This is a genomic window from Sporolactobacillus shoreae (assembly GCF_004684935.1).
Lineage (GTDB): Bacteria > Bacillota > Bacilli > Bacillales > Sporolactobacillaceae > Sporolactobacillus > Sporolactobacillus shoreae.
Genome location: NZ_SRJD01000011.1, coordinates 57,672 through 115,342, shown reverse-complemented (window position 1 = coordinate 115,342; position 57,671 = coordinate 57,672). Strand labels below are relative to the sequence as shown.

At 48.6% G+C, this 57,671-nt stretch carries 54 protein-coding genes, 1 riboswitch and 1 other annotated feature (2 of these 56 cut by a window edge); of the genes, 17 read left to right on the top strand and 37 right to left on the bottom strand.

The genetic code is table 11. The features are described 5' to 3' along the window. The 3 genes in view from E4665_RS10750 to acpS are tightly spaced (at most 55 nt apart) and all read right to left on the bottom strand, a layout consistent with a single transcriptional unit that may run on beyond the window. Positions 1 to 665, bottom strand: the 5' portion of a protein-coding gene (locus tag E4665_RS10750) for a LolA family protein (RefSeq protein WP_135348802.1). 343 nt of this gene lie to the left of the window's left edge; 665 of the gene's 1,008 nt are visible here — the first part of the coding sequence; the start codon lies at positions 663 to 665; the stop codon falls past the left edge of the window. 50 nt (positions 666 to 715) lie between these two features. Further along, a complete protein-coding gene (locus E4665_RS10745; RefSeq protein WP_135348801.1) occupies positions 716 to 2,224 on the bottom strand; it encodes an NAD(P)H-hydrate dehydratase in 1,509 nt (502 codons plus the stop codon). 55 nt (positions 2,225 to 2,279) lie between these two features. Further along, positions 2,280 to 2,642, bottom strand: a complete 363-nt coding sequence (acpS, locus tag E4665_RS10740) for a holo-ACP synthase (protein WP_135348800.1) — start codon at positions 2,640 to 2,642, stop codon at positions 2,280 to 2,282. A 171-nt stretch (positions 2,643 to 2,813) separates the two neighbouring features. Here acpS and E4665_RS10735 point away from each other — a divergent pair, with 171 nt between their 5' ends. Both E4665_RS10735 and E4665_RS10730 read left to right on the top strand, forming a co-directional pair. Continuing rightward, the gene (locus E4665_RS10735; protein WP_135348799.1) at positions 2,814 to 3,428 is read left to right on the top strand and encodes a rhomboid family intramembrane serine protease; all 615 of its coding nucleotides are present in this window, start codon (positions 2,814 to 2,816) and stop codon (positions 3,426 to 3,428) included. 134 nt (positions 3,429 to 3,562) lie between these two features. Continuing rightward, complete coding sequence (locus E4665_RS10730) at positions 3,563 to 3,802, top strand: indolepyruvate ferredoxin oxidoreductase subunit alpha (RefSeq protein WP_135348798.1); 240 nt, start codon at positions 3,563 to 3,565, stop codon at positions 3,800 to 3,802. A gap of 72 nt (positions 3,803 to 3,874) precedes the next feature. Here E4665_RS10730 and E4665_RS10725 read toward each other — a convergent pair whose 3' ends face one another. The 4 genes from E4665_RS10725 to E4665_RS10710 form a co-directional block, all read right to left on the bottom strand. Further along, positions 3,875 to 4,159: a late competence development ComFB family protein gene (locus E4665_RS10725; protein WP_241654815.1), complete on the bottom strand. Its 285-nt coding sequence runs from the start codon at positions 4,157 to 4,159 to the stop codon at positions 3,875 to 3,877. 201 nt (positions 4,160 to 4,360) lie between these two features. Further along, complete coding sequence (locus E4665_RS18685) at positions 4,361 to 5,296, bottom strand: peptidoglycan-binding protein (protein WP_135348797.1); 936 nt, start codon at positions 5,294 to 5,296, stop codon at positions 4,361 to 4,363. A gap of 95 nt (positions 5,297 to 5,391) precedes the next feature. Further along, a complete protein-coding gene (locus E4665_RS10715; RefSeq protein WP_135348796.1) occupies positions 5,392 to 6,138 on the bottom strand; it encodes a DsbA family protein in 747 nt (248 codons plus the stop codon). 16 nt (positions 6,139 to 6,154) lie between these two features. Beyond that, a complete protein-coding gene (locus tag E4665_RS10710) occupies positions 6,155 to 6,910 on the bottom strand; it encodes a polysaccharide deacetylase family protein (protein WP_241654807.1) in 756 nt (251 codons plus the stop codon). A 713-nt stretch (positions 6,911 to 7,623) separates the two neighbouring features. On the opposite strand from E4665_RS10710, the gene E4665_RS10705 reads away from it, so the two are divergent. Further along, positions 7,624 to 8,781 carry an MGDG synthase family glycosyltransferase gene (locus E4665_RS10705; RefSeq protein WP_135348795.1) on the top strand — a complete coding sequence of 386 codons (1,158 nt, stop codon included), beginning with the start codon at positions 7,624 to 7,626 and terminating at the stop codon, positions 8,779 to 8,781. A gap of 172 nt (positions 8,782 to 8,953) precedes the next feature. Here E4665_RS10705 and E4665_RS10700 read toward each other — a convergent pair whose 3' ends face one another. From E4665_RS10700 to E4665_RS10615, 18 genes are all read right to left on the bottom strand, one after another. After that, positions 8,954 to 9,850, bottom strand: a complete 897-nt coding sequence (locus tag E4665_RS10700; protein WP_135348811.1) for a DUF1002 domain-containing protein — start codon at positions 9,848 to 9,850, stop codon at positions 8,954 to 8,956. Between the two features lie 231 nt (positions 9,851 to 10,081). Further along, positions 10,082 to 10,387, bottom strand: coding sequence for a Dabb family protein (locus E4665_RS10695; RefSeq protein ID WP_135348794.1), 306 nt, complete (start codon positions 10,385 to 10,387; stop codon positions 10,082 to 10,084). Between the two features lie 95 nt (positions 10,388 to 10,482). After that, positions 10,483 to 12,342: a bifunctional homocysteine S-methyltransferase/methylenetetrahydrofolate reductase gene (locus E4665_RS10690; protein ID WP_135348793.1), complete on the bottom strand. Its 1,860-nt coding sequence runs from the start codon at positions 12,340 to 12,342 to the stop codon at positions 10,483 to 10,485. Then, positions 12,342 to 13,529 (bottom strand): cystathionine beta-lyase, encoded by a 1,188-nt coding sequence (gene metC / locus E4665_RS10685; RefSeq protein ID WP_135348792.1) that lies wholly within the window; start codon positions 13,527 to 13,529, stop codon positions 12,342 to 12,344. Before metC ends, E4665_RS10690 begins: the two co-directional genes overlap by 1 nt. Next, complete coding sequence (locus tag E4665_RS10680; protein ID WP_135348791.1) at positions 13,522 to 14,643, bottom strand: aminotransferase class I/II-fold pyridoxal phosphate-dependent enzyme; 1,122 nt, start codon at positions 14,641 to 14,643, stop codon at positions 13,522 to 13,524. Before E4665_RS10680 ends, metC begins: the two co-directional genes overlap by 8 nt. 107 nt (positions 14,644 to 14,750) lie before the next feature. Beyond that, a riboswitch (SAM riboswitch) is annotated at positions 14,751 to 14,862 on the bottom strand. Positions 14,863 to 15,069: 207 nt separating this feature from the next. Next, the gene (locus E4665_RS10675; protein ID WP_135348790.1) at positions 15,070 to 15,258 is read right to left on the bottom strand and encodes a helix-turn-helix transcriptional regulator; all 189 of its coding nucleotides are present in this window, start codon (positions 15,256 to 15,258) and stop codon (positions 15,070 to 15,072) included. Positions 15,259 to 15,280: 22 nt separating this feature from the next. Further along, positions 15,281 to 15,610: a hypothetical protein gene (locus E4665_RS10670; protein ID WP_135348789.1), complete on the bottom strand. Its 330-nt coding sequence runs from the start codon at positions 15,608 to 15,610 to the stop codon at positions 15,281 to 15,283. A gap of 334 nt (positions 15,611 to 15,944) precedes the next feature. Then, entirely contained in the window at positions 15,945 to 16,487 is a 543-nt protein-coding gene (gene msrA, locus E4665_RS10665; RefSeq protein WP_135348788.1) for a peptide-methionine (S)-S-oxide reductase MsrA, read from the bottom strand. Further along, a complete protein-coding gene (locus E4665_RS10660; RefSeq protein WP_135348787.1) occupies positions 16,468 to 17,802 on the bottom strand; it encodes a sensor histidine kinase in 1,335 nt (444 codons plus the stop codon). The genes msrA and E4665_RS10660 overlap by 20 nt, the downstream gene beginning before the upstream one ends. 9 nt (positions 17,803 to 17,811) lie before the next feature. Then, positions 17,812 to 18,483 carry a response regulator transcription factor gene (locus E4665_RS10655; protein WP_135348786.1) on the bottom strand — a complete coding sequence of 224 codons (672 nt, stop codon included), beginning with the start codon at positions 18,481 to 18,483 and terminating at the stop codon, positions 17,812 to 17,814. 93 nt (positions 18,484 to 18,576) lie between these two features. Continuing rightward, positions 18,577 to 19,740: an ABC transporter permease gene (locus E4665_RS10650; protein WP_135348785.1), complete on the bottom strand. Its 1,164-nt coding sequence runs from the start codon at positions 19,738 to 19,740 to the stop codon at positions 18,577 to 18,579. Next, positions 19,740 to 20,426, bottom strand: coding sequence for an ABC transporter ATP-binding protein (locus E4665_RS10645; RefSeq protein WP_135348784.1), 687 nt, complete (start codon positions 20,424 to 20,426; stop codon positions 19,740 to 19,742). The genes E4665_RS10650 and E4665_RS10645 overlap by 1 nt, the downstream gene beginning before the upstream one ends. After that, positions 20,423 to 21,442 (bottom strand): efflux RND transporter periplasmic adaptor subunit, encoded by a 1,020-nt coding sequence (locus E4665_RS10640; RefSeq protein WP_135348783.1) that lies wholly within the window; start codon positions 21,440 to 21,442, stop codon positions 20,423 to 20,425. Before E4665_RS10640 ends, E4665_RS10645 begins: the two co-directional genes overlap by 4 nt. A gap of 74 nt (positions 21,443 to 21,516) precedes the next feature. Beyond that, positions 21,517 to 21,780 carry a hypothetical protein gene (locus E4665_RS10635; RefSeq protein ID WP_135348782.1) on the bottom strand — a complete coding sequence of 88 codons (264 nt, stop codon included), beginning with the start codon at positions 21,778 to 21,780 and terminating at the stop codon, positions 21,517 to 21,519. Positions 21,781 to 21,819: 39 nt separating this feature from the next. Further along, a complete protein-coding gene (locus E4665_RS10630; protein ID WP_135348781.1) occupies positions 21,820 to 22,953 on the bottom strand; it encodes an AbrB family transcriptional regulator in 1,134 nt (377 codons plus the stop codon). 651 nt (positions 22,954 to 23,604) lie between these two features. Beyond that, complete coding sequence (locus E4665_RS10625) at positions 23,605 to 24,471, bottom strand: LysR family transcriptional regulator (protein WP_135348780.1); 867 nt, start codon at positions 24,469 to 24,471, stop codon at positions 23,605 to 23,607. A gap of 82 nt (positions 24,472 to 24,553) precedes the next feature. After that, positions 24,554 to 26,386, bottom strand: coding sequence for an APC family permease (locus E4665_RS10620; RefSeq protein ID WP_135348779.1), 1,833 nt, complete (start codon positions 26,384 to 26,386; stop codon positions 24,554 to 24,556). Positions 26,387 to 26,685: 299 nt separating this feature from the next. Further along, on the bottom strand, positions 26,686 to 27,621 hold the full coding sequence (locus tag E4665_RS10615) for a DMT family transporter (RefSeq protein WP_338326005.1): 936 nt from the start codon (positions 27,619 to 27,621) through the stop codon (positions 26,686 to 26,688). Between the two features lie 382 nt (positions 27,622 to 28,003). Between E4665_RS10615 and E4665_RS10610 the strand changes: the two genes are divergently transcribed. From E4665_RS10610 to E4665_RS10555, 12 genes are all read left to right on the top strand, one after another. After that, a complete protein-coding gene (locus E4665_RS10610; protein WP_135348777.1) occupies positions 28,004 to 28,756 on the top strand; it encodes a glycerophosphodiester phosphodiesterase in 753 nt (250 codons plus the stop codon). A gap of 236 nt (positions 28,757 to 28,992) precedes the next feature. Next, the gene (locus tag E4665_RS10605; RefSeq protein WP_167815182.1) at positions 28,993 to 31,749 is read left to right on the top strand and encodes a sigma 54-interacting transcriptional regulator; all 2,757 of its coding nucleotides are present in this window, start codon (positions 28,993 to 28,995) and stop codon (positions 31,747 to 31,749) included. Positions 31,750 to 31,984: 235 nt separating this feature from the next. Next, complete coding sequence (locus tag E4665_RS10600; protein ID WP_135348775.1) at positions 31,985 to 32,221, top strand: hypothetical protein; 237 nt, start codon at positions 31,985 to 31,987, stop codon at positions 32,219 to 32,221. A gap of 88 nt (positions 32,222 to 32,309) precedes the next feature. Next, a complete protein-coding gene (locus tag E4665_RS10595) occupies positions 32,310 to 32,627 on the top strand; it encodes a PTS sugar transporter subunit IIB (protein ID WP_241654805.1) in 318 nt (105 codons plus the stop codon). A gap of 25 nt (positions 32,628 to 32,652) precedes the next feature. Next, positions 32,653 to 33,963, top strand: a complete 1,311-nt coding sequence (locus E4665_RS10590; RefSeq protein WP_135348773.1) for a PTS sugar transporter subunit IIC — start codon at positions 32,653 to 32,655, stop codon at positions 33,961 to 33,963. 35 nt (positions 33,964 to 33,998) lie between these two features. Beyond that, the gene (locus E4665_RS10585) at positions 33,999 to 34,340 is read left to right on the top strand and encodes a PTS lactose/cellobiose transporter subunit IIA (RefSeq protein WP_135348772.1); all 342 of its coding nucleotides are present in this window, start codon (positions 33,999 to 34,001) and stop codon (positions 34,338 to 34,340) included. Positions 34,341 to 34,458: 118 nt separating this feature from the next. Continuing rightward, positions 34,459 to 35,133 (top strand): ribose-5-phosphate isomerase RpiA, encoded by a 675-nt coding sequence (gene rpiA, locus E4665_RS10580; protein ID WP_135348771.1) that lies wholly within the window; start codon positions 34,459 to 34,461, stop codon positions 35,131 to 35,133. A gap of 82 nt (positions 35,134 to 35,215) precedes the next feature. After that, positions 35,216 to 35,632: an Rrf2 family transcriptional regulator gene (locus E4665_RS10575; protein WP_135348770.1), complete on the top strand. Its 417-nt coding sequence runs from the start codon at positions 35,216 to 35,218 to the stop codon at positions 35,630 to 35,632. A gap of 57 nt (positions 35,633 to 35,689) precedes the next feature. Continuing rightward, entirely contained in the window at positions 35,690 to 36,328 is a 639-nt protein-coding gene (locus E4665_RS10570; RefSeq protein ID WP_135348769.1) for an NAD(P)-dependent oxidoreductase, read from the top strand. 58 nt (positions 36,329 to 36,386) lie between these two features. Next, positions 36,387 to 36,917 carry a YceI family protein gene (locus E4665_RS10565; protein ID WP_135348768.1) on the top strand — a complete coding sequence of 177 codons (531 nt, stop codon included), beginning with the start codon at positions 36,387 to 36,389 and terminating at the stop codon, positions 36,915 to 36,917. 504 nt (positions 36,918 to 37,421) lie between these two features. Beyond that, complete coding sequence (locus E4665_RS10560) at positions 37,422 to 39,611, top strand: anthranilate synthase component I (protein ID WP_135348767.1); 2,190 nt, start codon at positions 37,422 to 37,424, stop codon at positions 39,609 to 39,611. Between the two features lie 384 nt (positions 39,612 to 39,995). Then, a complete protein-coding gene (locus tag E4665_RS10555) occupies positions 39,996 to 40,181 on the top strand; it encodes a hypothetical protein (RefSeq protein WP_135348766.1) in 186 nt (61 codons plus the stop codon). A 21-nt stretch (positions 40,182 to 40,202) separates the two neighbouring features. Here E4665_RS10555 and E4665_RS10550 read toward each other — a convergent pair whose 3' ends face one another. From E4665_RS10550 to argC, 11 genes are all read right to left on the bottom strand, one after another. Then, a complete protein-coding gene (locus E4665_RS10550; RefSeq protein WP_135348765.1) occupies positions 40,203 to 40,598 on the bottom strand; it encodes a hypothetical protein in 396 nt (131 codons plus the stop codon). A 29-nt stretch (positions 40,599 to 40,627) separates the two neighbouring features. Further along, a complete protein-coding gene (locus E4665_RS10545) occupies positions 40,628 to 41,857 on the bottom strand; it encodes a multidrug effflux MFS transporter (RefSeq protein WP_135348764.1) in 1,230 nt (409 codons plus the stop codon). A gap of 184 nt (positions 41,858 to 42,041) precedes the next feature. Beyond that, a complete protein-coding gene (argH, locus tag E4665_RS10540) occupies positions 42,042 to 43,421 on the bottom strand; it encodes an argininosuccinate lyase (protein ID WP_135348763.1) in 1,380 nt (459 codons plus the stop codon). Beyond that, a complete protein-coding gene (locus E4665_RS10535) occupies positions 43,378 to 44,637 on the bottom strand; it encodes an argininosuccinate synthase (protein ID WP_135348762.1) in 1,260 nt (419 codons plus the stop codon). The genes argH and E4665_RS10535 overlap by 44 nt, the downstream gene beginning before the upstream one ends. A 35-nt stretch (positions 44,638 to 44,672) precedes the next feature. Continuing rightward, complete coding sequence (gene argF, locus E4665_RS10530) at positions 44,673 to 45,557, bottom strand: ornithine carbamoyltransferase (RefSeq protein WP_241654811.1); 885 nt, start codon at positions 45,555 to 45,557, stop codon at positions 44,673 to 44,675. Between the two features lie 83 nt (positions 45,558 to 45,640). Continuing rightward, complete coding sequence (carB, locus tag E4665_RS10525; RefSeq protein ID WP_135348760.1) at positions 45,641 to 48,877, bottom strand: carbamoyl-phosphate synthase (glutamine-hydrolyzing) large subunit; 3,237 nt, start codon at positions 48,875 to 48,877, stop codon at positions 45,641 to 45,643. Further along, a complete protein-coding gene (locus tag E4665_RS10520) occupies positions 48,861 to 49,949 on the bottom strand; it encodes a carbamoyl phosphate synthase small subunit (protein ID WP_135348759.1) in 1,089 nt (362 codons plus the stop codon). The genes carB and E4665_RS10520 overlap by 17 nt, the downstream gene beginning before the upstream one ends. 16 nt (positions 49,950 to 49,965) lie before the next feature. Further along, positions 49,966 to 51,162: an aspartate aminotransferase family protein gene (locus E4665_RS10515; protein WP_135348758.1), complete on the bottom strand. Its 1,197-nt coding sequence runs from the start codon at positions 51,160 to 51,162 to the stop codon at positions 49,966 to 49,968. After that, positions 51,155 to 51,958, bottom strand: coding sequence for an acetylglutamate kinase (gene argB, locus E4665_RS10510; protein ID WP_135348757.1), 804 nt, complete (start codon positions 51,956 to 51,958; stop codon positions 51,155 to 51,157). Before argB ends, E4665_RS10515 begins: the two co-directional genes overlap by 8 nt. A gap of 28 nt (positions 51,959 to 51,986) precedes the next feature. Next, the gene (gene argJ / locus E4665_RS10505; RefSeq protein ID WP_135348756.1) at positions 51,987 to 53,213 is read right to left on the bottom strand and encodes a bifunctional ornithine acetyltransferase/N-acetylglutamate synthase; all 1,227 of its coding nucleotides are present in this window, start codon (positions 53,211 to 53,213) and stop codon (positions 51,987 to 51,989) included. Positions 53,214 to 53,227: 14 nt separating this feature from the next. Beyond that, positions 53,228 to 54,265, bottom strand: coding sequence for an N-acetyl-gamma-glutamyl-phosphate reductase (gene argC, locus E4665_RS10500; protein ID WP_135348755.1), 1,038 nt, complete (start codon positions 54,263 to 54,265; stop codon positions 53,228 to 53,230). A gap of 150 nt (positions 54,266 to 54,415) precedes the next feature. Next, positions 54,416 to 54,644 (bottom strand) — a binding site (T-box leader). Positions 54,645 to 54,929: 285 nt separating this feature from the next. Here argC and E4665_RS10495 point away from each other — a divergent pair. After that, entirely contained in the window at positions 54,930 to 55,745 is an 816-nt protein-coding gene (locus tag E4665_RS10495) for an undecaprenyl-diphosphate phosphatase (RefSeq protein ID WP_135348754.1), read from the top strand. 161 nt (positions 55,746 to 55,906) lie between these two features. Continuing rightward, positions 55,907 to 56,506: an LOG family protein gene (locus E4665_RS10490; protein ID WP_135348753.1), complete on the top strand. Its 600-nt coding sequence runs from the start codon at positions 55,907 to 55,909 to the stop codon at positions 56,504 to 56,506. 101 nt (positions 56,507 to 56,607) lie between these two features. On the opposite strand, the gene E4665_RS10485 is transcribed toward E4665_RS10490, so the two are convergent. Beyond that, positions 56,608 to 57,671: the 3' end of an SH3 domain-containing protein gene (locus E4665_RS10485; RefSeq protein ID WP_135348752.1), read on the bottom strand. 1,087 nt of this gene lie beyond the right edge of the window; only the last 1,064 of its 2,151 coding nucleotides appear in the window; its start codon lies off the right edge, out of view — the gene reads right to left on this strand; its stop codon occupies positions 56,608 to 56,610.

Sequence of the window (57,671 nt, the reverse complement as noted above, 5' to 3'; positions counted from 1 at the left end):
TTTGCCGTGGTTGTCTGGGTACCGCTGATTCGCGCGGCGGTCATATTCTGCTTGACATCAAAAGTTTTATTGTCGAGCGTCGGATTGATCCTGAAGTGGCTGAACTTCACCGTCACAATAACATTCTGATCCTTGTCTTTCACCTGGACGCTGTCAGGTGTCAGATTTTTATTCAACGTGATGCTCTGATTGGCAAGCTGAGTCGTATTGTAATTTGTCTTCGTATCAAAGATATATTGATTATCCTTCACCTTGAATCCGGGATTCGGGTCATTCTGTATATCCTGATTCAGCGAATGATACAGATAGGCCTGGCTCCGGTTGTTGGGCCAAGTACTCTCGAACTGGTAGCTCTTATTCAATTCTGGCGTGAGCACAAAAACGCCGTCGGCATTGCGCAGGATCATCTGCTTGTTTTCCTTCTTGCTGTCAGACAAAGCCACTCTGTAGTAGTACGGTTTCTTAAAAGTGATGTTCGCCTGATAGGTCTGTTTCTTACCGTTATGCTGAAACGTCATCGTTGCGTCCGTCTGATAACTGTTCAGATTCTCAATTTTATTGCCCAGGTCCTTGACGACATCTTTCTCCGACTTTGTGCCGCATCCCGATAACAGACCGATGATCATCAGAACCGCCGAAAGCCATACGAATGACCATTTCTTCATTGATAGCCAACCCCTTTGCCTCTATTCGGTGACAAAGGAGGGATTCTATACTAGCACGTCGCTTTTTGATAAAGATGATGCAAAACAGGAGGGATATGCTCGATCAGATCCGTTGCCAGCACGTCCAGCTGCGAGTGGCCGGTTTTCACCAGATCATCCGCAAGGGCTCCATGCAGATAGACCGCATTGCATACGGCATCCAATGTCCTTCCGTGCTGCAGGAGAAAAGCGAACAGGATGCCTGTCAGGACATCTCCTGAGCCGCCCTTTGCCAGAGCGGCGTTTCCTGTGGTGTTCACCACCTGCCCGCCGTCCGGCGCGGTGATGATCGTGTTTCTGCCTTTCAGCACAAGATAGACGCCAAACTTTTCCGCAAATTGTTTTGAAACGTCAAACCGGCTCTTTTCTACTTCGCTGACAGAAGTGCCCAGAAGATGTGCCATCTCGCCGGGATGGGGCGTCAGAACAATGGGGCTCTTTCTTTTTCTCAGCAATTCGGTCATGCCGCTCAGATAATAGATTCCATCCGCGTCAATCACGCAGGGAACGCTATCATACTCAAGGACCCTTCTGACAAGATCAGCCTGTTCCGGTTCACGGCCCAGGCCCGGACCGATCGCGATTCCTGACAGGCCCTGAAAATCGAGTGCCGACCGAGGCATAAACATCGTTTCCGGAAGATGGGAAGCGATGGTGGGCCGTACCTCGTCCGGAACGCTCAGACTGAGCAATCCGATGCCCGAACGGAGTGCCGCTCTTGCGGAAAAAAAAGCGGCTCCGGACATCTGCTCCGATCCGGCAATCAAGAGCCCCTTCCCATGTGATCCTTTGTGAGAAAAAGGATCCCGGTGCGGAAGTGTGCACCGCACGTCTTCCTCCCGCCATACTTTTCTCCGGACTCCTGCCTGCTGCACGGAAACTTCCGGGATACCAATGGAAAGCGTCCGGACCTCTCCGAAACAGCGGGCGGCTGGTTGTACAAACTGTGCGAGTTTCGGGCATTCAAGCGTCAGCGTCAGATCGGCAGCAACCGCGTGATGCGAGAAAAATTCGCCATTGGCCGGAACACCGCTGGGCAGATCCACTGACACAACTGTTGCTTTCGACTGGTTCATTTGATCAATCACTTCAAGACACTCCGGATAGGGTGTCCCTTGAAACCCTGTGCCGAGCAGCGCGTCAATGACGAGATCCGCCTCTCCGATGCTCTGGCTGAATGCTTCCCGTTCTTCCTGAATGGTGCGGATCCTTCCGCCGGCCTTCAGAAAGGCGTTCATGTGGTACGCGGCGTCCCCCTTGATTTCCAGAGGATCCGGCAAAAGCCAGACTTCTTCATCGACCCCACTGTCCAGCAGCATCCGCGCGGCAACAAATCCATCCCCTCCGTTGTTGCCTTTGCCAAGCACAACACAGATTTTTTCACCTTTTTTTAAATTGGGGGCCAGTTCGTCATAAACTGCCCGTCCCGCATTTTCCATCAGCAGCGGCCCTCCCAGTCCGATCTGTCCGATGGTGTAACGATCAATCGCCTGCATCTCTTCACGTGATACGACGTGCACAATAGTCCCTCCCAGCGTAGTAAACTATATGAGGCAAAGCTTATGAATATGCAGACTAGCATGACAAGCTTTCAATCACACAGAACGCAGCAGCCGACCGATCCGTATGCGTGATCGAAAGATGAACTCTCTCATTCTGAATATCCGTTTTTTTGAGAAAAGGTCTGCCTTCCGGATCATTGAGCACTGTCACATCTTGAAATGAGACATCCGCTCCAATGCCTGTTCCTCTTGCCTTGGCATAGGCTTCCTTCGCCGAAAAACGGCCCGCAAGGAATTCCACCTTTCTTTTCCGACTAAGTGAGCTGAAACATTCGCGTTCCTCCGGAGTCAGAACCCGCCGGATAAACACGTCGTCATCGACATGTTTTTCGACCCGGTCCAATTCTGTAATGTCAATACCAATACCTGTAATCATTCCGCTCCGCTTCCCTTATAAAAAATATGTGATCTGACGAATATGTAGAAAACGCGGTCCGTTCAAATCCGGGACTTTAACCCGCGATGATTTCGATAGTCATTTCAACTACCATTACCTTTTATTTTACCCTATACTAAGATCAAGATCATGCTTCAAGGGGGACAAGATTTGTTTATCCGGAACGAATCATTTAAACAGTTTCTGAAGGATTATCCTGTGACGTCAGGGATTCTAACAGTCAATATTATCATTTTCCTAATGCTGTATATTACAGGGGCATGGGGGCTTTTGCCTGTATTTGCCTACGATGTTGTTCGATTCATGATGGCTTCGAACAGCGCGATTATGCAGGGTGCTTGGTGGCAATTAATTACCGCAGTTTTCCTGCATACGACGTTCGCACATATTTTATTCAATGCGTTCGCCATTCTTATTTTTGCGCCCGCTCTTGAAGTGATGCTTGGAAAATGGCGTTTCATTCTTGCGTACCTCGGAGCCGGCGTTATCGCTAATGCGGCTGCCCTGCTGCCTTTTATTGAATCACCGGATCGTTACGGGGCAAGCGGAGCCATATTCGGCCTCTTTGGTATTTACATTTTTCTTGTTATTTTCCGCCGGGAATGGATCCCTCGTCAGGATCAGACGATTATTCTTGTTATGGTGGCCATCAGCCTGATCTATTCTTTTATTGGCGGAGGTATTGATATTATGGGGCACCTGACGGGATTTCTTTCCGGGCTGATTCTTGGTCCGATCCTGTTTGCGGGTAAAGCAAACCGATGATTCCGCAAGCAGAGTCTTTTTCGTAACATTACTATCGGCAAGTTTTCTTTAACGGGGATTGAATTATCACTTGAAATTGGTCATAATTAAGTGGAAAAATTGTGCTTGCTATCTATTTGAAGGGAGATATTTCTATGGCTTTCGTTATTACTTCTGCCTGCGAAAATGAAAAAGCAGGCGAATGTATTGAAACATGTCCGGTCGACTGCATTGTTGAAGGTGAAAAGCAGATGTATATTGACCCGGACGTTTGTATTGACTGCGGTGCCTGCGAGGCTGTCTGCCCGGTTGAAGCAATCTATCCGGAAGATGAAGTGCCAGATGATGAGCAGAAATATATTCAGCTCAACAGGGATTTTTTCAAAAATAGATAATAAAAAACTCCGAAACACCCGCCCCGCCGTATCTGTCATAATACGGCGGGGCTTTATTATGGGCTCATTTCATTATTTTATATCTTTGCGATGATGATGCGGATAAGCTGAAACGACCTTCGCACACTCCACAATCGCCGTCAGAAGGGTTGCTTTCGCCTGTTCCGTCATCAGATCTGCCTTCACATAGGCACTGCCCGACTGCTGACGGACGTAATGAGGATTCAGCCGGTTCAGACTCAGAGCAAACACATCAGTCTTGCATTCATCGCAGTGGCACGAAACCGACAAGTTGTCCCACTGTTTGTCAATAAGATCCCTAACAGCATCTTCCATCATATTATGAACAGGCATCATCAATGATTTCCCTCTTAACCTAATAGAAAATTTTAATCTTAGAGAATTTACGTTTTCAAGTGAATCGTAGCACAGAAGTGAAGGAGGCTCAATAGTTGAGCGATACAAAACGGATCGGATGCTCCGCCTTTTGGCAGAACGCCCGACCCGACATCCTGATCTGTAAATTCTAAAAATACCTGAATGCTCTCATGTCCGATGTTACTCCAGAACCCTAACCTTGACAGTCCTTCTGCCCCATTGCAGAGCAGTCACGTTGTCGCTGAAGAAAACATCAATCTTTCTCCCTTTAATTGCTCCGCCCGTATCACCGGCTACAGCATATCCATAACCTTCAACATACAGCTTTGTTCCAAGAGGGATCACTGAAGGATCAACAGCGACCACCTTGGCACTCGGATTATTCAGCAAGTTGATCCCTGTCGCTGTAGTCCCGGAACAGCCCGCGCATCGAGCGGTGTAAGCCGTGCTGTTCGCAAAAAATTCCTTTACTGAGGCAACCTGCTTGTGGGCCGGACGTCTCGGCACATGATTTTGTTGAACTTCTGAAGAGGCCTGAATGCTCTTCTTCTGCCTGGGCTTCGGCTTCGGCTGCTTCTGCCCCTCGCTCAGTTTTTCAACACTCTTCCACGTCTCCGGGCCAACAATTCCATCGACAGCTATATTTGAATCCTGCTGAAGACTGATCACCGCATTCTCCGTTTCATTGCCGAATAGTCCGTCAATGGCACCTTTGTAGAAACCGAATTTTTGCAGATAAAACTGAATATATTCGACATTTTCGCCTCTGGAGCCATTCGACATTAGACCCATCTGCTGATGAGTAGCTGAAATAAGCGCTTGTTTCGTCTGAATCCCGACGACGCCATCCGCCTGAATACCGTTCAGATTCTGAAATTGTTTCACAGCTGTTTCAGTCGCACTTCCAAAATAACCGGTTTCCTTTGTGAGCGGATACTGCCCAGTTGCTTTAAGTATAGATTGAATCGTTTTGATATCTTCGTGTCTCATACCTTTATAGAGTAAACTGTCGTCGCTCGTCAGATGTGCTGCAGCGTACGGGGGCAGTAGAAAAAAAGACGAAGTAAATGTCGCGGCGACTGCCGCGCTTTTCGCAATGGCGTTTCCATAATACATCGGTGTCTCCTCCTGTCTGTTTAGTCTTTCTAACTATTATGACAGTAGGAGCCGTTCCATTCTTTACAATCACATGACAGGACAGGCCAACCCTGTTATTGCTTTTTCAAAGCCTGATCAATCGCCTGTTTTAAAACAGAATAGTCTTGAGATCCTTCGATATATTTTCCATTGACAAATACAGCAGGTGTGCCCGGCACGTCCAAGGACTCCGCCATTTCATTATCGCTTTCAATGGCCTGTTTGTGAGACTCAGTGTCCAACGAATTCTGAAATGCTTTCACATCCAGTGACGGCACAGTCTTTCTGGCAATGTCCGTCAGCAGTGTCTTAGTGACCCATTCCTTCTGCTCACTGCCCTGGGCTTTGTAAAGCGCCTGATGGAACGCCCAAAACCCCTTGGGATTCTGGTGAAAAACTTCTTCAGACGCATTAGCCGCGAGGACCGATCCCGGTCCCAGTATTGTGTAATTAATAAAATAGAAATTCGCCTTATTTGTTTTGATATAATCTCTTTCAAGTTGAGGCATGATGTTTTCTTCAAAGGCTTTGCAATACGGACAACGGTAATCGGCAAATTCTGCAATTTTCACCGGTGCGTTTGTGCTTCCGATAAATGGCTGTCCGTCATAATTGATTTGCGTGACCTGTTCTGTCCGGTGCGTTGCCGGTTTTTTAACCGGAACAGCCTCATTTTTCTGCTGATCTCTGAAAATCATTACGGCAATCGCAGCAATCAGCAGGATAATGATTGCCGAACTGAAAATAACAATTCTTCCACGGCTTTTGCTCGTTTCGCGGTCGTTATTTGTTTGGCTGGTTTTTCTTTTATTGCCGGACATGTCGCACCTCTTCTTCTCAATGTATTAAGTGTTTATAACTGACTCGGGCAGATCTGTTCTGGTACATCTCATCAATAGTCACAAACTGATATTGCCCGGTGGTCTTTTTCAGAATCTGTTCAAGCGCTTCAATTGTATTTTCCGGAGCGTCATTATCCGCTCCCAGGTTCTCTCCATCATCGTGCAGGCAGATCACTGCTCCGTCCTTTAAATGATGAAAAAGCCTCTGTTCCAGACGTTCCTTTCCAAGTTTGATCCGCCAATCCCCCAGGATGGCGGACCAGAGGACGACCCGAAAGGAATGCGCTTCGAGCGGGAGGAACAGATTAATATGGCCCCAAGGGGGGCGGTAGTAGACCGGGCGGGCGCCAGTTATAGCTTCTACTGTGTCCGCCGCCTTTTCACATTGCTTTCGTGTTCCATAGGGGGTCAGAAACCAGTTGCTCAGATGCCGGTAATGATGAATGCCAATCAGGTGACCGTCGGCAGCCATCCTTTTAAGCAGCCCGGCGTTCTCTTCCGCACGTTCACCGACGACGAAAAAGGTGGCCCGCACGTGATACTTTTTCAGAAGCTCCAGCAACCTGATCGTATAAATCGCATTCGGACCGTCGTCAAAAGTCAGGCAAACTTGTTCCTTTCTCCCATCCACGGACCTGCATCCGCGAAAAAACATCGGACGCATGACCAATGTCGGAATGATGCCATAGAAAGCAGTAACTGAGACAATCATGAGCAGTATTGTCCGAAGTAAATGAGGTTCATGAATCATCCGTTTTCACCTCTTTTGCAGGATGTTCAAAAAATCTGAAATATATGACTGTCAGATGACCGAAGAGGACATACCGTTCAACAGGTAGAGATTGACTTAAGAAAAACCGGGCGAGCCCGGTCCCTAATCATTAACCCTGTGTTATTGAAGTGTTGGATCAACGCTTCGGTTGCTCGCTTGCCGCGGGCGATCCGTGAGCCTCCTCGCTCGGTACCCTCGCTGTGGGGTCTCCCTTGGCTCGCTGTCCCGCAGGCGTCTCGCACCTCCGCTTTGAATCTCATCCAAGGCCCTGTTTTATTGGCCAGATTTATACTTTCTGACCTTTTAAAAAAGGCTGTCCATTATTTTAAACGGCGGTTTGATTAGCCCGCCTGACGCCGGAAAATTTTCCCGGTCCTTTTTCAGGCATACCCGCCCATCTTATCTCACAGGCTATTATAACGAAAAAAATGTGATGATGAAATAATGAAGTATATCCGTAAAGTTGAACCGACTCACCGCGCACCACTTATAATCTAAAAATACTTTGATTCCGGGCGGTCTCTTGTTATACTTAAGCTTACAACCGATTGAATGGTTTTAGTGACCGTGCTTCCATAACATTCTTTAATGAAACGCGTCATCTTGCTTCCGTTCATAACGAATATATAATAAACTGTGTATTGGATATGCCATTGAAGTGGAAAAAAGTTTCAATCAGAGGAGAATCGATGATGGATATTGCCAGAGTGCTCATATTAACAGGATCTTATGGCAGCGGCCATAAGCAGGCTGCTTACGCACTTTCAGAAGCCTTTGCCAATCATCCGTCCAAATATACAGCACGTGTACTTGACGTCACATCACTGATGCCTTCAAAACTCGACTCACTTGAAAAGCATACTTTTCTATCGGGAGTGACCCATTTCCCGTCCCTTTATCACTATATATATAAAAAAACCCAGAAGAATAATGCCGCAGCGTCATTACTCAAGACGATAAACCGTTTCGGCATTGACCACCTGATCACAATATTGGATGAGGAACGGCCGGATCTCGTGATCAGCACTTTCCCCGCCGCGTCTGTGATGATGTCGCAGATCAAACGGGAAGGCTGGTTCACGTCTTCCCCGTTTCTTACCCTGATCACCGATTATTCTTTTCACAGCAGCTGGGTCAACAGCTGCACCGATGGTTACCTCGTCGGCTCAGACGCAGTACGAGACAAGCTGATTGAGATGAATGTCGACTCTCAGAAAATTATCACGACGGGCATTCCGATACAGTCCGGCTTCTCATTCCGGCCGAATGCCGGAAGTCTGAGGGCGAAACTCCATATTCCGGCAAATCAGAAAGTACTGCTGATGCTGGGTGGAGGATGCGGCATTTTCAGGAATACGCTCCCTATCCTTCGGGCCGTGGATAAAATGGATACTGACTTCAGAGTCGTCCTGATCTGCGGGCAGAACCAGAAAGCATACAATGATTTTTCAAAGTTTGGCAAAACGTCACGCCATCCTGTGCATGTCGAAGGTTATGTCGACAACATGAACGAGTGGATGGCTGTCTCTGATCTGCTCGTGACCAAACCCGGCGGGCTGACTATCTCGGAAGCGATCGCTTCCGAACTGCCGATGATTATTTATAAACCGCTTGGAGGCCAGGAGGCGGACAATACACAGTACCTACTTTCATCAGGGCTGGCCGTGGCCGCTCCGGGACAACAGGAGCTTATTGAAAACGTGGGTGATCTGCTCAGCAACACGCAGTCATTGAATACGATGCGCGGCAACATGAAACTTTTCAGTTCCCGCCAGCGGCACTCATCAGAACGGGCGTTGAAAGCGGCAGAGTTGTTCCTGTCGGCGGCCCGTGCCATCGAATTTGCTTGATCGATACCTTTCTTTTCTTCTTCAAGGCACAGATCAGGCGCTCACTGTTTCCAATGAAACAAAAAAAAGGACTAAAAACGAGAGCATCCTAAACTCAGGATGCTCTTTTTTGGGGTGCAAACAACCCTGTGCTCTTTCGCCAGATGTCCATGCGGACACAGGGACATCTCAATTATTTTGAAAACAGCGAACCGATCGCCTGGAAAATAGCCTTAAAGAAATTTCCTATGGCCGCAAACACCTGGGATAAGAATCCGCTGGTCTGGCTCGAATTTGCCAGCTGGCTGATCTTATCTTTAACCTGCTGCAGCTGATCACCAACCTGACTCCAGTCGATATTCATCGTCCGCATTTTATCAAAAAGATCCACCAACTTCTGCATGTCTGCGTCGCTCAGCTGAACGTTAACCTGCTGAGCAGCACTGCGCACAGCGTTCTCCACGTCTGCTCTTGATTGAGGTGCATTTTTCGCCAGATTATCTTTAATAGCTGTCACAAGTTCGGCCGCCTTGGTCTGGCCAATGCCGTTCTGCTGCCCCAGTTGGGCTGTCGTCACGACTTCTTCATTGGCTACCTGTTGCTTTGCCTCGGGAATGACTGTTCCTGTCTTTGCTTCATAGGCCTTGATCAGTCCGGTCAGCGCGGCTGTCCCGGACACAGGGAACGGAGCCGTGACATACACATCGGCATCTTTAACTCCCGCGGTGGCCAGCGCATTAATGTACATGTCTTTTGTAACATAGGTGATGTTGTTTGTGCTCGCCTGCAGACCTGATCCCTTCTGACCCAGGGTGATCTTGGAGGAGCTGATCGCCCGGGTCCCTATCTGAGACTGAGACAGATAGTTGTCCAGATATTTATGTTCTTCACTATTCGTCACTTCAATAATTTGCGCTGTCTTCGGATTGACGTCCATCTCATTAAGCATCGACTGCCGCTGTGCCGGCGTAAGATCTGCACCCAGTGTCACCACCACATCTCCCGGTGCACTGTCGGCATAGGCTTTTTCCGTGCCGATTCCGCTCACCGCCAAAACGATGGCAAAAGCAATCAGCCATAATTTCCTCAGTTTCATCATTAAATTCCTTCCCGGATCCGATCCACAGGTGTAAAGCCAGGACCGTCCCATCAAAATTGTTACTTCATTCTATTCGCCTGTATTCGGAAAAAGGTGCACGTCAGTCATTTATCTATGAGGATTGAACAAGCGCCGCCATGTATCATCACTATGGCGTAAATGAAAAAAAATCCGTCCTCCCGTGATCAAACCACGCGAAAACGAACTTTTTACAGAGGGACCTTATTTTTCAGAAGAAGTTTCGAAATCAACAGCGAGCGAATCAATCAGACCGATTTCCTTCAGGTAAGAAACGACAGCCTGATGTTCCGGAGACGGTGTGTAGCGCTCGTGATCTTCTTTGGAACGGAAGAGGACTGTCAGTGCCATAGAATAACCCTTGCTGCGCGTTGAGTAGTTTTGCCCCGCCTGAATATCAATGATGCCCGGAAGTTCATGTATCAGGTGGCGCAGCCTGCGTGCCCCTTCTTCTTTTTGCGCCTCGGTTGTGCTGTCCTCGAATTGAAACAAAACAATATGCTCGATCATCATAAACCCTCTTTTCACTCGGTAAACTTTTCATCTCTATCATAACACGATGCCTTTTTCCTTTGGAGACCCGTTCATCGGATAGCCTATTCCACTTAAACGATTTCACCCGCCTGATGACCAGGCGCCGCCAGTAGCAGGCGTTCTTTTTCTTTTATATACTTCAGTAATTCGACAGTCACAGTAAAGCGCCCCATCGGGGTAATCAGATAAATGCCTCTGAAGTATTCCATCGACGTGTCGATCAATTCCTTCGCAATTTCGAGGCTCGTGCGCCGCGCTTCTTCAGGCGTCCTAGCTGCAGCCATGCGCTCACGGACATCGTCAGGGAGACGGATTCCCGGAACTTCATTGTGCAGAAATTCCGCATTAGTGGCCGAAGTCAGTGGCATAATGCCGATATATACCGGTGCCGAGATTCCCCGCAGCGCTTTACTTGTCTCGATGATCTGCTGCCGGTCAAACACCGGCTGAGAAATAAAATAATCCGCGCCGCACTCAATTTTCCTTTTCAGCCGCTGTACCGCGCGGTCGAGATTGCGGACATTCGGATTGAAAGCCGCGGCCACCCGAAAATGAGTCGGATGTCTCAGGCTTTTCCCCGAATAAGAAATGCCGTGATTAAATTGTTTGACCAGCCGGATCAGTTCCATTGACGAAACATCATAGACCGATGTCGCACCTGGGAAATCGCCGATTTTTGTCGGATCTCCGGTCACAATCAGCACATCATGCAGCCCAAGAACATCGAGGCCCATCAGATGGGACTGCAGACCAATCAGATTGCGGTCCCGGCAGGTCAGGTGGACAAGCGGAGGCACTGTAAATTCTTCTTTGATCAGTCGTCCGATAGCAGCGTTGCTGATTCTCGGTGATGCCAGTGAATTATCGGCCATCGTGATGGCGTCCGCACCCGCATCCTGAAGCGCTCGGACACCTCTGAAAAAACCGGATGTATTCAGATGCCTCGGTGTGTCAAATTCGACAAAAACCGATCGCCCCGACTTTGCCTTCTCAAAAAGCGGTGTCTCCGGATGATTGTCAGAAATAATGATGGTGCTGACGCGTTTGCTTACAGACTTTTCCCTTATGGGCTCCAGTTCCGAGAGGCCCTGCCTGAACGCCTCGATATGCACCGGAGTCGTGCCGCAACAGCCGCCCAGAAGCCGGATGCCTTCATTTCGAAAATCGACGGCATATTTTTTAAAATACCCCGGCTCTGTTTCATAGTAGAGTTTGCCGTCACGGTAATCAGGAAGGCTTCCGTTAGGGTAGGCCGAGAGAAAGGCACGCTTCGGCAGTGGAATCCCGCGCAAGGCCTGAATCATATGAAAAGGGCCGAGGCGGCAGTTGGTGCCGACGATATCGGCACCCAGGCTTTCCAGCTCCCTAAGTGCCTCCGCAAGTGACATACCATTGATCAGGACGCCGGGCTCCTGCATGGAAACATGCGCGACGATCGGAAGATCCGTTGCTTCTCTGGCGAGCTTCAGAACTTCCTTCAATTCGCTGAAATCATAATAGGTTTCCAGCAAAAGGCCGTCAACGCCTCCATCCAGCAATACATCCGCCTGCTCCCGGAAACTGCGTCTGATTTCTTCCGTCTGTACGGATTGCTTCTGGAAACCGCGGATTCCGCCGATCGTCCCGAATACATAGGTTTCCGGTTTTGCCGCTTTTTTCGCAAGTTGTACCGCGGCCTTATTGAATCGTCCGACTTCATGTTCCAGTCCGTAACGCGCCAGTTTGATCGCGTTCGCCCCATAGGTGTTTGTCTGGACCACATCCGCCCCGGCACCGATATAAGCCTGATGCACGTGAAGGACCTCACTCGCGTGAGACACATTGAGTTCCTCAAAACACCGATCGATGCCATAGGAGTATAGCAGTGTCCCCATGGCCCCGTCCCCGATTAATATTCTCTTTTTCATTTCATCCAGAATCGGTGTTTTCATCATTCTCCACTCCCAACCGTCTGCCGCCTGTTCCGCCTTACTGAAGCCAGCGCCGCGGTGAAATCACGGATCAGGTCATCGGCGTCTTCCAGGCCGACCGACAGGCGGAGCAGCCCATCGCCGATACCCGACCGGATTCTCTCTTCTTCTGACAGTTCAGCGTGCGACATTTTCGGCGGATAGGATAAAATGGATTCAACGGCTCCGAGGCTAACCGCGAAAACCGGCAACGTCACGTGATGAACAAACGCTCGCGCGGAAGCTTCATTTTCCAGTTCAAATGAGAGGACGGCACCGCCCGATCCGGCCTGATCCAGCTGAAGATCCGAACCCGGATGATCCGGCAGGCCCGGATAGAAGACGTTGTTCACTTCCGGCCGCTCTGATAGAAATTCAGCAATTTTCTGCGCGGATGCGGCGGATTTTCTGATCCGCACATCCAGCGTTTTCAGTCCCCGGAGCAGCAGCCATGAATCCTGAACACCAAGGATCGCGCCAAGTGCATTCTGTAAAAAATACAGCCTGCCCGCCAAGTCTTCGCTTCCGGCGACCGCAAGTCCGGCAACAACATCGCTGTGTCCGGAAATAAATTTGGTCGCGCTGTGCAGGACCAGATCCGCGCCCAGTTCAAGCGGGCGCTGGAATACCGGAGTCATAAACGTATTATCGACGAAAGTATAACATCGGTGAGCTTTAGCAATTTTCGAAATGGCCCGGATATCCGTCACTTTAAGCGTTGGATTTGACGGGGTTTCCACATAAATGACCTTCGTATTCGGACGAATCGCCTTTTTTACTTCATCAAGATCCGTTGTATCGACAAACGTATGCTCAATCCCAAACCGGTGGAGCACCTGTGTCAGGATCCGGAAGGTCCCTCCGTAGACATTTTTCGGAACAACAGCGTGGTCGCCTGAGGAAAGCAGCAGAAACGCCGTGGATATCGCCGCCATTCCCGAGGCAAAAGCAAATCCGCGGACACCGCCCTCAAGCGAAGCGATCGCATTTTCCAGCGCTTCACGCGTCGGATTCCCTGAGCGGCTGTAATCATATTTTCCATAGTGGTCAAAGTCTTTCTGGTGAAATGTGGAGGACAAGTAAACAGGAACATTCGCCGCACCGGTCTGTGGATCGACCGCGACTGTTTCCCGGATCAGTTTGGTCGAAAATTCCATTGAATTAGCCATGGATTGCCGCCCCTTTCCTGATCGCCTGAAAAGCCCCGTCCAGATCCTGTATCAGATCTTCCGCGTTCTCGATCCCCACGGATAAGCGGAGGAGTGTATCACTCAAACCATATTTCAGACGGAGATCCTCCGGAATATCCGCGTGGGTCTGCGTCGTTGGGTAAGTGATCAGGCTTTCCACCCCGCCGAGGCTCTCAGCAAACGTAATCAAATGAAGCGCTTTGAGAAAAGGCTCAACGTAGGATTTTTTGCTTAATTCAAAGCTGACCATTCCTCCTTTGCCAGGATACAAAACCTTGGTCACGAGAAATTGTTCATTAAGATAGCCGACGATCCTTCGGGCATTGCTTTCATGCTGTTTCATGCGCAGCGCGAGCGTTTTCATGCCGCGGACCACAAGCCATGAACTGAACGGATCAAGCACCAGGCCGCATGAGTTATGGTACAGCCTCAACCGTTCAGTAATTTTTGCCGAGTTTGAGACCACCAGGCCAGCCAGAACATCGTTATGCCCGGCCAGGTACTTGGTCGCGCTGTGTACCACAAGATCTGCCCCCTCTTCAATAGGACGCTGAAGAATCGGTGTATAAAAAGTATTGTCAACAATGAGCAGGAGACCCGCCTGTTTGGCAATATACGACACTTCCGATAGATCCACTTCGTGCATGAGCGGATTGGTAGGCGTCTCGATAAAAAGAGCCTTCGTTTCCGGTCTCAAAAGTGAGGAAAGCGTGTCGTAATTACCGCCATCCCAGTATGAGAACGCAATATGATATTGGCTGGCAAGAATTTCAAACAGCCGGAACGTTCCTCCATAAAGGTCGCGTGAAGCGATAATATGGTCGCCGCTGCTGAACAGCGAAAAAACCAGTTGAATCGCGCTCATGCCGGAACTGCAGGCAAAGCCTTCCTCCCCTCCCTCAATGTCGGCGATCGCCTTTTCAAGAATCGACCGCGTCGGGTTCCCTGTACGGCTGTAATCATAACCCTTCGAAATGCCAATCCCCTCATGACGATAAGCTGTGGACAAATAAATCGGCGCATTCACCGCGCCCAGTTCATCAAAACCATTTCCAATCTGAGCTAACTTTGTTTCCTTTCTGTAAGCGGACATTCGCCATTTCCCCTCTCCGAAAATTGTTCCAAGTGACGATGCCGAGAAACCTCTCTGTAAAAATAAAAGCCTTCTTCGGTAAGAAGAAGGCTTGTTCAGCAGGTTTCTTCTTATCCCTCAGGCACACCTCTGAGCCTGCTGGAATTAGCACCTTGCCGCCATCAGGCGACGGTTGCTGAAGCGTCATCGGGCCAGTCCCTCGACTTCTCTTGATAAGAAATTAAACGTTAAATCATGTTCAGTTGTTAAATAGTTTACAACACTCCATCTTTTATTTCAAGCAGTCTTCTCGCCTATATGATCATAAAATAAAGGCGAAAATTCACAAGTTCCATTTTGGAAAATTGTATCCATCACCCAAGCATATGTTTCCTGACAGCCGGATATACCCTATTGGATAAAATCAGGAAACCTAGCATCAATCATCTATTTGTAAAAAAGAGCGTCCACTGTCGTATTCAGAACATCAGCCAGCCGGAATGCCAGTTTAAGTGTCGGATCGTATTTGTTATTTTCAATCGCATTGATTGTCTGCCTTGAAACATGGCATCGTCTGGCGAGGTCATCCTGTGACAAGCTCAGCATACTTCTTAACTCACGGATCCGGTTTTCCAACGTTCTTCACTCCCGTAGCGGTTTAGGCCCGCATCTTCCTGCTGTTGATGATGTAAAAAATAAAGTAGCAAACGACTGCGAGAATCAGATAAAAAAGTTCCGGATATTTTATAGGCGGGTAATGGAGAGGCGACCTGAGTCGAAAAAAGTCCTGCAGAAAATCCACAATTAATAACGCGAGGACTGCTGTCCAGCTTCCGACAATCGACTTATATTTAATTGCCCTCTTTCTTTCATCTGCATCCCGCCCCGAAAAAATCAATCCGTCTCCCGTTAGCCAGTCATTAGCAAAAAACAGGATAACACCAACAGGGAGCACAGTAGTCAGCCACTCAATAAAAGACGCCTGCATTGATTCATCGCCCTCCATATGTAAAACATTTTTGACATTATATTATCTGACTGCCCGAGTGATGTCAAATAGTTTTTACATTTCGTTTTCTGATGACCAACCCTGAACACTCATCAAAAACCGATACAAAAGCGCCCGGTCCTTTTTGGATTAAAGGAAATCTTTTATTCGGCGTTCCTGGCAATACGTTGCTTTATAATGTTCCGGATACGCCTCTCAAAGGAAAAACAAAATTTACAAGTAAGCTTCCGGCCATTTACCAGCCGCATCACAATTTTACCGATCTAAGAAAAAAAACCTTCAAGTGAAAGGTTTTTTTCTAAATTGTATTTTTTTAACGCTCCCGCTTCTGCCAGTGTTCCTTGATAAAAACGGCACGTCCGGATTCGCTTATTTCCTCCGCATAGCGGTGTGGATTTTTTTTGTAAAACTTCTGGTGTTCCTCTTCCGCCGGATAAAACGGCGCGGTGGGCAGAATCTGCGTCACGATCGGTTTCCTGAAACGGTTGCTTGCAGCGAGTTCTTCCTTTGATTGCTCCGCAAGTTTTCGTTGTTCATCATTTTGATAAAAGACAGCTGTCCTGTAATTGGATCCGCGGTCGATGAACTGTCCACCGTCATCCGTCGGGTCGATCTGGGCCCAATAAAGTTCCAACAGTTTTGCATAGGGGAAAAGCGCCGGATCGTAGGTAATCTGAATGGACTCCATATGGCCGGTCGCGCCTGATTTGACCTGCTCATAGGTCGGATTTTCAACATGTCCGCCCGAGTATCCCGACACGACTTTTTCAATCCCGGGCAACGTGTCGAACGGTTTGACCATGCACCAGAAACAACCTCCGGCAAAAGTCGCGGTCTCAAGCCTTCTCTCTGTCATCAGCATTCTCTCCTTTTTCCTTATCTTGAAGCAGAGATGCCTCTGAAGTCAACGTTTTTAGTTCCGTTTCTTTTCGGTTCAACGGCAGCAATACTGTAAAAGTTGTCCCTTTTTGAGGTATGCTGCTCACTTCAATTCTTCCGCGGTGTTTCTCAACAATCCAACGGGCGATCGAGAGTCCCAGCCCGGTACCCCGCTGATCAGTCCTTGAAGTGTCCGCCTGAAAGAACCGGTCGAAAACGTGGGGCAGATCTTTTTCCGCAATGCCGATACCGCTGTCGGAAACAGTAAGTTTTGCCCATTTATTATCCTTACTGCAAGACACAAAAATCTCACCGTCTTCCGGTGTAAATTTCATCGCATTGTCGAGCAAGATAACCATCAGCTGATGGATACGCTGCTCATCGCCCATGATCACGACCGGCTCAGAGCATGTATCCAGGCTGAATTTTTTACCTTCAAACTCAGCCATTTCTGAAAAGGGTTCGGTAACCCTGGCGAGCATTTTCTTGAGATCAAGTGGTTTGAGACTGACTTCAAGACGATTCGCATCTGATCGGGCGAGGGTCAGCAGATTGCCAACCAGCTTGGAAAGCCTTCGTGTTTCATCAAGCATGACTGAAATATCTTCGCCGGTTTCCTGGATCTGTCGACGTGGCTGCTTGAGCAGCCCCTCAATTTTCAACTGAATAATCGACAATGGCGTGCGCAGTTCATGCGATGCATCCGCAACAAATCGATTCTGCTTGTCCCAGGCAGCCCTGATCGGACGGATCGCCCGCCACGCCAGAAAATAGCCGGCGACAACCGACAGGACAGCTCCGATCACAAGACCGTAAATAATGATGGACAGCAGTCTTTGTAAAATAGCCTGTTCTCTGCCAAGGCTTCTTATAAAAAAGATCCCAACTGTTCCTTCATTCGTTCTCAGCTGCTTCAGGAGCACGTTATAGGATGCTCCCGCTATTTTTTCCTGAGTCACTTTGCCGGAGGGCATTTTACTGAACGGTTCAAGTGTCTGAACACTGCTGATCAGATCCGGCCAATTGGTTTCCAGCCGGTTGCCGGGCCCGACGATCGCCACAATCAGATCCGGTTTCCCGATTAACGGCATTCCCGCCTGAGGGCGTGCATCCAGGCGGAAATAACTTCCCAGCGGCCGGCTTGAGTCTCTGATCAGCGTATTTGCGCTGTCCGCATATGTTTCCGACTCTACATAATAATAAATAGCGCCGCACAGCAGGCCGATCAGGAGAATCAGCAGTGCCGCATTGGTTATTGTTAATTTAATAAGTGTCTTGCGAAAAAGTGTCATTTTTTAGTCTCACTTATCGGAGAGCATATAGCCAATGCCCCTGACCGTTTGAATATCCGCTTCATACCCATATTTTTTCAACTTTTTCCGGAGCTGATGAATATAAACTTCGACAATCCCGACCGTTGTATCCGAATCGAATCCCCAGATTCTGTCAAAAATCTGATCGCGTGTCAGGATCTGATCGGCATTCTGGATCAGGTACTCCAAAAGGTCATACTGTTTCGTCGTAAAGGGCAGTATTTCTCCGTCAACAGTTACCTGCTTCCTCTTATCGTCTATTTCAATACCTTTATAGCAAAACGTATGATTCAGCGTCATCGGTGAACTGCGTCTTAGAATGGCGGAGAGCCTGGCCTGGAGTTCCTGATTCTGAAACGGCTTGACAATGTAATCGTCACCGCCAAGATTCAGGCCCTTCACCCGATCATCCAGCGCGTCGCGGGCAGTCAGAAAAATGATCGGGGTGTCAATGTTTTTTTCACGGAGCGATTGGGTCACTTTAAAGCCATCCATTCCCGGCAGCATGATATCAAGAACGAGGGCATCGTAAATATTCTGCTCTGCAAGATACAGCGCGTCCTCACCGTTTTCCGCAGAATCGACATCATAATCATCGGCCAGAAGTTTGACAATTTCCTTCCGTAACGGGCCGTTATCTTCAACGACAAGAAGTCTCATTGCAAATCCCCTTTCCGGAAGAAAGCTGGTGTATCATAACTCCTTACGGCTCTCATTTTACACGATCTCCGTGCTGCTTGGAACCTCTTCCTTTTATTCCGTGCGAAGTGCTTCAATCGGGCTCAGTCTCGAGGCTTTATACGCCGGGAACACGCCGAAAATAATCCCGACAGCTGCTGAGAACAGGAAAGCAAAAGCCATAACTGAAATCGAGTAAACGGCAAGCCCGCCTGTAGCCGCCGCATAGATCTGAGCGGCCAGGATGCCGAGCGCGACACCAAGTGCGCCTCCAAGCATGCTCAGAACAGCTGACTCAATCAGAAACTGCAGCAAAATATCACGGTTTTTTGCGCCAATGGCCTTGCGAATACCGATTTCGCGCGTCCGCTCCGTCACAGACACCAGCATAATATTCATGATACCGATACCGCCCACGAGGAGCGAAATGCCTGCGATGCCGGCCAGAAGCATCGTCATTGTGCCCGTCACAGAGCTTAACGCCTGCATGACATCCTGCTGATTAACGACGCTGTAATCATCCGTGCTGCTGTAGGTTTCGCTCAATAGTCTGGAAATGCCGTTCACTGCCCAGTTCACATCACCCTGATTGTCCGCCTGGGCATAGAATTGCGTGATATACGTTGTTTTCAGCAATCGTTGTGCTGTTGAGAACGGAAGATATACAGCATCATCGCTGTTCTGGCCCATTGATCCGCCCTTACTGTTCATGACGCCGATGACGTTAAAACGTTCTCCATTAATCAGTATACTTTTATTAACCGGGGATTGAGTACCAAACAAAGTAGTGGCGGTGTCACTGCCAAGTACCACATTTTTCGTCCGATTGTTTTCGTCAAAAGATGAAATAAAACGGCCATCCGCTACTGTCAGCTGCCTGATGCCCATATAGGCTGAAGTTGTCCCTGTCACACTGACTTGTGAAGACGTGCTGCCGTTCGCCACAGTATCTCTTCCGCTCAGTACCGGTGCGACGCTCTTAACGCCATAGACTTTTCCGACCTGATTCAGCTTATCCATTGTAAAATGCGTGTCTGTATTCGTAATGTTGACCGTAATCAGATTCGTTCCCAAGCTATTGACGCTGTTGGCAACGGATTTGCTGGATCCTTGGCCGATCGCAAGAAGAGCGATCACCGACGAGACACCAATGATGATGCCAAGCATCGTTAGAAAAGCCCGCGTTTTGTTCGCACGTATATTCCTGAATGCCATGATTATTGAAGTCATCAGATTCATCAGATATGCTCTCCTTCCCACAGCCTGCCGTCGCGGATACTGACCGTCCTCCTGGCCTTTCGCGCAACATGCAGATCATGCGTGATCAGGATGATCGTCCGCCCTTTTTCATTTAGGGCAGTCAGAAGATCCATGATTTCCCCGCTTGTTCGGCTGTCCAGGGCACCGGTCGGTTCATCCGCAAGCAGTATCTGCGGTTCTCCCGAGAGCGCCCGGGCAATCGCCACACGCTGCTGCTGCCCTCCGGAAAGCTGGCTTGGCAGATGGCCTGCCCGTTCTCGGAGCCCGACTTGCTCCAGACAGACAAGAGCCCGCGCGCGCCTCTCCTTTGCCTTGATGCCTCTGTAGAGAAGTGGTAGCTCAACATTTTCCACAGCAGTGAGCTTGCCCAGAAGATTAAAGTTCTGGAAAATGAAACCTATTTTCTGATTCCGGATTACCGCGAGGTCACGGTCTTTCAATCTGTCGATATGGCTCCCGCCCAGGACATATTCGCCTGAGTCCGGTTTATCCAAACATCCCATCATATGCATCAGCGTGGATTTGCCGGATCCCGAAGGCCCAACGATCGATAAAAAATCACCGTCATTAATGGTCAGACTGACATGATCCAGTGCGTGAACCATGTTTTCGCCCATTTGATAACTTTTTTCAATCTGGTTCATGGAGATCATCGGTTCTGTCATTGACCATTGCCGCCTCCGTTCCGCATTTGTCTGCGAAGGCCATTTCCTCCTCCGAAGCCCTGTCCTCCTCCAAAGCCTCCCATCATGCTGTATGGGTTCTGAGTGCTTGAAGACACGGAAGCAGTCCCTGACTGTTTCGTGATCGCACTCAACTGTACAGTCTGTCCTGCCTGAAGCCCTGAGGTAATTTCAATTGACTGATCGCTGTGAATGCCCGTTTTGACGGCAATCATGCTGCCCTGCTTCGTGTCCATACTCATGAAACGGCGACTGAATCCACCTTGTTGATCCTGCGATGCTGTATTTGACGAGAGATAAACATAAGACTGATTGCCTGTCTGGTGAACCGCGCCGGTCGGCAAATAAAGCACATTTGTCCTCTTCTGAAGTACAATGCTAGCGGTTGTCGTCATTCCTGGTTTCAGACCTGACGAACTGTTCATGTGTACTGTCACATTAAAGGTGGACACACCGTTCGTATCGGTTCCTTCCGCAGCTATCGACGTCACTTTACCACTGAATGTTTTGTTGGGATAAGCATTGACTGTCACTGATACAGCCTGTCCGACTTTAACTTTTGGTATATCCAGTTCGTCGATTTGAACAACCGTGTTCAGGTCCGTGTAATTGATCAGATGCATCACGGCGCGGCCAACTGTTACCCTTTGTCCGGCGTATGCGCTCACTGTAGTGATTGTACCTGCTGCAGGCGCGGCCAGGGTCGTCCCATCTGTATACGTCAGCAACGCGGCACCTTTCTTTACAGTATCGTTCGCTGATACATTAACTGTAGAAATCGTTTTTGAAGCGTCTCCTGATCCGATGGTTATATCCTCATCAGTAGCAGGCTGAAGGTCGCCAGAGCCGCTGACATCCGATTCAATCGTCCCTTTCTGCACCGTCGTCGTCGGATACAAAACCTGCGCTTGCGCAGACTTATCGCGTGTAAGAAACCAGAATGACCCTCCTCCGACAACAAGTACAACAACAATAATCCATATCCAGGCCTTTTTCATTAAAAAGTTCTCCCTTCACTCTTCACATACTGATCTGAATATCCCAAGTGTAAGAGAGTAATCTTAAAATTTGCTTAACCTTCAAATAAGAACTCGTGGCATTCAAGATAATCGGCACAGAAGGTCGGACCATGCGACCACATCTCCCCTGAGTTCACTCCTCCTAACAGCCATCCCGTTCTTATCAACCAGCTGCGGATCGAATGGTGTACTGATTTGTAGGAAAAACCGTGATGCACGTTGGTTTTGCCTTCTTCCGGTGACGCTTCGGACACTCGCTTTCCGCGGGCGATCCGCGTCTTAATCTGAACGTTTGTCCGGCAGATTGAGTCCACCAAAAATTTTATACTTTCTTTGAAAAAAGCCCCATCGGCTTATTAACCCGACGAGGCTTTTGACTGCGATTCCAGATGTGTTTGGCGTCGTGAAATCAGGTTGAAGAATGGCGGAAGCACAATGCAAATAGCCAGAACCCTCAGCACCTGTACGGCGACGACAAACGTGGAATCGGCGTGAAGAACAACCGATGTCACTGCCATCACATCAATGCCGCCGGGTGAAAAGGCGAGAATCGAGGTAATGGTATCGATTCCTGTAAAATCGGATACGAGGAGAGCACACAGAAACATCGCCGCCATCAGGCCAAGCGATCCGATGAGCCCCATAACGACGGTTCGAGCGACCCCCGCAAACATCCTGCGGTTCAGGCGTGCGCCGACGCTTGCGCCAATCATTAATTGAGCGATGATGATCAGATTATGCGGCCACCAGATGGGTAGATTACTTCCTGCTATCAATCCCGCCAAAGCCTGAGCGATACCGACTCCGATCATACTGCCCAGTAACCATGGAGCCGGCAAGTGTATCTTTTTGCCCAACAGAGCGAATGAAGCAGCGAGTACCACAATAAAAATGAGCCCCGCAACCGTTACTGGACTCAATGTCTCAACTGATCCCGCAGCATCTGCTGTTCCATTTCCAAGTCCGCTCCAAACAGATACAATGAACGGGATAGTACTTTCGACAAGGATCACGCGCATTGTCTGTATGATACTGACAACAGCCACATTGGCCCCGACGTCGGCTGCAATGCCAAGCATTGAAGACAGCCCTCCGGGAGTCGTTCCATAGAGACTCGTGATCATGTCTGTCCGGCTGAAACGAAACAGGACCATTCCACTCGCCAATGACAGAACAATCGAAATCAGAGTCGTGACAGTGATTGTCAGCCAGCCCTTGTCTAAAACATGGATCACCGATAAATTGATTTGCTGACCAATCTCAATGCCGAGCAGCAGCTGACCAGTCTTGAGCCAATAGCTTTCAAGCCCCTTCTCACGATGGAGACCCGCTATTAGTTTTGGGTTTAAAAGTGAAAGTGTCCCTGCAACAATCAGTGTACCGATCATCCAGCCAATGGACAGACCAGTCAGCGACAGGATGAGCCCTCCGATGCCACTGATCACTATAAAAACCAGGTTGCTTAGACCCAACCTGAAATTCGGTTTCATCTGCTGATTCCTTCCTTCTATTATCCCCTGGACACGTAGTGCCGAGATTAGATTTACATCTCTCTGCTACACTAAGCATAAATGTTAATCTGCTATCGGTAAAATATCGAATTTGAATCAATAGATATCAAAAAATTGAATGGCTGATCCTAAATTCGATCCAATCAGTAAATACAAATAAAGTGATTTACTCAGAGGGGCTAGCACAAACACCATTCTTCCGTTAAATTAAGTTGCCATGTAAAAATAGTTGTTTACTCATACAATTGCTCCATGATTCAATCTGAGACTTTATGCCAGAGGTGTTCTTTCCTGCTCTATAATTAACTGTAAGAAAAAGGATGTTGCGCAGTAGAAGGATTCACAGCAAAAAAATACCAACAGTACTTATTTAGGAGCCCGGGATGGGTTTAACCAGGAAAGTGAATCTGCTGAGACTACAATTCCGTCCATTCAGAGAGCCATATCAACGGACTTGGAGTCATTATCAATAAAAAAACGGATGCTATCAATGAAAATCCATCACCTATCGATGAACACCAAGTTTTTATCAATAAAAATGAGAAGAGTATCAATAAAACTAGATATTCAGAACGAATTTGCCCATTCATGATAGTGATCAATAAAGAACCTTATTTCCTGCTACACCAATCATTCCAAGGCTCCCGGCAACACAACAAAATCAATAAAGGCACGGACGACATTCAACGTGAGCATTTCCTTGAAATAAATGAGCCACGTTTCTCGCAAAAGAGGTTCACCATTGCTATCGAGCAGATCCACCGATTCAAGATGATCTTGCGGGCTGATAATTAGGCTTGGCACAATCGCGTAGCCTAATCCGCTCAAAACCATTTCCTTACATGTATCTGCTTTATCCACCTCAATGCTGATGCGTGGCGGTTCTGAAAAATGTGTCGCCCACCAGTCATCGACAGACGCTTTCAACTCGTAATCAGATCGGTAATCAATACGTGGAAGACCGGGCAACTTGTCTACCTCGATTTTGTCTTTTGAAATCAGACAGAGTCTTTCGGAAAAAAGAAGGCTCTTTTCTCCTTTCCAATGATAATGGCCTCGGATGATTCCCATATACACTTCCTGACGATAGACACGCTGAAGAATATCACTGCTGCGGTGGGTCACGACCTTAAACTCGACCTTAGGATAACGATCCTTAAAACGTTTGAGCAAAAGAGGAAGCTTATAGTGTGTGAATGAGTCCGACACGCCGATGGACAGTGTCCCGACAACATCTTCAGACATATCGGCGACATGCTCTTCCGCTGTTCGATACAAGGTGAGCATCCGATCGGCGATGTTCGCCAGATACTCGCCCTGCGGTGTAAACTGAACACCGCGGCGGCCACGGTTCACAATCGTTACACCAAACTCTTTTTCAATCTGCTGCAGCCGATGACTCAATGTAGGCTGAGAAATATAAAGACTCTGAGCGGTCCGCGTCATATTTTTCTTATCATAAAGCCTCTGCAAAATAAGCCAGTCGCGATTATCCAAAGAATCACCCCCTCCCTTGTAAACCATTAAAAAAAGCAAAACCGTCTGAATGAACCAAACGATTTTGCCGTCTATAAATCACTTATTTTTTAAAATGGAAAGGAACCGTTGCGATCACAACATCGGCATGCCGGATCAGGCTGGCTTTGATCAATACGCCGGACTGATTATGCAGGAGGCTCTGCCACCACTTCTTGGTATAGAATTGCGGGAATACAACCGTGACAGTTGCTCCGTCCTTGTCCGCTTTCCACTTTATTGTATCAATGAACCGGTCAAGCGGGCTGACAATGCTTCGGTATAGAGAATGAAGCGTGACCAGACGGATCCCCGTATTCCATTCGCCCCACTCCTTCTCCATCTTTTCAATCGCAGCGGGACTGTCTCCGACGTATACGGCAATCACATTGCTGGAAAGTGATTTGGCATAAGTCAGGGACTGTTCAACAACCTTAGTGATCCCCGCAACAGGAACGACAATAATATTGTCGGTGGTATTGATTGACCGAAGAGGTATCGACAGGTTGACCCGCAATTGTTCGGCCACATGCATGTAATGCTGGTGGATTTTATGAAAAATCATAATTACGACAGGAACAAAAATTAGAACCGGCCAGATCTGGCTGAATTTTGTTACGAAGAAAATAATCAAAATCAAGTAACAGATCAATGCGCCGATAAAGTTGGTGAAGAGTCTGGGCAGCCAGCCCTTCGGTTTTTTCTTTACCCAATGCACGATCATACCTGTCTGAGACAGCGAGAAGGGAATAAATACCCCGACCGCGTAGAGAGGAATCAGATTTTCCGTCCTTCCTCCCGAAATAATAATCAATACTATTGACATCACACCGAGTGTGATTATTCCATTCGAATAGCCTAAGCGATCTCCCTTTACTTTAAATGGACGGGGCATATACTTATCATTTGCCAGATTAAAAGCAAGCATCGGAAATGCGGAATAACCTGTATTCGCCGCAAGCACCAGAATAAGTGCCGTCGACACCTGGATCATATAATAGAAAACATTTCTTCCAAATATTGTCCCACCAAGCTGGGAGAGCACAGTCTGATTACTCATCGGATGAATGCCATACCAATAAGACAGGAATACAATGCCGCTCAAAAGAATAGCCAGAATCCCACCCATCATCAGCAGCGTCTTCGCCGCATTTTTGGGGGCAGGTTCCTTAAAGCTTGGAATCGCATTCGATATGGCTTCGACACCGGTTAAGGCCGTGCATCCGGATGAAAAAGCCCGCAGCAGCAGAAACAGACCGACGCCCATAACCGGGGTACCGATCGCCGCATGCGGGTGGACTGGAGCCGCTTGGCCGGTCATCGCTTCAAAAAAGCCTGCACCTATTACGAAAAGCATCATTAGAACGAAAAAGTAGACCGGGAAAGAAAGCAAAGTCGCGGAATCTGTCAACCCTCGTAGGTTCAGTACTGTAATGATCACAATAATAATTACCGCAACAAGAACCGCGTGAGCATGAAGTGCAGGGAAAGCCGACGTGATCGCATCTGTGCCCGCGGACACGCTGACAGCTACCGTCAGAATATAATCAACAAGCAGTGCGCCGCCTGCCGTGAGACCGAAGTTTATACCCAGGTTCTCCTTTGAAACCATATAGGCGCCACCGCCTTGCGGATAAGCAAAAATAATCTGTCGGTAAGAAAAAACCAAGGCCACCAACAGTACCAGTACGCCGAGCGCTATTGGGAGTGAGTACCATAATGCGATACCGCCCGCCGCTATAAGTACGATCAGAATCTGTTCAGGCCCGTAAGCCACAGATGACAGCGCGTCGGAAGACAAAACAGCCAGAGCCTTTAACTTGTTCAGTTTCTGGCTGTGCGATTCATTAGATTTAAGCGGCCGGCCAATTAACAGCCTCTTAATTTTCGTAAGCATGCTTTTTCACCCTCAAAAATATTTTCAAAATAAGTTCAGACCAAAGGTGTCATTCAAAAAGAAAAGGCTCTAGGCGAATTTATTCTATTTCACCTGAATGCCTGTCTTTGGTCGCTGTTTTCCTTCTTGCGGAGGCTGCTTTTCTGTAAAAAGCTTTCCTCACGCATACTGATTCTATGCTAACCCGGAAAAAGTTGCAACACATATAGAGGCAAACCTGGTGAAAAAAGTCGTCGAAAAATTACCCGGGAAATTTCCAGCAACCGACAACATTTTTATTGACGATCAGTCTTAATCTGTCAATGATTTGTTTTACGTGACAACGCGAGGACGACGACGGTTGATACAATACATACTGCGCCAAACCAATCTGAAACTGTGAATGGGACACTCAGCCAGACTACACTGACGACTGCCGCGGACAGGGGCTCCGCGCAGCCGAGAAGGCTTGTTTCAATCGGCTGAAGAAATTTAAGGCTCGCCAGGTATAAATAAAAAGCGGCAAATGTTCCAAACAGAATAACAAAAGCAACGCATGACAGAGTTTCCAGATTAAGCTGTCCCCGAAAAATCCACGGTGGATAGAAAGAACTCATGGCCAGTCCGCCGATGATCATTCCCCAGCCAACAACTGCCGCCGCTCCCCACCTTTTCAACAGGGCAGCCGGTTGCATCGAATAGACAGCTCCGCCAAATGCGGACAGAATGCCCCAGAAAAGCGCAGCCGGGGCTATAGAAATCTGGTTCGGGTGTCCCTTGGTCACAAGGAGGAACACGCCGGCCAGCGCCAGAAAAATCGCAGCCACTTCTTTTATCGACGGCTTTTTCTTCCATTTGATCAGAAGATAGACGATAATGATCACCGGGTTCAGATATTGAAGAAGTGTAGCGGTCGCCGCATTGCCCGCGGCGACTGCCTCAAAGTAGGTATATTGTGCGCCGATCATGCCGCAGAGTCCAAAAATCAGGAGTCCGGCCCTTGATTTTCTATCTGCCCAGATTTTCCAGGCAACCTCTCGTTGTTCCCCTGCAAGCACGGCGATGATCAGCAGTGAACCGGCGCTCAGCATGCGCACCGATGTCAGCCAGCCTGGATTGATGCCGCCCGTGCGGAACAGATATTGCGCGACATTCCCGGAAACACCCCAGAGGATCGCCCCACTCAAAACAAGTACGATACCAAAAAGTCGGTTCAGAGATGTTCCCTTTTCCAAAACACGTGCCCGATCTTCCAAACTGCTTCTCTCCCCTGCTTTAATCAATTTAATATTAACGGAGGGCTTCCGAAGCGTCAACGGGGATAAACCTCGCTCCATACACTAAGATCAACGAACATTTTATACGGCTGAAAGAGCCGAATGTCTGCAGAAAATACGCCGTATTCATTGCCCGCGGTATTTCTTATTGTCAGAATTGTAAAGAGGTGTAAAAATAATGTTTTCTTTTTGATTATCCCGTTCACCATGAAAGAATAATGTTACATTTAAATGGTTATCGGTGCGGCCGGAAAATAGAATCGGTCAATGATCCCACCGCTTTTGTTGAAAACCACGGGACCATTGGCAGAAACCGGCAGATTCGCTTTTATGTTTGTTGATTTGGGAAGGATGATAATCTATGAGAACTGCGATATTCGCCCACCGCGGCAGTAAAGCCAATCGACCGGAAAACACACTCTCCGCCTTTGAAGAAGCGATGCGCGTCGGCAGCGACGGCATCGAACTGGATGTTCATCTGACAAAGGATCAGGAAGTGGTCGTCATGCACGATGAAAAAGTGAACCGGACGACAGACGGTAAAGGGCAGATCAAAAATTTTACATTAAAAGAACTGAAGGAACTGGACGCAGGTGTCTGGTTCTCCCCGCAATTCAGAGGCGAACGGGTGCCGACACTGAAAGAAGTTCTCGATCTGCTTTCCGGTTTTCCCGGGATCCTCAACATCGAATTCAAGACAGACCGGAATATTTATCCCGGAATTGAAGAAAAAACAGCACGGTTGATTGGCAGCCTACGTCCTGAACTTCCGGTTGTTTATTCGTCGTTTAATCATGAGTCGCTCATCCGGATGAGACGTGTTGATCCGAGTGCAGATGTTGCGCTGCTTTTATGGGAAAGGCTGGCCGATCCCTGGCGATATACAGAACAAGTCGGAGCCTCCGCCCAGCATTTATGGGAGCCTTCCGCCTTATCGGAGACGGCAGCCCAGCTTCAGCAGCACGGTATTAAAGTCCGTGCCTGGACTGTGAATAAACCAAAAAATATGCAGCGGACGTTTGAAATGGGGATTGACGCGATGATCACTGATTATCCGGAGGTTGCGCTTGATCTTCGGAAGAGCTTTGAAGCAGCCGGAAACGCTGAAAAATAGTTTGAGAGGATGTGCGTCCGGTGCATGTCTCTTTTTACACTTATAAATGATTTATATACGATCTAAAAGAGCCCGAGATGGAGTTTCGGGCTCTTTATTTCTCTTTATTTTTTAATTCGAAACATTGTCCTTTATTCTTTCGTTTATCATGGTATAAAATAAATGTGAAGTTATGTTTCTTCATGTATTGCCTGCCACAAAAAGTAACCGCTATCATAAGTTGGGAGCCGCAATTTATGCAGAAAATTGAACAGATTTATTCAACGATTCAGCAACAGATTAATCATTGGAAGGATGGCTTGACCGCCGCCGATCTTGCCGAATCTTTGCATCTCGACCGTTCCACTGCCAGCCGGTATCTGAATGAACTGACCAAAAGCCGGAAGCTAATAAAATCGGGGGGCAAGCCTGTCCGATACTGGCTGCCATCGCAAAGTAATACGGCTCAGGCGAAGATTCCGGCGGAAGACGCACCTCAATCAGGACGCCCGTTGGTCATCCATTTCCCTGATAATGCGGAGACGCAGTATATCGGGACTGATGCCAGCCTGAAACCGATAATCGAGAAGGGGATGGCGGCTCTGTTCTATCCTGAACAGGGGCTTCACATTCTTCTTTCCGGTGAAACAGGTGTCGGAAAGAGCTATTTCGCTGAATATCTTGCAAAGATTGCAGCGGCGCAGCCCTGGAATAAAAAGCCCGCTCCGTTTATCACGTTCAACTGTGCGGATTATGCCCAAAATCCGGAATTGCTCATGGGGCATATATTTGGCATTAAAAAGGGTGCCTTCACGGGTGCAACTGCCGATGAGGCCGGACTCGTGGAGCAGGCGAATCACGGAATCCTTTTTCTTGATGAAATTCACCGCCTCCCCCCGAGCGGCCAGGAAATGCTTTTTTATCTGATTGACAAGGGCCTTTATCGGAGACTCGGCGAAACGAGCAGCATACGGCACGCGAAGCTGATCCTGATCGGTGCGACGACTGAAAACCTTGAGTCCACTTTGTTGCCGACGCTGCTCAGGCGTTTTTCCCTCAAACTATCAATTCCGCCGCTGAGGGAAAGAACGGATGCGGAGCGCGAGGATTTTCTGACCCATTTTCTGAAGCAGGAAGCAAAAAAAATGAAGGTGCCGCTTTTGATCGAAGACCATTGCCGCAGAGCTTTTCTGAAATATGCCTGTCCGGGAAATATCGGACAGCTGAAGAGCGACATTCAGATTTCCTGCGCGCGCGCGTTTATGCGTCATCTTCAGGGCGGCACAGCCAAGGTCACGATCCAAAGTGACGATCTTCCACCGCACGTATTGAGCAGCCTGCCAGATAATAATATGGAGAATGAAGCGCCTCACCTCGTCCCTTCTTCAAACCAGAATGAAAAGATACCGATTCAGAACATCTACTCGATACTCGCGTCAATGGAAGGAAAAGAATCGCCTTCTTCACGGTATACTTCTTCAGATCAGGAGATGCAGCTCGCGGTCAACCATTACCTCAGAGAACTCCAATCACTCTCAGAGAAAAGGTTAGAGTCTGAGCCCGGGTGGGTCCGATTTATTGATCATGATCTTCTTGATGCGCTGAGGGACTCCGAATTCTACTTCAGAGATGATTTTCCTTTTGAATACGGAACAAAGCAACTGATCGCCATCGGCCTTCATCTCGAAGCGTATCGCCAGCAATCTAAAAAAGGCAGCCGGTCCCCGCTCCCCGCGGTACCTCACGCCGAACCGGTTTACCGAACAGCTGCAGGAAAGCTGGCAGATTTTCTTGAAAAGAGGATCCATCTTCAGCTCCCCAACCGCGAGAAAGAACTGCTTGCCCACCTGATGGCATCGACACTCCCGGAGAACAAAAGGGATAACGGCGTTCTTGTCTATCTGATCACACACGGGCGGTCCACGGCAAGCTCAATGGCCGAAGTGACCAATTATCTGCTTGGTAGCCCCGTCATTCGTCCGGTAGACATGCCCCTCACCGAGGCTACAGGCGTCACTTATAAAAAAGTCAGGCAGCTGATTACGCAGCAAAAGGGCAGTTCCGGAATACTGATGCTCGTCGATATTGGCTCACTTGTCACAATGGGTGATGCCCTCAGCCGGGATCTTGGTATTCCAATCCGCACTTTGGCCAACGTCAACCTTCCCATGTTGATCGAGGCAGGACGGAAATCACTGATCCCTGACAACAGCCTGGAAACGGTATACAACTCGGCAAGGTCGGCTTTCATAGCCCTGGCGCCAAAAAGCCAGCTGCCCGAGCATCACGGAGAAAAACAGAGACTGATCGTCACCGTCTGCTTTACCGGCGAGGGAACGGCTCAACTGCTGCACGACTGGCTTGAAGAACAGCTTTCGGCCGAAGACGGGGATGTTGCCGTAAGGGCCATCCGAGTCGATCCGGTGTCGAAAGATTCGACGATGCTCGAAACTTTCCGCAATCAATATCGGATTATTGCGGTTGTCGGTACGGTGCAGGTGACTTTCGACGATGTTCCGTTTATTCCCGCTCTTGAATTACTGACGGATGACGGACATACACGGCTGCATAAATTGCTGGAAGTGTCCCGCCCGGTCGGTACGTCTGCCGACTCTCTCGAACCGGATCCGGTTGACGGTGATCAGGAACTGATCAAGCTGGCCGGAACAGGGCTCGCAAAGATCACTCGCTTTTTGAATCCGCTGGTTTTTTCCCGAACCATTTCTTCCGATTTTAACCGGCTCAAAAACCTTTATCAATGGGATAATGAGATAGTGCTGGGCATGTGGATGCATCTCGGAAGTCTGGTTGACCGGATGATTCAGTCCGGCCTGACGGGATCTGATCCGGTTGACGGTCTTATAACTGAAGAAGACAAAGATAACGAAATCTCTGTTACACAGAAGGATCGTGACGTGTGGCAGCCGCTCCTCAGTCAGATTGAGTCGATATTCAGCGTCAGCTTCACGCGGAGGCTCACAGATGCCTTAATCAGGTTGGGAAAAGCTCAGTAATAATCTGTGCAGTTCATCATGATAGCGATTACACACGTTTATAATCTATGATGCACAGTTTGCTCATCTGTGCAGGGAAAAGATTTCCGAAATTCTTTCAGAAACTTTCTCCTTTTTTTTGCCTTTAAAACGCCATTTTCAAGGAAACGTTTTCCTCGCTGGTTTCCTCGCTCCACTTGGCATGGAACTTGCTTGTCATAATGTGTACGGCAAATAGACAGAGGAGGTGAGGAACATGAGCAGATTTGCCAAATTTTATGTTAGCGTTTTCGCTATTATTTGGGTCGGATACGGTCTTTTCAGCGTGCTGATGAAACAGCCGCACAGTCTGGCGTTGCTCTTGTTCGGTGCAAGCTTTGCGATCGTTTTTTTTCTGGCAACATGGTTCAGCCAGTGGATTTTCCGCAATTACAAACGCATTGATGCCATGGCAAAGACTATTTTTGCAAAAAGAGCTGTAAATCGAAAATAGCCATTATTTTTCATGACGTGTTGACCCTTCTTTGTCTATCAGCCGAAGCTCTTATTTATAAAATACGCATTTTTAGGGGGTATTAATGATGAGTGAACCCATCAGACTGATCATTCTCTGCAGCTGGGGGGCAACTTCCAGCCAGCTTGCGGTTCAAGTTGAAAAAGCCGCACAGAAAAGAAATATCGAGTTGAAAGCGGACGCGGGTGGCACTGGGGAATTCAAGAAAAAAGCATCAGAATATGATGTCGCGCTTCTAGAGCCCCAGGTACGCCATCTCAAAAAAGAAGTAACCAAAATCGGTGATGAAAACCATGTTCCGGTTGAACTCGTCGATCAACGTGCATTTGGTCTGATGGACGGTGACAAGGTTCTTGATCAGGTGCTTGCCATTCTAAAAAAATAAATTTTTCTAGTGGGGGGAAGTAACTATGAACGGCGTAATTAATTGGCTGGAAGACAAATTCATGGGGCCTCTTGGGAAGATGGCCCAGAATATTTATCTGCAGTCCATCCGTGATGCATTCGTTATTTTCGCACTTCCTGTAATCCTGACCGGAGCACTGTTCCTGATTGTCGCCAATCCGCCGACCTCGGTTGACTGGCCGATCATACATGCGTGGGCCAACGCGGTTACACCGATCGCTCCACAGATTATGTTTCCTTTTAACTTAACATTCGGTATTATGGCTGTTACCGTCGCTTTCGGTGTCGGCTACAGCTTGGGCGAACGCCGCGAACTTGACTCTGTTATGTCCGGTATGCTTTCCATGCTCGCTTTCTTCATGACCGCATTTCCTGTGACGGATATTACTAAAGTTCCTTTTGGCGATGTGCTCAACTATCTGGGCGGCCAGGGGCTGTTCGTCGCCATCATTCTCGGTATTCTGACGACTGAATTCATGCGCTTCCTGATCAGCAAAGGTTTCGCTTTTGAAATGCCTGCTGGAGTTCCGCCGTATGTTATGCGTGTTTTCCGTGCCCTCGTACCTTTCATGATTACTCTGCCGCTCGTATGGGCACTTGAATGGATCACTTGGGCGAATTTTCACATCACGATTCCACAAGCTGTTCTCGAACTCTTCAAGCCTTTGGTCTCAGCATCAAACTCGTATCCTGCAGCTCTTGGCATGATTCTTCTGATGCTCCTGCTCTGGTTCATGGGTATTCATGGCATGAACGTCGTCTCTTCTGTTGTCTATCCTTTCTGGATGAGCAACCTGGCGGATAATGCCAAAGCGGTTGCCGCTGGCCAGCCCGCTCACGGTATCGTTGTTGAACCGTTCTTCCATATGTTCGCTCATATCGGCGGTTCCGGCGCAACTTTTGGTTTAGCACTCTTCATGCTGTTCTCAGCATCCAAGCAGATCAAACAGATCGGACGTACCGCGATTATTCCGACACTGTTCAATATCAACGAACCGATCCTTTTCGGGCTGCCGATCGTACTGAACCCGATTATGCTCATTCCGTTCGTTCTTGGCCCGACCATCATTGTCACACTGAATTACATCCTGTTTGCAACAGGCGCGCTTCCTCCGGTCATCATTCAGCCGCCGTTCACTGTTCCGATTTTCCTTGGTGGATTTATCGCGACAGGCGGACACTTCTTCGCCGGGCTAATCCAGATTATTGATGCCGCCATCGCAGCAGTAATTTATTACCCATTCTTCAAGAAATATGAAGCACAGCTGGTGAACCAAGAAAAAGAAAGCGCTGAAGAAGTAGCCGAAGCAAAATAATCGGATATACAATTGATGAGAACGGAGGATGAAAAATGACCGATCAATCTGAAGCAGCGGTTTTCCAGCTGATTCTCCATGGCGGAAATGCCCGCGGGGAAGCTTATGAAGCGCTGGATGCCGCGGAAGATTTTGATTTCGATGAAGCACAGAAACACATTGATGCCGCGGAGCAGGAATTCCTGCAAGGTCATAAATGGCAAACCGAGACAATCCGGAGTGCAAACGACGGCCATACACCCAGCTTCCTAATGGTTCATGCGCAGGATCACGTTATGACGGCTCAGGCTGAACTGAATCTGATCAAGCGCATCATTGCAAATTATGAACTGATCGCGAAACTTGAAAAACGGGTTGAAGCTCTGGAAAATAAATAATTTCAATGCTGCGGAATGCCGTGCCTGAAAAGGGGGCGGCATTTTCGCGTTTCTTGACGGTTATAGCCGCAGGAAATACAATGTTTTTAGACGAAAAATTATGGATCGGGTGATTTTTATGAACGGCAAAGAGGCAGCGGGACGAAAAGCAATTGATGAAATCAGCGATGGCATGACGGTAGGCCTAGGTACAGGATCGACCGTTTATTATTTTCTTCAGGCGCTGGCCGAAAAGATGGCCGACGGGCTGTCTGTCACCGGTGTAGCTACTTCAGAAAAAACGGTAGCACTGGCAAAGGAATGGAACATTCCAATGGTTTCCTTGAACAGCGTCAGCCGGATTGATGTAACAATCGACGGAGCGGATGAATGTGATCCCTCTCTTGACGGTATCAAAGGCGGCGGCGGTGCGCTTCTCTATGAAAAACTGGTGGCTAAAGCTTCAGAGAAACGGATCTGGATCGTGGATGATCGAAAAAAGGTGGAACAGCTCGGCCATTTTCCCCTACCTGTTGAAGTCATTCCTTTCGGCTGGAAAAAGGTACAGGCTCTCATGGAAAACAAGCAGTACCATCCCGCGCTCCGCCGGAATGAAACCGGAGAACCATTTATTACTGATGCAGGTCACTATATCCTTGACCTGCATCTTGAAAAAATTCAGAATGCTGCGGCCCTGGCGGATGAATTGGATCATGTGACAGGCATTGTGGAACACGGGTTATTTGTCGACATGACCGATAAAGTGCTGATCGGCTATCCCGATGGGCATATCGAAACAATAGCACGTACGTGACCCACATTCATTTTTAAAAAATGTGACAAAGTGTTGACAAATGATTAACCTGTAATTAAAATAGTTACAGGTGGTGAGGAAAATGATCAACAGTCGAGTCGCCGTAGCCATTCACATCCTGGCGCTGATCGCTTCCAAACCGCACGACGATCTGCCTTCCGATTATATCGCGTCAAGTGTTAACACCAATCCGGTTGTGATACGCAGGATTCTTGGGATGCTCAGAAAAGCCGGACTGATCCAGACACAAGTTGGCAAAGCCGGAGCGTCACTTTCGAGATCCCCGTCTGATATCACTTTGCTCAATGTCTACAGAGCTGTGGAGCCGGACGAAGAATTGTTTGCGGTTCATGAAAATCCCAATCCGCATTGTCCCGTTGGGAAACGCATTAACGCGGTGCTTGATGAGGCATTTCACGGTGCGCAGTCAGCCCTCGAAAAGAAACTCGCCGGCCAGAACATTCAAGGCATTATGGATCACCTTTTTAGCGAAGGATGATCTTGTTATGGCCGTAATGTAACTGGAACGGTTACAACAATAAGGAGGTAAAAAAATTTGAAAATCGCAATTATCGGAGCCGCTGGCAAAGCGGGATCACGGATTCTGAATGAGGCGAGGAATCGCGGTCATCAGGTCACTGCAATCGTCCGTCATCCAGAAAAACTGGATGATCAAAGTATTCCTTATCTTCAGAAAGACATTCTTGAATTAACCCGAAGTGATCTTGAAACTTTTGATGTCGTCGTCAATGCTTTTTCTGCACCCGCAGGAATGGAGAATCTTCATATTGAAGCGGGCAAAGTCCTGGTCAAGGCGCTATCCGGAGTGGAAAATACACGCCTGATTGTGGTTGGCGGCGCCGGCAGCCTTTATGCTGATGAAGCTGAGACAATCCGAGTGGTTGATACACCTGATTTTCCAAAACAGTTTTATGAAACAGCCTCTAAACAGGCCAAAAGTCTGGAGGATCTGCAGCAATCAGAACACCTGAACTGGACCTTCCTGAGCCCCTCGGCGATCTTCGCCCTTGGAAAACGGACCGGACATTACGAAACAGGCTTAAACCGCCTGCTCGTCAATTCCAGCGGGCAAAGCTATGTCAGCTATGAGGATTACGCCGCTGCGCTGGTTGATGAAATAGAAAAGCCGGAACATTTGAATGAGCGTTTTACCGTCGTCTCCGAATCTGAGTAATCAGCCCGGAGACGCGTCAAACATAAAAAAACAAGGATTTTAAAAGGAGAGGATTTACATGGCAAATTGGACAATTGATACAGCACACACGGAGACAGCATTTGCGGTGAAACATATGGGTCTCTCAAACGTCAGGGGAAACTTCGAGACAACAAAAGGCACTGTGACGACAGATGAAAGCGGCAAGATCACCGCGATTGACGCAATTATCGAGGTTGGCAGCATTACAACCAGAAACGGGGACCGCGACAATCACCTGAAGAGCGCCGATTTCTTTGATGCAGAAAAGTTCCCGGAAGTTCACTTCGTGTCGACATCAGTTACAAGCGAAGACGGTGAAGATTACGCCATTGAAGGAGAACTGACAATCAAGGGCATCACTAAACCGATCTCTTTTGACGCTGAAGTCGGTGCACCAATCGACGATCCATACGGCCTGAAACGGAGCGGGGCCAGCCTCTCCTTCTCCATTGACCGCCGCGACTTCGGACTGACCTGGAGCCAGGCTCTGGCCAACGGCAGCCTCGTTGTCGGAAACAAAATCAAGATTACTGTCGATGCCGAAATCACACAGAGCCCTGCTGCTTAAAAATCTGTGCAGAGCTATTAAATACATGTGTGCAATAAGGAATTACAGGAAACAACTGAAAAAGCTACGATTTTTCAAATAAAATTTAAGAGCTGTAACAAAAAAGGCGACTCAGAAATTCAGAAAATGAATTCGGGTCGCCTTTTTTCTTGATGGCCATTGTTCCTTCAAAAATAGTAGTCTAATGAACAATTAATAAATTTTGATTGATCAAGGGTTCCCGCACAGACGAGAAAACGCCGTGGATACGGAAGCTACATCTAACACGCTATTATTATTAAACAAATATCACGCATACATTTTACACTATTGAATTTTCCTCATCCCCCTTGTATGATAAGTGTACCGTTTAGTTGAGCAGAGTGTAGAAGAGAAGAGCAGAGTTGAGACAAAAAGAATACAGAATTAGGCGAATTCCAATTGGAATCTTGCTTTCTTCGATTTTTCTATTCTGAATTCAAATGCTCTTCTGTATAAAAAAATTTATACAGGGGGTCCTCAAAAGTGAGTTTACTATCCAATATCCGCACTTCAGAACAGTCCACAGTTTATGCAACAGGTAAGGGCCTGCAAATCACCCGCAGCCGGATTTCCGTGCCTGTCGGCGATACGCGCTCCAAACTCATGAGTCGTCTTGATGAGCATAAGGGCGCACTGTTTTCCAGCACCTACAATTTCCCCGGCCGCTACTCCAGATGGGACATCGGCTTCGTCAACCCACCGATCGAGCTGACAGCCAGATCCGATACTTTCAGAATCCGCCCGCTGAATGCCAGAGGCCGCGTGATCATTACCTATCTTAAAGAATGTTTGAGCAGCCCGGCATTTACTATCAGACAGAGTCGTTCAGGCGATTTGCTTGGCACCCTTCATAAAGAAAGCAATGTCGTGATCAAGGAAGAGGACCGGACAAGGCGACCATCAGTCTTTACCCTCCTGCGACAAGTACAGCAGCTTTTTCATACTGATGACGAATTTCTCGGTTTGTACGGTGCTTTCGGATTTGACCTGATTTTACAATTTGAGCCGTTTCCTTTGTCAAAACCGAGAGATGAGGAGCAGAACGACCTCCAACTCTATCTGCCAGACGAACTCTTTGTCGTCGATCGTGAGAAAGATGAGGCTTACCAGCTAGTTTATGATTTCCGGTTTCATAAGCAAAACACTGAGGGGCTTGTCCGTGATGGAACAGTTTATCCCTTTCAACCATCCGGAAAGGCTCATTCCTCCGCATTTGCAGATAAAAAGGGCGATTACGCTCAGATGGTCCGGGAGGCAAAGCTCGCATTCAAAAAAGGAGATTTGTTTGAAGTTGTGCCGAGTCGTGTGCTTGTACAGCCCTGCCAGAGCCGCCCTTCAGATGTTTTTCGCCGCCTCCAGCAGATCAATCCAAGCCCGTACGGTTTCTTAATTCACCTGAATGAGGAGGAATTTCTCGTCGGTTGCTCCCCTGAAATGTTTGTCCGCGTTGACGGCGCAACGGTAGAAACGTGCCCTATTTCAGGTACGATCAAACGCCGCGGTTCAGTCATTGAGGATGCCGAGCAGATCAAGACTCTTCTAGGATCTGCAAAAGAAGAATCCGAACTGACGATGTGCACGGATGTCGATCGTAATGACAAGTCACGGATTTGTGTCCCGGGATCGGTCGAAGTTGTCGGACGGCGGCAAATTGAAACGTACTCCCACCTTTTTCATACAGTTGATCATATCAAAGGCTTGATTAAGAAGGATTTCGATGCGATTGACGCTTTTATCAGCCATATGTGGGCCGTCACCATCACTGGAGCACCGAAACTCGAGGCTATAAAATGGATTGAAAGCCACGAAAAAACGCCGCGCGGCTGGTACGGCGGAGCTGTCGGCTGGTTAGGTTTTAATGGAAATATGAATACTGGACTGACACTTAGGTGCCTGCGTCTTCAGCGAGGAGTTGCCCAGATCCGTGTCGGTGCGACACTGCTCTATGATTCTGTGCCGGACAGCGAAGAACAGGAGACGCTGACTAAGGCCAAAGCACTTCTTGAAGCCCTCAAACCGCATACTCCCTCAAAGGAGGAATGCACAGAACATCAGAAAAAAGAGCGGCATCACAGCCATCTGCGCCTGCTTTTTGTTGACCATGAAGACTCTTTTGTTCATACTTTGTCCGCTTACTTTCAGACGCTCGGGGCTGAAGTGACCGTTTGCCGCAGTCCTGTCGCCCGCAAGTTGATCAAAGATGGAAGTGAACCGATTGATCTCGTTGTGCTTTCACCCGGACCTGGAGAGCCCAACCGTTTTCAAATGAATGAGACGATCCGCCTCTGCCTTGAAAGACGGCTTCCGATTTTCGGTATCTGTCTCGGGCTTCAAGGAATTGTCAGCTATTTTGGCGGCCAGCTCGATACTCTGCCCGTCCCTGCGCATGGCAAATCATCGACAGTCATTCATGATGGCGACTCCGCACTATTCAGCGGACTGCCTCTGCAGTTTAAAGCCGGCCGCTACCATTCCATCTGCGCTGTCCAGATTTCCCCAGAACTGAAAGTTACCGCGCGGTCGGGGGATGGCGTCGTCATGGCTGTTGAGCACCGAAACCTGCCGATCGCTGCCGTTCAATTCCACCCTGAATCAATCATGACTCTGAGCGAAAATGCGGGCATGAAGATTTTGGAAAATGTGATCCGGATGGCCAGCTCGCAGCCTGTCTAAATAGCTGTGCGAAACACTTAAATATATGTGTGTAAAAAGGAAGGCCGTAAAAATCCCGCCTTCCTTTTTGTTTGGGTTCTGAATTTCAATTTTCTCGGCTGTCTCAAAAAAAGTGTTCTGACAAAAGTAAATTTTTCCTCTGAGAAAAATACATGCTGCGCTATAAACCCGGACTAAGCCGAGCAAAATTCTTGTTGCTCAAGATCTGGTTCAGTCGAAAATATTTAATTTTATTGATATTCCCCTTATTTTATTGATAAAGATGCCAAGCCTGTTGAAAAGGCTCCCTGAATGGACAGTACCGAAATTTCATCCGAATAACCGATCTGTTAAAATGGTTAAAAACTGGATTCAATTTTTTCTCTGAACAAGGAGGCGCGCGCTTTGTTTCAAACCATCGGACAACTCACTCTCAAATTAATGGTTTTCGCGGGGCAATGGTTGCTCTTTCACTGGGTCCTTAACCTGACTCCGTTCCCCCAGATGAATCAGGGAACAAGCCTGCTCAGCCTGATCATCGTTACTTTTGCCGCCTTGTTTTCCACAGTCATTGTATTTCACAACCGCTGAAGAGAACGCTCCTTTTCGGTATCAATTTCCCTTTTTCAATTTTTCGGACTCAGCCTCACACCGTTTCACCCAGCGTTCAAGATATTCGTCATGGGGCAGAATCCGGTCCTGCAGGTCACTGACGAACATGATCATTTCTTCACGGCACCATTTCAGCTGTGCCTTAAAAAGCTCCTCTTCTGGCTCATCACCATCCCAATACACGGGTATCAGTGAAATTTGGCTGTGGTCATATAGATAAGCACGAACATGCCCGCCAGTAAGAAATACTTCTCCCCCAATTTTTTTGACTGGTAGAGGTAGATTATTCCTGACATTTATCGGGTTAAATTGTGTTTCTGCACGTTCGATTTCTGACTGATCCAGATACAACTGGCTCGGCCGGATCTGATAGAGATCCAGAAAAAATTTTTGCACTATGGGTCCTTCCTTTTCACCTGGTTTATTCAGGCTCTTCGTCCAATAAAGATAATATAAACCAAAAGCGCGCCAACGTCACAGAAAAGAATTAAAAGCGCCATGGGGAAATAGGTCCCGCTACCGCCGAGACCGACAAGCGGCGACAGCAAACCGCCGACCGTGTTCATACCAAGCCCCAGTATCGCTGACGCACTGCCAGCCGCCTTACCCTGAGTCTGCATCGCGAGTGAAAAAGATGTCGTATTAACCAACCCAACCATGGAAACCACAAAGAATAGCGGCAGCATCACCGCGATCAGCCGTGGCGGATTGAGCAGTAACCCGGAGAACAGAGCTATACTGCCGACCGCCGCAATGATCGTTCCGGTGCGCAGCACTTTCTTTGCATCTGTCTTCAACGAGAGAATACCCGCCAGTTGCGACATGGCAACAATGCCAAGACCGTTCGTTGCGAAAAACAGGCTGAAGCCGATGGGCGAAACGCCGAACATGTCCTGCAGAACGAAGGAAGATCCGGATATATAGCAGAACATCGCGCCCATAACCAGTCCAAGGACAATGGCATAACCCATGAATTGCCGGTCACGGCATATCTTACCCATTGCTGAGAGTGTGCCGCCCAGCCCCCCGGTAATTCTTCTTTCACGCGGCAGTGTTTCCGGCAGGCCAAGAAAAGCGCCAAGAAACAGAATAACACCAATGAAGCCAAGAATGACGAAAACACCGTGCCAGGATGTAAATTTTAAAATAAATCCACCCATAATTGGTGCAAGAATCGGAAAAATTCCGTTGATTGCCATCAACATCGAGAAGAACTTTGTCAGTTCACGGCCTGAGTACAAGTCACGGGCAACCGCCCGGGATATGACCAGACCGGCGGCTCCGGCCAGTCCCTGCACAAAACGGAGAATGACCAGAAGTGTGATGGAACTGACTATCGAGCAAAGAAACGAAGTGACGGCAAATGCGATCAGGCCAACCAGCAGTGGTCCCTTCCGTCCATGGCTGTCACTGTACGGCCCGATGATAATCTGGCCGACAGCAAGCCCGATCAGGCACGCTGTAATGCTTAACTGCCCAAGCGATGTCGTTGTATGTAAATCCAGAGTCAGTGACGGCAGCGACGGCAGATACATATCCATCGATAGAGGTCCGAACGCGCCCAGCGCCCCTAAAATAACAACGAGCCATGCGTGCCTTCGGCGGCTCGTTTGGATGAGTTCTTCTTTTCCTGGGTCCGGTAAAATGACTTTCAAATGCAACAGCCTTTCTCTCTATTTTTATCTTGATCATCGACAAATCAATTTCATGCGTAAAGAGTCCTAGCTTCTATGTTACCATAGCAGAAAAAAATACCGAATACTCAAGTTCGTATCCGGGTTTATGAGAAGCTATATTAAAAATAAATATAGGGGGTCAACATGTTTAGGGTAATTACTTTCAGCCCCGGCCGATTTTTTCCTCAGCCAGCTCGATCTGCTTCATGATCTGATGCGGTGCGGTACCGCCTTCACTTTCACGGGCACGCATCACATTTTCAGGTAGCAGAGCCTCAAAAATGTCCTCTTCAAATAACGGACTGAACTGTTTGTACTCACTCAATTCAAGATCAAGCAGATACCTTTTATGTTCAATGGCGTAGAGCACCATTTTACCTGTAATCGCATGGGCCTCGCGGAAGGGTAGGCCTTTCTTTGCCAGATAATCAGCGATATCTGTTGCGTTCGAATAATCTTTCTCTACCGCGTGACGCATCCGGTCTTTTTTTACTGTCATTGTTTCGAGGATGGGCGCCAGCAGCTGCAGGGCACCAGTGATCGTTTTAACCGTATCGAAAATGCCTTCCTTGTCTTCCTGCATATCCTTATTGTAGGCAAGCGGCAAACCTTTCAGGACCGTAAGCAGGCCGACTAAATGGCCGAAAACACGTCCGGTTTTACCGCGCAGCAATTCGGAGACATCCGGATTCTTTTTCTGCGGCATGATGCTTGAACCGGTACAGAAGGCATCATCCAGTTCGATAAACTGGAACTCCTGGCTGCTCCAAAGCACCATTTCTTCCGATAGACGCGAAAGATGAACCATAATCAGCGAACAAGCGGACAAAGCTTCGACAACAAAGTCCCGATCGCTGACAGCGTCCATACTGTTCGGATAGATATCATCGAAATCGAGCAGTTCGGCCACACGGCGGCGGTTGATTGGAAAAGTCGTGCCGGCCAGCGCTCCTGCACCAAGCGGCAGAATATTGATCCGCTTGATGCTGTCCTGAAGGCGTCCCTTGTCGCGTTCGAACATCCAGAAATAGGCGAGCAGATGATGTGCGAATGAAATCGGCTGCGCGCGCTGCAGATGGGTATAGCCAGGCAGAATGGTATCCACATTGGCTTTCGCTTTATCGAGTAAAGCGGACTGGACATCCTTAATCAACTCGATCAGCAGTTCCGTTTTATTCCGCATATACAGGTGCATATCGGTCGCAACCTGATCATTCCGGCTGCGTCCGGTATGGAGCTTGCCGCCGACCGGACCGATTTCATCAATTAGCATCCGTTCGATATTCATATGGATATCTTCCTGATCGACGGAAAACTCAGCCTCGCCCTTTTCAATCTTGTCCAAAATTTTGTGCAGGCCATCCTGAATCGTCTGTGATTCCTCGGCAGTGACGATCCCGCACTCACCGAGCATCGTCACATGGGCCAGGCTGCCTTCGATGTCTTCTTTCGCCAGTTCCTGGTCATAGGAAATTGATGCGGTGTATTCGTCAACCAGCTTATTTGTTGACTTCGTAAACCGGCCGCCCCACAGCTTCGCCATGATTTGCCTCCGTTTCAGCATCGTCTTTGTGCACTTCCGCATTGACCTTTGTCGGCAGTCCCCATAGTTTGATAAAGCCTACTGCAGCGTTGTGGTCAAAAGCGTCGCCCTTTGTATAAGTCGCCAGTTTTTCGTTGTACAGACTCTTATCCGAAGCACGTCCAACAACGATGTGGTTCCCCTTAAACAGCTTGACTTTGACTTTTCCGGAAACGACTTCCTGCGTCTGGCTGACAAAGGCTGAAAGAGCTTCTCTGATCGGAGAATACCACAGGCCGTCATAGATGACCTGTGACATTTCTTTATCGATCAGCGGCTTGAACTTGGATACTTCCTTGGTCAGTGTGATTGTCTCAAGAGCCTGATGCGCATTGATCAGGATCAGTGCGGCCGGATTTTCATAGACTTCACGGGATTTAATGCCGACCAGACGGTTTTCCACATGATCAATCCGTCCGACACCGTGCAGGCCGCCGATTTCATTCAATTTCTTGATGATCGCAACAAATGGGAGCTTTTCACCGTTCAAAGATACTGGAACACCTTTTTCAAAGGCGATTTCGATATATTCCGGTGCGTCAGGTGTCTTTTCAATCGGATTGGTCCATTCATAAGCTGCTTCAGGCGCTTCGTTCCAGGGATTCTCCAGAACACCGGCTTCGCAAGCGCGGCCCCAGATATTGGCATCGATCGAGAACGGGTTGTCGAGATCGACTGGAATCGGAATCCCGTTCTTTGCGGCATATTTGATTTCTTCATCACGCGTCATGCCCCATTCACGGACCGGTGCAACCACTTTCAGTGATGGATCAAGTGCCTGGATGGATACTTCGAAACGGACCTGGTCATTCCCCTTGCCTGTGCAGCCGTGGGCGACGGCAATGGCGCCTTCTTTATGGGCTACATCAACAAGCAGCTTGGCGATCAGCGGGCGGGACAGTCCGGATGAAATCGGGTAGACCCCTTCGTACAAAACATTGGCTTTGAGGGCTGGTGCGAGATAGCCATCTGCCAGCAGTTCTTCAGCATCAACGACATATGATTTGATCGCACCGACATCCAGAGCCTTCTGCTTGACCATCGACAGGTCCTTGCCTTCGCCGACATTAATGCTCAGCGCAATGACATCGTAGTTGTACTTATCCTGAAGCCACTTGATACAAACAGATGTATCCAGGCCGCCTGAGTATGCTAACACAATTTTTTCTTTTGCCATAATTGAAATCCTCCTTTGATTTACCCGTTCTATGATTAATTATTTTCCATCAGACATTTTAAAATGGCCTTGTGCGCATGAAGCCGGTTTTCCGCTTCATCAAACACCACAGAATGCGGGCCGTCGATCACGTCCGGAGCGACTTCCTCCCCACGGTGTGCGGGCAGGCAGTGCATGAAAAGGTAATCCGGTTTCGCCAGGGCAGTTAACGCGTCGTCAACCTGATAACCCTGAAAATCATGCAACCGTTTCTCTTTTTCACCTTCGTCGCCCATGCTCAGCCATGTATCTGTAATGATAATATCGCATCCCTCAGCCGCTTCTTTCGGGGAATATGTGAAACCGACCCGGCAGCCGTTTGATTCAGCCCTTGTTTCGGCGTTCCGCAGAATCAGCGGATCTGGTTCATACCCTTTCGGACTGGCAACGATCAGATCCATTCCAACGGCGGCTGCCCCCTCAAGCAGTGAATGGGCCATATTGTTGTATCCGTCGCCGATGAAACAGGCTTTCAGGCCTTCGAGACGTCCTTCATGTTCATAAATTGTCAGCAAATCGGCGATGACCTGCGAGGGATGATGGGTATCCGTCAACCCGTTGATTACCGGTACGCTGGCATATTCAGCCAGCTCTTCAACCTTCTCATGGGCGAATGTTCGGATCATGATGCCGTCGACGAATCTTGAAAGGACCCTCGCCGTATCAGCAATCGTTTCTCCGCGGCCGAGCTGCATATCACGGCTGCTCAGAAAAAGTGCCGAACCGCCCAGTTGATACATGCCGACCTCGAAGGCTACCCTGGTGCGGGTTGAAGATTTCTCAAAAATCATCGCCAGTGTTTTCCCATTAAGATACGGATGCGGAATATGTTTTTTTGTTAATGCTTTCATATCCAGCGCCTGTTTTAACAACAAATTCATTTCTTCAGAAGTAAAGTCGGCGATTGTTAAAAAATCTCTGCCTTTTAATGCAGATGCCGTTTCTCTATCCGTTGCCACATCAGTCACTTCCCCTTGTTCGTCGTGTAATTTAAATCCCGGTACTCGTCAATCGTATGAACCGAAAACTCGAAGTCCCGGTCTGCCGCATGCAGCGCGGCGGTTATTGTATCAAGGCACGTATAAACCGGTATCTGATATCGGAGCGCCAGGTCCCTCATTTCAAAACCGAACGATTTCCGGTTCCTGCCGGCCGTCGGGATATTAATCACGGCGGCTACGCGGCCGCCTGCCAGCAGTTCCTTTATCGCTTCCGTTTTTTCGTCAACTTCAGCCGTTTCAACACCCGCATCCTGATAAAAGTCAGCTGTGCCGGTCGTTGCAATGATCCTGAAGCCTTTGGCAGTCAGCTGCCTGACAGCGTTCAGGCTTTCTAGTCTCTCTCTGCTCGTCACTGAGCACAGAATTACCTCTTTCTGCACCGCGCCGGCAAATGGATTTTGATTATCGAGAAAATAAGCCTTCATGAAAGCTTCATCAACGGTACTCCCCATGCCAAGCTGTTCTCCGGTCGATTTCATTTCCGGCCCAAGCACAGGATCAACGCCGGGGAGTTTCGCAAAAGAAAATACAGGTGCTTTGACCGCGTAAAAATGCGGTTCCGGACAGTATCCCTGAATCAGATCAAGATCATCCATCTTCTGACCGAGCTGGATACCGACGGCTTTTTCCACCATCGGGATACCGGTTATCTTGCTGATAATCGGGACTGTCCGGGAAGCCCGTGGATTGACCTCCAGGACAAAAACCGTTCCATCCGCAATCACAAACTGGATGTTAATCAGTCCCCTGACGTTCAGCCGTCTGCAGATCTTCTCTGTATCTTCCTCGATCTCCTGCTTCACCGCATCGGGAAGTGAATAGGACGGAAAAACAGCGATGCTGTCGCCGGAGTGCACACCCGCGCGTTCGATATGCTCGAATATACCCGGAATACAAACCTGATCTCCGTCGCTGATCGCGTCAACCTCGCACTCTGTCCCCGGCATATAGCGGTCAACAAGAAGCGGGAACGATTGAGCGCTCAGATGGTGCTCACTATGGATATACGCTTCAAGTTCTTCCGGCTTGTGGAACAGGAACATCGACTGTCCGCCGATAACAAAGGACGGCCGGACGAGGATTGGATAACCCAGCTGTTTTCCCGCTTCGGTGAGGTCTTCCAGACGGGTGGCGCTCAGGCCGCGGATATGCGGGATCTTCAGTTCGGTGAGCAATTCATAAAATTGTTCCCGGTCTTCCAGCTGATCAATTCCGTCAGTTGATGTACCCAATATTTGAATACCCGCTTTTTCAAGCGATTCAGCAACGTTCACAGCCGTCTGGCCACCAAACTGGATCAGCGCCCCCTGAACATGTTCCTTTTCAGCCACATTCAAAATATCCTCAACTGCAAGCGGCTCGAAATACAGTCGGTCGGCAACCGAGTAATCTGTGCTGACTGTCTCCGGATTATTATTGATGACAATCGCCTCATAGCCGTTTTTCTTAACAGCGAGCGTTGCCTGAACGGAGCAGTAATCAAATTCGATGCCCTGGCCGATCCGGATCGGTCCCGATCCAATAATCAGGATTTTCGGCTTATCGCTGACAGCTGCTTCGTCCACGCCCTGCCAGGTCGAATAATAATAAGGTGTCTGCGCCTCAAATTCTCCGGCACACGTATCGACAAGGTGATAGGAAGGCGTCAGCCCGATCTTAATTCTGCGCGTACGGATGGTCTGCTCAGCGGCCCCCGTGAGTTCGGACAGCCGCCGATCGCTGATGTTCATCCGTTTTGCCTGAATCAGTACCTCATCAGGCAATTCATCCCAGGGCTGCGTTTTTATTTTTCCCTCAAGATCTATAATTCCTCTTATTCCGTTCAAAAACCACAGGTCTATTTCCGTCATTTCATGAATCTCGCCTGCCGTTCGGCCTCTTCTCATTAATTCAGCGATCGCAAATAGCCTCAGATCTGTCGCATGTACAAGCTGCTCTTCCAAGGAAGCGTCCGACAAATCGTGATCGGTTTCCCTTTCCAATCCTGCAAATCCCATTTCCATGGAACGGACCCCTTTGTTCAATGCGCCCTCAAAGGTCCGGTCGATCGCCATCACTTCGCCGGTTGCCTTCATTTGTGTGCCCAGGCTGTGGTCGGCTTCCGTAAATTTATCAAAGGGAAAGCGGGGAATCTTTACAACAATATAGTCAATCGCCGGTTCAAATGAAGCGTAAGTTGTCCCGGTGATCGGATTCAGAATTTCATCCAGATAAAAGCCGACGGCGCACTTTGCGGCGACACGGGCGATCGGATAGCCGGTTGCCTTGGAAGCCAGCGCAGAGGAACGGCTGACACGCGGATTCACCTCAATAATTGCGTATTCATCAGACACTGGATTCAGCGCGAACTGGATGTTGCATCCGCCAACGATCTTGAGTGCGCGGATGATTTTCAGTGACGCGTTGCGGAGCATCTGATACTGAACGTCTGAAAGTGTCTGCGAGGGTGCGACAACGACGCTGTCACCGGTATGTACGCCGACCGGATCGACATTTTCCATGTTGCAGACAATAATGCACGTGTCATTGGCGTCACGCATCACTTCGTACTCAATTTCCTTCCAGCCCTTGATGCTCTTCTCAATCAGCACTTCATGAATCGGGCTTAGGTTCAGTCCTCTGTGAAGCACCAGATCCAAATCTTCTTCGCTATAGGCAAAACCGCCGCCCGAACCGCCCAGTGTGTAAGCCGGCCGTATAATTACGGGATAGCCGATCTTTTCAGTAAATTCAAGCCCGTCACCATAGCTGCGAATAATTTTCGATTTTGGGACAGGTTCATTGATTTCAATCATTAATTTTTTAAAAAGTTCCCGATCCTCGCCGTGCTGGATAGATTCGACCGATGTGCCGAGCAGCTCAACCCCATATTTCGCAAGAATCCCCTTTTCATAGAGTGCGACAGCCAGGTTCAACCCTGTCTGTCCGCCCAACGTTCCAATCAGCCCATCCGGATGTTCCCTGGCGATGATCTTTTCAATGGTTTGCAGTGTCAGAGGCTCGACATAGGTCCGATCAGCGATCTGGTCGTCGGTCATAATCGTCGCCGGATTATTATTGATCAGAACAACCTCGATGCCCTCTTCTTTGAGTGCCAGACAAGCCTGAGTGCCGGCATAATCAAACTCGGCAGCCTGGCCGATCACAATCGGTCCGGAACCAATGACAAGTACTTTTTTTATATCAGTACGTAACGGCATGGCTTTTTTCACCCTTGCTCTGCTTAATTGTGTCAATAAATCTTTTAAAAATAGGATGCGTATCATCAGGTCCCGGATGGGCTTCCGGATGAAACTGGACGGTCTGTATCGGAAGAGAGCGGTGCTTCAGCCCTTCAACTGATCCGTCATTGACATTCAGATAAGTTATTGCAAACGTCTTATCATCAACACTGCTTTTTTCAACGACAAAACTATGGTTTTGAGAAGTCATCCAGACCTTTCCGGTTTCTATTTCCTTGACCGGATGATTGGCGCCGCGGTGTCCGAAAAGCAGCTTTCCAGTCTTTGCCCCATATGTGAGCGCAATCAGCTGGTGGCCGAGACAAATGCCTAGTGTCGGATAACTGGCTGTTATTTTTTTCAGTTCACCGAAAAGGCTGCTTAACTGAAGCGGATCGCCAGGTCCGTTGCTCAGCATCACACCGGCCGGATGCAGGGAAGCAATCGTCTGAAAGGATGTATTATAGGGAACAACCGTCACTTTGCAGCCTTCAGAAAGAAGGGCCTTCAGCATCGATTTTTTATAGCCGTAATCAATCAGCACCACATGGGGGCCTTCCCCCGGGTATTCCGTGACATGGCCCGTTGAAACCATACTGACCGTATTCACCGGCAGCGGCCGGCTCCAGTCCACTCCGCTTGCGTCAGGGTTATCACTGATAACTGCCTTCATCGTCCCGCTTTTTCGCACGGCTTTTACAACGGCCCGCGTATCCACACCGGCAAGGCCGGGAATACCTGATTCTTGCAGCCACTGATCCACTGTTTTGACGCACTGATAATGGCTCGGTACCTGGCATAGATTCGCAAAAATGGCGCCCTGCATCTGGATTTTCTCATGCTCGCTGTCGGTGGTATTGATTCCATAGTTGCCAATCAGCGGATAACAAAATGTCATAATCTGTCCGGCGTAAGAGGGGTCGGTCATGATTTCCTGGTAGCCGGTCATGCTTGTGTTAAAAACAATTTCGCCCATCACCGGTTCTTGTTTGCCTACATAAATCCCAGGAAAAAGTTCACCCGATTCCAGAATCAGATAGCCTTTTCTCATCATCATCCCCCCCTTTTTATTGTTTGTTCAGGACCTCGCCCAAGGCCTTAATAAAGTGATCGATTTCCGAATTGGTTACCACAAGAGGCGGTAAAATACGCAATACATTTTTTCCCGCGGTCAGAATCAGCACATTTTGCTCTTCCCTTAGCTGATTCACGGCATCAATTGCCGGAAAAGTTGTCTCAACACCGATTAAAAGGCCTTTCCCGCGAACATCTTTTATCAGGCCGGGATATTTTGCCTTTAGTTCAATCAGTTTGCCGTTCAGGTATGCCGCACTCTTTTCGCAGTGTTCCAGCACATGCTGCTTTTCAAATGCTTCCAGCGTCGCCACGCCTGCCGTTGTCGCAAACGGATTGCCGCCAAAAGTCGAGCCGTGAGTCCCCGGGGTCATGACCTGTGACACGTGCTTCTTCGCCATGAATGCCCCGATCGGAATGCCTGATCCCAGCGCTTTCGCCGCAGTCACGACATCCGGTTCAATGCCGTACTGCTGATAAGCGAACAGTGTACCGGTACGTCCGATGCCTGTCTGGACTTCATCGACCATCAGCAGCATCCCTTTTTCCTTGCACACGTCGGCCAGCGCTTTAATCCATGATGGGTCGGCAGGAATTACTCCGCCTTCGCCCTGTACCATTTCGAGCATCACCGCGATGCAGTCGTCATCTTCCTTAAGAGCCTGAATGGCTTCATCGCTGTTATAAGGAAGATAGCGGAATCCCGGCATTAGCGGGCCAAAACCATTTTGAATTTTCTCTTGGGCTGTCGCTGTCAGTGTCGCCATCGTCCGCCCGTGGAACGAGTGATTGAAGGTCACAATATGCCCATTATCTTTTCCCTTGATCAGATGCGCGTAGCGGCGGGCAAGCTTGATTGCCCCTTCATTCGCTTCCGCACCGCTGTTGCAGAAGAAGACCTGGTCGCAACATGTCAGCTTGGTCAGCATTCCTGCCAGCTTTTCCTGAGATGCTATATGAAAAAGGTTCGAGCAGTGCCACAGTGTATCCAGCTGCTTTTTCAGCACTTCTTCGACAGCGTCAGGCACATGACCAAGGGCGCACACCGCAATTCCAGAGGTAAAATCAAGATATTTTTTCCCTGCATCATCCCAGACATAGCAGCCTTTTCCTTTGACAATCGTTACCGGAAAGCGGCCGTACGCCGACATGACCGGAGCTATTTTTTCCACAGATTCCATATTAAGCATGGAGAGCCTCCTCTTTAAGAAATATTCTGGTGCCTACCTTAGCACCCTTTGTATAGTCAATCAGGCAATCCGGCATCGTGCCGCTGACAATAACAACTTCGGGGACATGCCGCCTTAAGCTCTCCACCGCAGCCATTACTTTTGGAATCATGCCACCGCTGATTTTTTTGGTTTCAATAAGGTTTGCAATCTCCTGGTCAGAGACTTGATCAAGGCGCTGCATTTTGCCATTCTGCTCGACAAGGATACCGGGCACGTCACTGATAAAGCACAATCTTCCGTTCAGCGCGGAAGCGATGGCCGCCGCCGCCTGATCCGCATTAATATTGTAATGCTGCCCCATTCTATCCATCGAAATCGGCGAAACCACAGGAATCAATCCTTTGTCACAAAGGTCTGTGACGATTTCCGGATGAACCGACACGATATCGCCTACGAATCCTAGGGCCCGGTCTTCGGAGGGCGACGCTGTGAACAGGTGGCCATCAATACCGCTCACCCCGGCAGCCTTGCCGCCTGCGTTGCAGATGTTTGCGACCAGCTGTTTGTTCATCGTCCCGCTCAATACCGCTTCAACGACTTCCAGTACTTCTTTTGTCGTCACACGCAGCCCATTGTGAAACGCTGTCGGTATCTGACGTTTTTCCAGTGTCTGTGAGATTGCGGGACCGCCGCCATGAACAATAATCGGTTTCCACTTTCCGTCCGCCTGGATCGCCTGTATGCTTTTGAAAAATGCAGGAGTCAGTTTATCAAAAACAGATCCGCCGCATTTAATCACCAGATAATGATTCATTTTTTCCTCCTGCAAGTTATCAAAAGTTTTATGAGCGGTAAGAAGCGTTGATCTTCACGTAATTGTAAGTGAGGTCGCAGCCCCACGCCACAGCTTCGCCGCTGCCTTCACCCATATCCGCATGAATTACGATGCTGTCCTGGTCAAGATAGGCCTTGGCTTCTTCCTCACTGAATGCGACCGGAATACCGCTCGCAAAAAGAGTTATTCCGCCAATATCCAGTGTCACTTTATCGGGGTCAAACGATTCGCCGCTGTACCCCATCGCGCAGACAACGCGTCCCCAATTGGCGTCACTGCCGAATATGGCCGTCTTAACCAGGCTCGAGCCGACAATTGATTTGCTGATCGCATCCGCCGAGTGTTCATTTTTCGCGCCGGTCACCCGGACTTCAATCAGTTTCGTCGCTCCTTCACCGTCACCGGCGATGAACTTGGCAAGTCCCTGACAGACCGCTTTCAAACCGGCGAGAAAGGTTCCCCATTCAGGATGTTCCGATGTTAGTTTCGTATTTCCCGCCATTCCGTTTGCCAGAACAAGAACCATATCGTTGGTGCTCGTATCACCATCCACTGTAATTCGGTTAAACGTACGGTCTGTTACTGATTTAAGTGCGGCGTGCAGATCTTCTGAATCAACCGCGGCGTCCGTCGTCACAAAGCCAAGCATCGTGGCCATATTCGGGCGAATCATTCCGGAGCCCTTGCACGCGCCACCGATCGTAACTGTTTTGCCATCAATTTCAAATTGGACAGCCAGATGTTTCGAATGTGTATCTGTTGTCAGGATTGCTTCTTCAAAAGGCGCGTCTGCCCCCTGAAGCGAAATTCTGTTGATCCCTTTTTCCATTTTATCCATCGGAAGCTGAAGCCCAATCACGCCGGTGGAGGCTACTCCGACAAGATGTTCCGGCAGGCCGAGATGATCGGCGATCCATTTTCTGGTTGTGAAGGCATTTGCCATACCTTCTTCCCCGGTACATGAGTTCGCACTGACGGTATTGACAAGTATCGCCTGAAGGCTGTTCTCCTCCGCCAGGCTCTCCTTAGTGACCTTAAGCGGTGCCGCCTGAAAAAGGTTTGTGGTGTAGACACCGGCTGCCGCAGCCGGTACCTGTGAATAAATCCAGCCCATATCCGGTTTACTTCTTCTCATCCCGATGTTCTGGCCACCTGTGATAAAACCCTTTGGTGAGCCGACACTGCCGTTCTTTATTTCTATGAATTTTGAATGCTGTTCTATTATTTTTTCCACGATTTTTCTCCTTCTCACGGATAGATCGGGGTAAGCTTGAGTCCGGTCTGTTCGTCCCATCCCTTAATTATGTTCAGATTCTGAATTGCCTGACCTGCGGCGCCTTTAACCACATTATCAATGACTGACACAATCGTCAGGCGCCTTGACCGTCCGTCGACATTCAGCCCGATATCACAGAAATTTGATCCGACAACCTCTTTTGTCGCAGGCCATGTGCCTATCGGCCTGATCCTGACAAAAGGTGATTTCTCATAGTACCGTTCATAGAGCTGAAGAAACTCCCGGGTTGAATAGCCTTTTTCCATCGTCGCATATATGGTTGTCATCAGCCCCCGGGTCATCGGTATCAAATGTGTTGTAAAAGTCACCGGATGAGTTTCTCCGCTGAGTGCCGCGATTTCCTGCTCAATTTCAGGCAGATGCTTATGTGTGCCAAGTTTATAGGCTTTCACACTCTCATTAACTTCACAGTACAGGTTCCCAAGTACCATCTGTTTCCCTGATCCTGAGACACCCGATTTCCCGTCGATGATGATCGAGCCCGGATCAATCGCCCCGTCCTTAAGTGCGGGCGCGAGACCAAGCAGTGTAGCTGTCGGATAACAGCCGGGGTTGGCAATAAAACTCGCCCCTTCGATCTGCCTTCGGTTGACCTCCGAGAGTCCGTAAACCGCGTCGTTCAGAAGAGAAGCATCTGCCGGCGCGTGATGATACCAAGTTTCATATGCTTCAGGATCCTTCAGGCGAAAGTCACCGGAAAGATCGATGCAGGTCAGACCGCGCTTCAGACATTCCGGCAGAAGATCCTTACTGATGCCTGCCGGAGTTGCGAAGAAAACGACATCCACCCTTTCGGCAAGTTTATCCGCGTCGAAGTCTTCAAGCGGTTTATCCAGCAGTCCGGACAAATGAGGGTAGACATCGGAAATGGATGCCCCCTTTGTGGAATGAGAAACCAGCATTTCCAATTCGATGGAGGGATGATTCATTAACAGACGAATCAACTCAATGCCGCTATAACCATTTGCTCCTACAATACCTGCTTTCACCTGAATTGCCTCCAGTTTAAGAACATTCGCTTTTTTCACTCTTCATTTAGTCCACTGCTGCTTCAGAGAAGTAAACCGGCTGAGTAAATGACCGCCTTATTTCCCTGTTTCCCCAGAAATAAATTAAAAACGCCCGCCTCTTTTATCGATAAAAGAGACGAGCGTTGATCACATTGCCCGCGGTACCACTCTGGTTATCTCCATAATAAATCGGAGATCTGCTTAGGTTCTCTGTAACGGGAGCTCCCGGACAGCCCTACATACTGTTTCAGGCTGTCGCCTCGGAAGTGCGTTTCACAATAGTCTGCTGCGCCGGCTCCCATCGTCCCGGCTCGCTTCCGCAGCTTATTATTGCTACTCTCTTCTTCATCGGCTTCATTTCATAGAATTTGTGGAATCTTGCTGTCATTTCTGGCTTGGTGCTATCTATTATACAGGGGCTGGGCAGGAAGTCAACCCCGAAATGCATATTCATTGAACTTTTTTTCAGACGGCCATTTTGGCTCCCGGCATGGCCAATTCATGAGAAAGGCTCCTCAACCTCTCATCAAAATTTAATAATCTTCTTATCTGGGGCGGAAAAAGATTATGCTATAATGAATAAGCTTGTATCAGGGCTTTTCTTAATTGTTATGAAAATTACCTTTTAAGGTTGGTGAACCCATTGCTTCTTTTGACTGCAATTATTCTGGGCGCTGTTGAAGGCTTGACTGAATTCGCGCCTGTGTCATCCACAGGGCATCTGATTCTTGTTGGAAACCTGCTGCACTTTACAGGTAACAGAGCTGTTGTTTTTGAAGTCATTATTCAGCTTGGTTCGATCTTGGCTGTTGTTGTACTCTATTGGAAAAGGTTGTGGAGCCTTTTCGGTTTCTATCGTAATGTTCCGAAAAGCGGACCCAGCCATTTGAATCTGCTGCACATCATTATCGCAGGTATTCCGGCCGGAATTCTCGGTGTCGCTCTCAAGAATTTCATTACATCTAAATTGTTCTCGCCGGGAAGTGTTCTGATTGCGCTCGTCGTCGGGGGCATTGTCATGATTTTTGCAGAATGGGTGGCCGGACGCCGTGAAGGTAATGGAACAACACAGGTCAGCTATAGCCAGGCCTTTGTCATCGGCCTGTTCCAGGTCCTCTCCCTGTGGTCCGGTTTTTCACGGTCGGGATCAACGATGTCGGGTGGACTCATCGCTGGTGTTGAACGGAAAACAGCTGCAGAATTTTCTTTCATTCTGGCAGTTCCAATGATGATTGGTGCCAGCGGAGTTGAAGTTTTAAAGGATCTCAGCGTCATCAAAGCCAACCTGCCGCTCTTTATTGTCGGTTTTTTTGTGGCTTTCATTGTGGCTCTGTTGGCCATTGTTACCTTTATGAGATTGCTGAAACGTTATACACTCGTACCGTTTGCCGTCTATCGCTTTATTATTGCTGCCGCTTTTGGTGTGCTGTGGATTCTAATCCCAGGACTTTTTGGATAAAAAATAAGACGACTGTCCCGTCGGGCTATGGCTTTGCAAAACATGCAAGGTCATGCCAGACGGGATTTTTTATTTCCATTTGTCCTGTGTGTGCTACTCGCGGAAAATATGCGATACAATGATAGAAGTGCTTCCTGAATACAAAAAGGAGGTTGGTGAGTTTGAGCAAGACCATTTGTATTTATGCGGGATCAAATCTGGGAAACGATCCGGAATACGCGGCAGGAGCTCTCAAGCTTGGAGATGCGATTGCGCGCAAGGGATGGGGTCTGATATACGGCGGCTCATCCATTGGGCTGATGGGAATTATTGCCGACCGTGTCCTTGAAAAAGGTGGAGAAGTCACAGGTGTGATGCCAAAGGGACTGGTCCTCGGCGAAATGGCTCATACTCATCTGACAAGGCTTCTTGAAGTTGACAGCATGCATGCCCGGAAAGATAAAATGAATGAGCTCTCCGACGGATTCATTGCGCTTCCCGGAGGAATTGGCACCTTTGACGAATTATTTGAAATCCTGTGCTGGGCACAGATTGGTATTCATCATAAACCCATCGGCCTGCTGAATGCCGCCGGTTATTTCGATTCGCTTCTCACATTGATTCAGCACTCCATCGACCATGAGTTTGCTAATCAGTCGAACCTTGATCTGCTGTGCGTGTCGGATAATCCTGATGAGCTGCTCGACAAGATGGCCGCGTACATCCCTCCGGATCTCGGAAACAAATGGCGCCAGCTGGCAAAAGGAAAGACAGGACATTGAGACAGCTTTTTATTTCTTTGGCAATCCATTCTCAGCTGAACAAAAAAAAGATCCGCAAGTTCTGAAATCAGCTTGTGGATCTGTTTTTGCTTTTTAATCTATTAATTATATTGCGGAACATCATAGAGAAGATTCTTGAGCTTGGCCTGAACATACAATTTTTCCATGTTGCTTGTTTGTTTCACAGCCCAGCCTGTGTCTGTGGCATATTGATGTGCCGCACTCCCACCAACCAGGGCATCCGGATTCCAACGCATTTTATATAAGGTATCCTGCTGATAATTTTGGTTATAGATATAGTTGGCGGCAATCCACTTTGCGCCGCCAAAAATTGCGTCAGCCGGCGTGTACCATTTTCCTTGAAGAGCGAGCGCCGCGCCGCCATTCAGCGGGTCAAGATCAAATGCGCCGATACCAAACATATTATAAACAGTGTATCCTTTATAGGAGACTCCATTTGCAAGGGATGAATTTCCATTCCCTGTCTCGAGCAGCGCGTGCGCAACGAGATAAATCTCATTCACACTATATTTTTGGGCGGCATGAACAAAATCCGCACCATGGCCCGCCAGGATCCCATCCCCCTTCAGCAAGGAGTTCACTTGCGATGCTGTCACTCCTGAAAGAGATGACAGTTTTAAAAACTGGAAATAATCAGGTGTTCCCTGTTGAAAATTATTGGGGTTCAGATAATAAGCCAAATCAGACGATGAGTTTACCTTCTGTTCAAGTGCTAGCGCCTGTCCGAAAGTCATCGGATATTTCGTGTAAGAATAGGCAACATCGCCGGCCTGCTCATTCGTTACTGTCTCCTGCGTGATATAAGCGTCGGAAACATAGCCGTCCTGGCCATTGTAGCTGATCTTGACCCATCCGTTATCGGTGGTTGTCAGCCATTCCACTTTTGCGCCCTTCTGAAAAGAGGTCAGCTTGCCATATGAAGTACCTGGCCCCTTTCTGAAATTGACACCTGACCCGGTAATCACGCCGTATGTGTTTGTACTGGTCACTATCGGTGCAGGGGCTGTCTGCTGGCCTCCGGAAGTAGAAGTCCCGTCTTTCTGAACATAATCACTGGAAACATAAGCCGTTCCGTTTCCGTATTTAATTTCCAGCCAGCTGCCGCTTGTGCTAACGACCTCAACGCTGCTCCCCTTCTTCAGGG

Excerpts from the sequence above, each read along its gene's own strand:
- acpS (WP_135348800.1), bottom strand. The coding sequence starts at position 2,642 with ATGATTACAGGTATTGGTATTGACATTACAGAATTGGACCGGGTCGAA.
- E4665_RS10730 (WP_135348798.1), top strand. The coding sequence starts at position 3,563 with ATGGCTTTCGTTATTACTTCTGCCTGCGAAAATGAAAAAGCAGGCGAA.
- E4665_RS10725 (WP_241654815.1), bottom strand. The coding sequence starts at position 4,159 with ATGATGCCTGTTCATAATATGATGGAAGATGCTGTTAGGGATCTTATT.
- E4665_RS18685 (WP_135348797.1), bottom strand. The coding sequence starts at position 5,296 with ATGTATTATGGAAACGCCATTGCGAAAAGCGCGGCAGTCGCCGCGACA.
- E4665_RS10715 (WP_135348796.1), bottom strand. The coding sequence starts at position 6,138 with ATGTCCGGCAATAAAAGAAAAACCAGCCAAACAAATAACGACCGCGAA.
- E4665_RS10710 (WP_241654807.1), bottom strand. The coding sequence starts at position 6,910 with ATGATTCATGAACCTCATTTACTTCGGACAATACTGCTCATGATTGTC.
- E4665_RS10705 (WP_135348795.1), top strand. The coding sequence starts at position 7,624 with ATGGATATTGCCAGAGTGCTCATATTAACAGGATCTTATGGCAGCGGC.
- E4665_RS10695 (WP_135348794.1), bottom strand. The coding sequence starts at position 10,387 with ATGATCGAGCATATTGTTTTGTTTCAATTCGAGGACAGCACAACCGAG.
- E4665_RS10690 (WP_135348793.1), bottom strand. The coding sequence starts at position 12,342 with ATGAAAACACCGATTCTGGATGAAATGAAAAAGAGAATATTAATCGGG.
- metC (WP_135348792.1), bottom strand. The coding sequence starts at position 13,529 with ATGGCTAATTCAATGGAATTTTCGACCAAACTGATCCGGGAAACAGTC.
- E4665_RS10680 (WP_135348791.1), bottom strand. The coding sequence starts at position 14,643 with ATGTCCGCTTACAGAAAGGAAACAAAGTTAGCTCAGATTGGAAATGGT.
- E4665_RS10670 (WP_135348789.1), bottom strand. The coding sequence starts at position 15,610 with ATGCAGGCGTCTTTTATTGAGTGGCTGACTACTGTGCTCCCTGTTGGT.
- msrA (WP_135348788.1), bottom strand. The coding sequence starts at position 16,487 with ATGACAGAGAGAAGGCTTGAGACCGCGACTTTTGCCGGAGGTTGTTTC.
- E4665_RS10660 (WP_135348787.1), bottom strand. The coding sequence starts at position 17,802 with ATGACACTTTTTCGCAAGACACTTATTAAATTAACAATAACCAATGCG.
- E4665_RS10655 (WP_135348786.1), bottom strand. The coding sequence starts at position 18,483 with ATGAGACTTCTTGTCGTTGAAGATAACGGCCCGTTACGGAAGGAAATT.
- E4665_RS10650 (WP_135348785.1), bottom strand. The coding sequence starts at position 19,740 with ATGAATCTGATGACTTCAATAATCATGGCATTCAGGAATATACGTGCG.
- E4665_RS10645 (WP_135348784.1), bottom strand. The coding sequence starts at position 20,426 with ATGACAGAACCGATGATCTCCATGAACCAGATTGAAAAAAGTTATCAA.
- E4665_RS10640 (WP_135348783.1), bottom strand. The coding sequence starts at position 21,442 with ATGAAAAAGGCCTGGATATGGATTATTGTTGTTGTACTTGTTGTCGGA.
- E4665_RS10630 (WP_135348781.1), bottom strand. The coding sequence starts at position 22,953 with ATGAAACCGAATTTCAGGTTGGGTCTAAGCAACCTGGTTTTTATAGTG.
- E4665_RS10620 (WP_135348779.1), bottom strand. The coding sequence starts at position 26,386 with ATGCTTACGAAAATTAAGAGGCTGTTAATTGGCCGGCCGCTTAAATCT.
- E4665_RS10610 (WP_135348777.1), top strand. The coding sequence starts at position 28,004 with ATGAGAACTGCGATATTCGCCCACCGCGGCAGTAAAGCCAATCGACCG.
- E4665_RS10605 (WP_167815182.1), top strand. The coding sequence starts at position 28,993 with ATGCAGAAAATTGAACAGATTTATTCAACGATTCAGCAACAGATTAAT.
- E4665_RS10600 (WP_135348775.1), top strand. The coding sequence starts at position 31,985 with ATGAGCAGATTTGCCAAATTTTATGTTAGCGTTTTCGCTATTATTTGG.
- E4665_RS10595 (WP_241654805.1), top strand. The coding sequence starts at position 32,310 with ATGAGTGAACCCATCAGACTGATCATTCTCTGCAGCTGGGGGGCAACT.
- E4665_RS10590 (WP_135348773.1), top strand. The coding sequence starts at position 32,653 with ATGAACGGCGTAATTAATTGGCTGGAAGACAAATTCATGGGGCCTCTT.
- E4665_RS10585 (WP_135348772.1), top strand. The coding sequence starts at position 33,999 with ATGACCGATCAATCTGAAGCAGCGGTTTTCCAGCTGATTCTCCATGGC.
- rpiA (WP_135348771.1), top strand. The coding sequence starts at position 34,459 with ATGAACGGCAAAGAGGCAGCGGGACGAAAAGCAATTGATGAAATCAGC.
- E4665_RS10575 (WP_135348770.1), top strand. The coding sequence starts at position 35,216 with ATGATCAACAGTCGAGTCGCCGTAGCCATTCACATCCTGGCGCTGATC.
- E4665_RS10565 (WP_135348768.1), top strand. The coding sequence starts at position 36,387 with ATGGCAAATTGGACAATTGATACAGCACACACGGAGACAGCATTTGCG.
- argH (WP_135348763.1), bottom strand. The coding sequence starts at position 43,421 with ATGGCGAAGCTGTGGGGCGGCCGGTTTACGAAGTCAACAAATAAGCTG.
- E4665_RS10535 (WP_135348762.1), bottom strand. The coding sequence starts at position 44,637 with ATGGCAAAAGAAAAAATTGTGTTAGCATACTCAGGCGGCCTGGATACA.
- argF (WP_241654811.1), bottom strand. The coding sequence starts at position 45,557 with ATGAATTTGTTGTTAAAACAGGCGCTGGATATGAAAGCATTAACAAAA.
- carB (WP_135348760.1), bottom strand. The coding sequence starts at position 48,877 with ATGCCGTTACGTACTGATATAAAAAAAGTACTTGTCATTGGTTCCGGA.
- E4665_RS10520 (WP_135348759.1), bottom strand. The coding sequence starts at position 49,949 with ATGAGAAAAGGCTATCTGATTCTGGAATCGGGTGAACTTTTTCCTGGG.
- E4665_RS10515 (WP_135348758.1), bottom strand. The coding sequence starts at position 51,162 with ATGCTTAATATGGAATCTGTGGAAAAAATAGCTCCGGTCATGTCGGCG.
- argB (WP_135348757.1), bottom strand. The coding sequence starts at position 51,958 with ATGAATCATTATCTGGTGATTAAATGCGGCGGATCTGTTTTTGATAAA.